The organism is Bartonella sp. TT67HLJMS (assembly GCF_042193375.1).
GTDB classification, from domain to species: domain Bacteria; phylum Pseudomonadota; class Alphaproteobacteria; order Rhizobiales; family Rhizobiaceae; genus Bartonella; species Bartonella grahamii.
In genome coordinates, this window is sequence record NZ_JBHILP010000007.1 from 1 (window position 1) to 57,671 (window position 57,671).

Genomic DNA, 57,671 nt, shown 5'->3' on the forward strand with positions numbered 1-57,671 from the left:
TATTATAAATATTATAATTTATATTATGTTTATAATATATGTATAAAACATAAAAAATATAATATAATTTATATTTTATTTCTTGTGTATAAAATAGTTATTCCATTAATTTATAATGTTTTTTCTTTGTTCACATATAGTCATAGAAAAAAATTCCTTTACTCCTTGACCATAGCGTGTTCCGATAGAAGAGATTACCTTTTTTAGGATAATTTTTATTTAAAAGTAACTAAGGGGAAATTCCCAAAAATGAACAAACAAAATTTAGAAAAAAAACCTAAGAAGAAATTGCAACGTGGACTACATAACCGACACATACAACTTATAGCCCTTGGTGGAGCGATTGGAACAGGTCTCTTCATGGGATCAGGAAAAACAATCAGTGTAGCAGGCCCCTCAATTCTACTCGTTTATGCAATTATTGGTTGTGCTCTATACTTTGTCATGCGTGCTATGGGAGAGTTATTGCTTTCTAATACACAATATCGATCTTTTATTGACTTCTCAACCGATCTTCTAGGTCCGTGTGCCGGATTCTTTATCGGCTGGACATATTGGTTGTGTTGGATTGTCACCGGAACTGCTGAAGTTATTGCTATTGTCACTTATACACACTTTTGGTGGCCTGAACTCAATTCGTGGATTCCTGTTATAATTGGTCTAATGTCCTTTTTAATTCTTAACCTCGTCGCCGTAAAACTATTTGGCGAACTTGAGTTTTGGTTTGGTTTTATCAAAATCGTAGCAATTCTAGTCTTAATTGTTGTAGGATTTTATATGATCTTTACCGGTTTTGTCTCTCCAAACGGCACGGTTGCTTCTCTTAGCCATATATGGAATGGTGGAAATATTTTTCCGCGAGGAATTACAGGCTTTTTTGCTGGATTCCAAATTGTTATTTTTGCTTTTGTTGGCATTGAACTCGCTGGAACAGCTGCTGCTGAAGTACAAGAGCCTCAAAAAGCTTTACCACAGGCTGTTAATTCAATACCAATCCGCATTGTATTCTTTTATATATTCTCTCTTCTTGTGATTATGTCTGTGACGCCGTGGGATCAAATCAGTCCAGAAAAAAGCCCATTTGTAACAATGTATGCACTTATTGGTATTCCAACTGCTGCTGGTTTGATGAACTTTGTTGTCCTCACAGCTGCCGCATCTTCAGCAAATAGTGGAATTTTTTCTACCAGCCGTATGATATATGGGCTAGCAACACAAAAAGGTGCTCCTAAATTTTTAGGAAAACTTTCTCGTAACCACGTTCCAGCCAACGCATTATTCTTTTCATGTTTATGCATCTTATTTGGTTATGCAGTTGTATCGTTATCTCAAACCCTCATAGCTGCTTTTACAATTGTTACGACGATTGCCGCAATTTTGTTTATATTTGTATGGTCTATCATTTTGATCAGCTATATCGTCTATCGTCGTAATCGTCCTCTCCAGCATACTGTCTCTCCTTATAAAATGCCAGGAGGTGTTGTTATGTGTTGGGCGCTTCTTATTTTCTTTGCATTCATTATTTATTTATTATCATTAGAAGCTGATACTGCCATAGCTTTAAAATACACTCCAGCGTGGTTCATATTTTTAGGAATTGTATACTTTCTTTTTGGAAGAAAGAATTATGCAAAAAATTAAAAAATAAAGCTTATGTTGCAAAAAATATATAAAAAAGGGTAACTTTAGTTACCCTTTTTTGATATTTATCTATAAAATTATAAAAGCTATTTACAAAATATCTCTTTAGAAGCTTCAATTACGCTCTTTATCAACCAAAGCGTTAGATTTTATCCAAGGCATCATAGAACGAAGTTTTTTACCAACTTCTTCAATAGGATGATTATCATTTAAACGCCGCATGCCTTTAAAATGAGCTGCACCAGCTTTATACTCTTGAATCCAATTTGACGTAAATTTACCTGTTTGAATATCCTTCAAAATACGCTTCATTTCTGCTTTTGTTTCATCAGTAATCACGCGTGGACCAGACATATATTCGCCCCATTCAGCCGTATTGGAAATCGAATAATTCATATTTGCAATGCCCCCTTCATACATGAGATCAACAATCAGTTTAACTTCATGTAAACACTCGAAATAAGCCATTTCCGGTGCATAACCTGCTTGTGTTAATGTTTCATAACCTGCTCGAATCAGTTCAACAAGACCTCCACAGAGAACCGCTTGTTCACCAAAAAGATCAGTTTCGCACTCTTCTTTAAATGTTGTTTCAATCACCCCAGCACGTCCACCACCAAGACCACATGCATAAGACAATGCTACATTATGAGCATGTCCTGAAGCATCTTGTGCCACCGCTATTAAGCAAGGAACACCACGACCAAGTTGGTATTCATTGCGCACTGTATGACCTGGACCTTTAGGAGCAATCATCACAACATCAACTGTTTTTTTAGGTTCAATTAAGCCGAAATGAATGCTCAAACCATGCGCAAAAGCAATCACTGCCCCATCACGTAAATGATCATGAATATGCTCTTTATAAATATCAGCTTGCAATTCATCTGGTGTTGCCATCATGATGAGATCTGCCCATTTTGCAGCTTCCGCAACACTCACCACTTCAAAACCATCGGCCATAGCCTTCTTAACTGTTTCCGACCCTGAACGCAAAGCTATTTGCACATTTTTAACACCGGAATCTTTCAAATTTAAAGCGTGCGCACGCCCTTGAGAACCATAACCAACAATGGCTACTTTTTTCCCTTTAATAAGATTAACATCCGCATCACGATCATAATAAACACGCATAAAAAACTTCCTTCTTTTTCTATTTAAACTGGATTTCAGATTATTTTTATTAAATAAGAAACATTATCTTCAGTGCATCACACACTTATAAAGACAAAAAACACCGCTTATAAGAACATAGCAATTGAATAATTTTTAAAGTTTACATATTGCATAAAAAAAACTGTAGTCCCCAAACATTCCCAAAACATATACGGATCCCCACATCAACTTCAACTGCTATTCCACAAAAACAATAATTACACAAAACAAGATTTTTAAAGAAAATATATTTGCTAATATTTTACTCTTCTATCGTGCAACAAAACACTATATTCTAAAAATTAAGATACAATATACAACTTTTAACATGAACCAAATCAATACGGATAGCAAGAAAAATTACAAAATAACAAGTATTGTTTTAATACAATTTTTAAAAGCATATACAAAAATATCTTTAGAATAATAGAGATGACGTTTTTACTTTTTACGTTCTTTAATATCAGCGCTTCTCACGCGAAAAAGAACACCCCCATACTGACATTATGTTATTCATTTATGGCGTCTTATAAAAAACTTTTAATGTGCTCGAGCCCTTTTCAAAAGTCCCCTATAATCGCCTAAAAGATTTATTGCACACCACTCTCTTTACTTCATAAAGCTACAAGTCGATATCATCATTCTATTTGACAGCTCTTATTGCATTAAGCCTATTCATAAAAAGCATTTTCTGATTTTAAATCTGTTCATGATAAAATCATCAAAACCCTTATATGCCAAAAACTGCCACAACATTGAATTAGCCAATAAAATGATGATAGCAATAGACTTCATATCATCCATAGAGATTTTACATTATACTATTTACAGATAACCCGTAAAATGAGCTCAAACATAAAGAAAATTTGTGTATTGATCCATAAAAATCCTACGCATTCCTTTACAAGGAAAATACTTTCCAACCCCTATTTTTTCTCCCTAATAGAGATAGTACAAATAAAAAACATCTCATACACTCAAAAACAAAAGATAGAAAGCAACCAATAAACAGAGCAACAATAGAATATTTATAATGCACGCTAATAGTGCTATTTATCTAAACATATATTATTTTTTTAAGATAAATTGGCAGAGCTTTATAAAAATTTCTCTTTCAATTTCATAGAGAGAAAAAGATTACGATAATAACCGGATAAAACGCTGAACAGTATCACGCATTCCATACTCTAATGCATCGGCAATGAGCCCATGGCCAATAGAAACTTCATCAAGCCAAGGAATGTTTTTGACAAGAGCAGGAAGATTAGCAATCGTCAAATCGTGACCTGCATTGATACCTAATTGCAGTTCTTTGGCTTTTTTTGCTGCTAAAACAAGTTTATTGAGCTCTTGATCCTGTTTTATCTTATCCTGAAATGCCCCCCCATAAGGTCCAGTATAAAATTCCACACGATCAGCCCCTATTGCTTTAGCAATATCAAGACCATCGATCGTAGGATTAGCAAAAAGTGATACACGAATCTTTCTTTTTTTCAAATGCTGAATAATAGGTGTTAAAAATTCTGCATCATGAGAAAAATTCCAACCATGATCAGACGTTGACTGCGCTGGATCATCAGGAACAAGGGTAATCTGATCAGCATACTTTTCTGCTATATCCAAAAATTGATCACTGGGATAGCCTTCAATATTAAACTCAGCTGTAGGAAAATTGTTCTTGATTAAACAGTATATATCTGGCAAATCTGAAAAACGAATGTGCCTTTCATCAGGGCGTGGATGAACAGTCAAACCTGCTGCTCCAGCAGCAAGCGCTATATGCCCAATATTCGTGATACTTGGCCACGGAAGATTACGTCGATTACGCAAAACAGCAACAGCATTAAGATTAACCGAAAGTTTTACCGCCATGCCCATTTCCATTTTTCTGTAGTGTGTAACAAGATAGAAAAAAGGCATTTTCCATCTGAAACTTAGATAATATACATATTTTTTTCTATCGAACAATCATTAAACGTTCTGCTGCGCGCGTAATTCCCGTATAAAGCCAGCGCGCATACATATCACGAAATGCAAAACTTTCATCAAACAAAACGACGTTATTCCATTGAGAACCTTGCGCTTTATGAACCGTTAATGCATACCCATAATCAAAATCATCATATCGCTTTTTTAATTGCCATGAAATTTCTTGATCAGGGTTTTCAAACGCGGCTTTTAACAGTTTAATCTTTGCTACCCCACGCTCACTTTCTTCTGGTTTCACAAGAAGATTAATACTTGGTTTAACTGTTTCCTTCTGTGAAGTCATCACCTTCCATAAAGAGCCATTCAACAAACCTTTAGTAGGATCATTTCGCAAGCACACAAGCTTGTCTCCTGCTTGTGGATAATCTGCTGTAAATCCTTTTAACACACGCAAACGCTGATTATAAAGGTAGCGTGTACGATTAACCCCTACCAATACCTGATCAGCATCCAAAACCAATTGTTGATTGACCTCTTTACGTGTAACAACGCGAGCTTCTCCATAGTCACCATAAGCAATATCGCGTCCTTCACGCACATCCATAGCAAGACGTATAATCGGATTATCCCGCGCTTGCCGATGAATTTCTGAAAGAAGAAAATCTGGTTCTCCATTAGAAAAAAATCCTCCACCTGATATAGGAGGCAATTGACCTGGATCACCAAGAACAAGAATTGGCGTCCGGAAGCTCATTAAATCACGCGCCAATTTTTCATCTACCATTGAACATTCATCAACAATAATGAGCTTAGCTTGTGCAGCTGCACTCCTCCGATTTAATGCAAATGTTGGAGCAATAGACTTCTTTCCCGTAACTTCATCGGAAACTTCTTCTTCCCCACGCGGACAATAAATCAACGAATGAATAGTACAAGCATTACTGGCGCCTTTAGAGCGCAAAACCTGTGCCGCTTTGCCTGTAAACGCCGCAAACTGAACAGAACCATCAACTGTTTCTGCAAAATAGCGTGCCAGCGTTGTCTTACCCGTCCCCGCATAGCCAAAGAGGCGAAAAAGTGGAGAACGCCCCTCTTTCAACCACGCAGCAACAGCCTTCAATGCATTATCCTGTTCCGGTGAAAATTGCATAGCTTACCAACATAAGATTTGCATAAAAAGAGCAGTATTTTGAAAAAAACCGACTATCAAGAAAAACTTTTTTATTAAGAATTGCTGACACACGCCCATCTAACAACTTTCATAGCACAATTATCAATTATTTACCCATTGCTTTTTCAAGATATTGTAACAATCTAAATTTTATCTATACATCGATCTTCTTGGTAACACCTTATACTTATCAAATAAAATATCATTTTTTACAACAGTAACACCAACAATGGAATATACATATCTTAAATTTAAAATAATACCTATATACGCTTTTTCTAACCAAAATTTAGAATGAGAAAAAGAGCATTGCAATTGCAAAACCCTCGCTAGAAAAAATGTCCTTAACAGGATAAGAATAATGTAATTTTATGAATACTATTTTACACAATCACTCAGCCTTCTTGCACATAAAAATAAAGTACATCCACTATTACGAAATAATAATTAAATATATCAAACACCTTTTAGCAGAAATAGAAATAGCTCTCAACAAAACGACTTAATCCTATGATGATACACCTATAAAGGTCCTATCTCCCTCTTATCATGATTTTAATAAATTTACTCTTCATGCTACAAATAAGTTATATCTCAACGAACAAAGAGAAACATCACGCTTATATGAAGCACGCTTTATCTCGCACAAATATGTAGCTTTTTCTGTTTCGACAATAAAATCTGGTTCGTAAGTATGGCCTTCTTGGTAGTCTATTATAAGAAAACTGGGACATGGGTTTCAGTCCAGCGTAGCACTTCAGGTCCGTCCTCTAAAATATGAGAAAAGTGCAATTCTCCATCTACTGAGTCAAACTTTTTGTCGCAATGTGTTAAAGTTTATAAAAACTAACTGATTAATGATATTCTTATTGCTAAAAATAACAATGAAATCAAGGGGTATAATTTGTTAATAGGCTTGGCGTTATGTCAAAATATCAGCGACGAGATTGCTTTTTGATTGTTTTAGAAATGAAATAATGAGCTCCAATATTGATGAATGAAACGGGAGATTTAAATTGAAAATATTAATTCCAGATGACTATCAAAAAGCCACCCTAAAATTACAATCTATTACAAAATTAATGAAATCGCATGAAGTGCTGGTTATAAATAATTTAGCTAAAGAATGTGATTTAGAAGATAAGCTCAAAGAGATAGATATTCTTATCTTAATCAGAGAGCGGACTATAGTTGATAGAAATCTTCTCCTGAAACTGCCAAATTTAAAATTAATCTGCCAAACAGGCCCTATAGGTTCACATATTGATATAGAAGCTTGTAGAGACTTAGGAATTGAAATATTAGACGGTGGTGGAGATCCAACTTCTGCTGCTGAATTTGCGTGGCTCTTAATTATGTCTGCGCGTAGAAAACTCTGTAAATCTGTATCTGATATGAAAAAAGGACGATGGCAAACAACATTTGGCAACCAAATGAAAGGGGCTACTCTTGGAATATTCGGGTTTGGGCGTATTGGTAAAATGGTTGCTCAATATGCTCAAGCTTTTGGTATGTCTATTTTGGTTTATGGGAGCGAACGTTCAACGCAAGAAGCAAAAAATTTAGGTTATCATTTTACGCATTCAAAAGATGAATTTTTTACACGTCCTGACATTATATCCATCCATTTACGTTTAAGCGATAAAACCAGAGAAATCATTCAATTAAATGATCTATTGAGCATGAAACCTCATGCTATTTTTGTCAACACAGCGCGTTCAGCTTTGGTTGAAAAAGGGGCGATAGAAAAAATACTAAGTTTGGAAAATTCAACTTACTTTGCACTGGATGTTTATGACAGCGAGCCGGTATATGAAAGCAAATTATTGCAATCAGATAGAGTTCTTTGCACACCGCATCTGGGCTATGTGACTGAAGAAAGCTTTGAGAATTATTTTGAAAAAGCTTGCCAAAATATAGCTTCTTTTATAAAGAGCGCTTGATGCCGGATGAGCCAATGTTTGTAAAATTTATCTTATATCGCTAGCCTATCAAATTTGCACGACACATAATAGCTTATTTCCTTAAATTAAGCATATTCCTTAGCTTTCATATTAAGACCAATCGTATTGACAGATTTTTATGTAATCAGCATAAAATACCTAATTTATTGTTGCAAGCATTATTAAAAAAAAGGCCACTTTATTGGAATACACTTTAATTGGAGGGGGCATAGTGAGCAATAATAAATTTATAGAAAAAAATTATTATAGATGGATTATATTGCTTGTTGCCACTATCGCTCAAGCATCAGCTTGCTTCTTTGTTCAAGGGATTGGTCCTTTAGCTGAATTTTTTAAGAAGGATTTCTTGCTGAGTGACTCTCAGATAGGTTTGCTGTCTTCAGCAGCGCAGTTCCTACCTATTATTGGGTTACTTGTAGCTGGCGAATTACTAGACAAGTTTAACGAGCGCTATATTGTTGGAGTTGGCGCGATCGGCGTTTCTGTCGCTCTTTTGTTGGGAGCAATCGCAGATAACTATATTTCCCTTTTGGTTTGTTTGCTAATTGTAGGGGGATTTTATAGTTCTGCTCAACCCGGTGGTGCTAAATCTGTTTCTTCATGGTTTCCACAATCGCAGCGCGGATTTGCAATGGGAATAAGGCAGGCGGGACTACCATTAGGTGGTGCATTAGCTGGGATAGTTCTTCCTGCTAGTGCGCTTGTCTATGGCATACAAGGTGCGTTTTTGGTCGGTGCCATCGTTTCTTTTTTAGGTGGATGTATATTTATTATTTTTTATCACTCACCAGCAAAAGTTGTAGCTATCGTTACAGAAAGCAAGACAAAAGTTTCGTTCTATGCAAATGTAAGGTCTCGTCTTGCGATGTTGGCTGCACCGCATATGAAGAATATCATTTTTTCAGGCGTTTCACTTGTGATAGTTCAATATGTTTTAACCATTTTTATAACGATTTATTTTTATAGAATCTATCACCTGTCTTTAGATAAAAGTGCTTATTTGTTTTTTGTTTCACAAGCTTCTGGTGCCTTAGGAAGAATTATTTTAGCAGCGTGGAGTGATCATTGTAGAAAAGGACGATTTTTTCCTGTCTTGTTTTGCATGATTGCAATCGTTTTTGGATTTTTAATATTAATTTTTGGCATGAGTGGATCGATAATTTATTTAACTATTTTATCTGCTTGGTTAGGTTTTTTTGGATTAGGATGGTATGGCCCTTGGGTTGCTTATATTGTAGACTCTTCGCCGAAAGAAAGCGTTGGTTTTTCTCTGGGGTTAGCAATGTCTGTAAATCAAATCGCAATTATTACTGCTCCACCATTATTTGGATTAATCCAAGATTTTACAAACACTTATTTACTAACATGGCTGATTTTAATTTTAATGATTGTTTTTTCACTTTTCTTAATAAAAAAAATAGGGAAATATAATTGGAGAGGAAATTATAATGATAAATGAAAATACTTTTGAATTGAGCAATATCGAAAGAGACAAACTTTGAGAAGCTTTAGACCATGTTATTTATGATCCATACGGGTGGTATTGAATATTCGGTTGAACTAAAAAAATAGCATTTTCGCTGCTACCCCATAGAATATTGACAATTCTTATGAATCAAAAGGTGTCTATTACCCCGAGACCATATAATCTTTGAAAACCTTCCAATTGATAGACAAATTAATACGTCACCTAATCCTTATAATTTAGATGCGTCTTGTAAAAATGGCTATATTAGCGAAAATTTAATTATGATGTTTTCTTTATTGATCGGAGAGCCTTATTTAATTAAGTTTGAAGGCAAACATATAGTAAATAACCTGGTTCCTTTAGAAGATAATAAAAAAGATTATACAGGATTAAGATCTGCAGTTGAGTTAGATTTTCATATAGAAAATGCTGCACTAAAATTTATAAGAGGTTTAAATTTATCTCCTAAAGGGATATTTTTCTAAAGGGATATTTTTCTGGTGTTCACAATGATGTTGATGGCCCGTTAACGAGAATATCTGATGCACGTCTAGCTTTAAAACTTTTAAGTGAGAAGGATTTGAGGAGCTTAAGGGATAATTTATATATAATTAATGTTCTCTATAGAGGAGAAAATTGGTAACCTCTACAAGTAAAGTGCCTCCTAGTTCAAGAGGACGGTGAATTCCAAGATATCAGCGCTGTTTTTTATCCGGGCATGTTAGAGCCACAGTCAAAAAAAGCTAAGGAAGCTTTAAATCATTTTTATGAAGCTATGAAGACTGTATCTTTTGGAATTGACGTACAACCAGGAAGATTATTATACATTGATAACAGAATGGCTCTACACTCTGGAGGTAAATTTTTTGGATCATTTGATAGTTATGAAAATTCAATGCGGTGGATTCAAAGAGTGTTTGTGTCTGCAGATTTATGGAATCATAGATATGTAAAACAAATAAAAGAAAGAGTATTTGATTTTCAATGTTAATGTCCTGATAATGATACGATGTTGAGTATTATTCCAGTTTATATATATATATATTGACTACACATCTCATATGTATAGATTTCCCCCGCATAATCAGGTGAGATTACTACCTGATTATAAGCTATGGTGGCTAATTGATTTTCTATGGCTGCATTTGATCTTTGTTATTTTTTCCCTTCCTTTCAAGCCGCTAGGGGGATTCTCCTATCAATCTCTTGAAAGAGCGATTTGGAGCAATTTCATAATGCAAAACCAAAACATAGTGACAAACTTTTCTATTGTTTTCATAGGCATGACGGTTTGCATAGTCGCACCTTTCAAGCACGGTGGCTTTTTTTGCACAATGGAATCTTTCATATATGAGACAACATAATTAATTTATAAGAGACAATTCAATATATTATCTAAAAAATGCACCGAAATAGCTATTAATGTGAACATATGAATTAAAAAAACAAACATCGCGTACAAATAAATTCAAACATAATTGGGCACACGACTTATAACATTTTTTAGATGAACAAATAATAATACACCCCATGTCTTTAAACAAAGAATGAAAATCATAAAATGAGCTCTAAGGATAATAGGAACTCTCCACAAAGAAGAGACAGAGATGAAGACTTTAAAGACTTCATCACCATCCTTTACTATTTTGTTAACATATTCATTTTATACAAGAATCTTTCCCTCGGAAGAAACAGCATTTGCAACAGCTTCCTCGCTTGCCTCATCGGGTAATAACATCTCATTATGAGCACATCCCGATGGGATCATAGGAAAACAGTTTTCTAAATGATAAACACGACAATCAAAAAGAACAGGCTTATCACAGTCAATCATCTGCTGAATTTTATTATCAAGTTCATCGGGTTTTGAACAATGAATTCCCACGGCTCCATAAGCTTGTGCTAATTTCACAAAGTCAGGCATAGATTCCGTATAAGAATGAGAAAGACGATTACCATGTAGCAATTGCTGCCACTGGCGAACCATCCCCATATACTGATTATTTAAAATGAAAATTTTTACAGGTGTGTCATGCTGAATAGCTGTTGCAAGTTCTTGAATATTCATCTGAATGGAGGCATCACCAGAAATACACACAACAAGCGCATCAGGATGGGCTATTTGAACACCGATAGCCGCCGGAAGACCATACCCCATCGTTCCAAGACCACCAGAAGTCATCCAATGTTTTGGTTCATCAAAATGATAATACTGTGCTGCCCACATCTGATGCTGTCCGACATCCGTTGTGATATAAGCATTCGCATCTTTGGTCAGTGCATAAAGCCGTTCAAGAGCATATTGTGGCATGATAACATCTTTTTTTTCCATATATGCCAATGAATTACGTGATCTCCAACGATTAATTTGCGTCCACCACGCCTCACGGACTTCACTGTTAAACGCTGGTTTCTGTATCTTTAAGAGTTGCGTCATATCTCCTAAAACACAAGCCACATCACCAATAAGTGGAACTTTCACTTTTACGATCTTATTAATAGAAGAAGGATCAATATCAATATGGATAATACGCGCATGAGGTGCAAATGCATCCAATCGCCCTGTGATACGATCATCAAATCGTGCTCCAACAGCCAACATGACATCACAATCATGCATAGCCATATTAGCCTCATAGGTTCCATGCATCCCAAGCATTCCAAGCCAATTTTTGCCAGAAGCGGGATAAGCACCAAGCCCCATGAGTGTTGACGTAATCGGAAAATCACCCAGTTGAACTAAATCGCGCAAAAGCTTTACAGCTTCCATCCCTGATGAAATAACACCACCACCAGAATAAATAACAGGACGCTTTGCTTCTACTAAGAGAGAAACAGCCTCTTCAATAGCCTGCGCATTCCCTTTCGGCTTTGAATAAGAACGCATAAATGTCGGCGCTTGAGGTGCTCTATAAATTCCTGAAGCAAATTGAACATCCTTAGGAATATCAATCAAAACCGGTCCAGGACGACCTGATTGAGCAAGAGAAAAAGCTTCATGAATAATAGCCGCAAGATCATTGACGTTTTTAACCAGCCAATTACGCTTCGTACAGGGCTTTGTAATTCCAACCGTATCAGCTTCTTGAAAGCCATTTGTTCCGATGATCGTTGTCGCTACCTGACCAGAAAAACAAACAAGAGGTATAGAATCCATAAGAGCATCTTGCAAAGGTGTAACAGCATTCGTTGCGCCTGGACCAGAAGTCACAAGCATAACACCTACCTTTCCAGTACTGCGTGCATAACCTTCAGCAGCATGACCTGCAGCTTGTTCATGGCGCACCAAAATATGCTGGAGTGTATCTTGGTGATAGAGCACATCAAAAATAGGCAGAACAGCCCCACCAGGATAACCAAAAATATGTTTAACCCCTTGATCTATAAGAGCCTGAATCACTATTTCAGCCCCCGACATTATTTTTCCATCTGCACTCTCTTGCTTTCTTGGATCATTTCTCATTTTTCCCACTCACCTACTTGATAGGACAATAAAAAAGCCCCTAACGGAGCCCATAAAAAAAGACCCCAAAGGAGCCCATTACACAACACATACTGTATGATCACCCCCATTATTCCAACGTATAAAATATATAAAAATTTCCTTGTAGAAAGATTTCTAATTCCATTGATACCATTCGTCAATAAAAAATTATATTTTCTAAAAAATTCTTTTTCACGAATTATCTTTTATCTTTCGATAAGTTTCTTTGCAAAGCTCTAGCTCTTTTATCAAAAAGTAAGCATCCATTCTTCATCAAATTGATTACGAAACCATGTCATTTGTCTTTTTGCATATCTCCTCGTTTGTGTTTTCACCGCTTCAAGAGCATTCTCAAAGCTTCTATATCCATCCAAATAAGCCATAAATTCAGGTATACCAATAGCCTTCATTGCAGGTAATGAAGGTGAAAGCATAAGATTCTTCATGATCATCACCTCTTCTAAAACTCCTCTTTCAATCATAGAATCCAAGCGTTTATGAATACGTTCATAAAGCAGAGGACGTGGTGGCATAAGAAGAATTTTTTCGGTGAAATTCGGCGCAATGAGAGGTGTTGTTTTTTGTTTCTGCCACCAACTGAGCGTCTTACCGGTTGCATCATAAACTTCCAAAGCACGAACAATACGCTGTCTATCGTGCGAAGAAATTTTTTCAGCAACAACAGCATCAATCTGCAACAACTGGCGATAAAGACTTGCAACGCCCTCTTTATCAAGCCGAAGTCGCCACTTCTGCCGAACAACATCTGGAACATGAGGAATTTCCGAAATTCCCTCTAAAAGAGCACGAAAATAAAGTCCTGTTCCACCAACAAAAATAACTGATCTTAAAGAAAAAGTAGCCAAGAGCTTCTCGACATCACACAACCATTGCCCTACTGAATAATTCAAAGTAGGACTCACATGACCATAAAGATAATGTGGAACAATCGCAGTATCAGCCTCCGTAGGCCGTGCCGTTAAAATATTTAAAACATCATAAACCTGCATTGAATCAGTGTTAATAATGAGAGCATTTTTTTCTTGAGCCATTTGCAAGGCAAGTTCTGACTTCCCACTTGCCGTTGGTCCCGCTATTAATGTAACTGTTCTCTGTGTCATGAATAGCAATTTCTCCCAATCAATAACTTATTGCAACACACAGCCCCCCAAAGCCCCTATGAAACTTATAAAAAAAGAAAAAATGGACTTAATAACGACACCAAAGGAATTTCCAAGCATTTTTGCTATCATAATTTAATAATAAACTACAGCCATAATCATTCTGTCCGTTAGTCCATTAAAAATAAACATATTCTTTGTCATCATTTATGAAAATAATACTGAGTTTAATATATACAATCAAACAGCCTTACTTTTTCCTATAAAAACAGCATACTACTCCGATTTATAATAAGAGATTCAGAAATTGTCTTCTTCACGCTCTCTTTTTTATAACTATTTTTTCATCCATCACCAGGAAAGGTATAAATATATATAACTAATTTAGTCTAACATGATTTTTCTCTAGGATAACTTTTTTCAAACTGAAGTGAAAAAACGTTCTCTATAGCACACAAAGTACAATCACAAAGTGCTAAAAGTCTCACTAGATAAAACATTATTTATAATAATAATTGCACCCTTTATTTATAATAGTTGAGCGTTTTGCAATCTGAATAAGAGCTCCCAATATCATGAGATTTTCTCATTTTTATCCTTCTCATAAAGTGCCATATCAATACCATTCACTTGTGCATCAAAAGCAGAGATAAAAATTGACTTAAACACAAGACAGAGATCTCTTATGCAGCATTTCAAAGCCTAGGCTGTTGCAATATTGGGAACTAGCAAATCTATTATGGTACCAACTGATACTTTTATTTAATGCAAAAATAGAGCTGCCCAACGGATTTTATGTTATACAATCCATGCTCTTTGTCGTGAAATGAGCTTGAAAAATATTGGACATCACATGGCTGAGCTACAAAGCAGCCCATATACTGAGGCTGATAAAAAATAAAAAATTAATTTTTAAGCCTCAATCTATTGGGGGATCAATCCATTAGAAGCGTTACGAATCGTAACTCTCCATCTGGACGCGCTACGATGAATAGAGCATTTTTGCGTCCAGCTTCACGTAATTTATGAATACGTTTTTTAGCCTCATCGATTGTTGTGATAGCACTCTGATTAATATCAATAATGACTTCACCAACGCGAATACGCTTTTTATCCGCTGCGCTATTTTGTGCAACAGATGTTACCACTAGTCCTCGAAGTTTATCTGAAATTGAATAACGATGACGCAAATCCTCTGTCAATTCAGATAGCGTCATTCCCATAAATTGCATTGTCACGCTTTTCGACAGATCATTGTCTTTTTTATCATCAACTTCTTCTTCTATATCTTCATTTGCATCTGTTTCAATCAAACGTCCAAGCTTAACTTTTACTGTTTTTTCTTGCCCATTCCGTAAAACAGTAACATCCACCACTTTTCCTTCTGAACTTTCTGCAACTAAACGCGGCAAATCACGTGCATGCTTAATTTTGAAATTACCAAAGGAAAGAATAACATCTCCAGTTTGTAACTGGCTATTATCTACATTATTTTCTTCCGTCTGTTCTATTTTACCAGCCACCAATGCTCCTACAGCATTGTCCAATTTTAAACTTTTTGCAATATCCTCTGTTACCGGCTGAATACGAATAGCCAACCAACCACGCCTTATTTCTCCAAAATCACGCAATTGATTAATAACAGAAAGGGCCATATCCGATGGAATAGCAAACCCAATACCGATAGATCCTCCAGAAGGTGAAACAATTGCTGTATTAATGCCAATGACTTCACCATTTCTATCAAATAACGGACCACCAGAATTGCCCCGATTAATTGCTGCATCTGTTTGAATAAAATTATCATAGGGACCAGCATTAAGATCACGGTTACGTGCAGAAATAATACCAACCGTTACACTTCCACCAAAACCATAAGGATTACCAATAGCCATAACCCAGTCACCAATACGTGCTTTTTCTGAGTCACCAAAACGCACAGCTTTTAATTTTTTACGTCCCGCATCCACTTGAAGTAGTGCCAAATCAGTTTTGCTATCCTTGCCAAGAAGCTTCGCCTTGAGTTTTGTACCATCTGTAAAATTAACTTCAATATCATCAGCATCAACAATAACATGATAATTTGTAACAATAATCCCTTTTTGCGCATCAATCACAAAACCAGACCCCAAAGAACGCACCTTTTGAAATTGACTATTTTTTTGACCATCTTTGGGTGTAAAAAAATCATTAAAATATTCCTCAAGCAATGAATCTTTAGGAATAACGGGTACCGAAGTATTTTCATCCTGTTCGGTTCCTTCAACAGTCTGTGCCGTAGAAATATTCACAACCGTCTCCAAAAGCTCAGAAGCTAAATCAGGAACAGAAAGCAATGTCTTGTTTGTCTCTGCGCCCCAAGACAAATTCACTGATCCTGATAAAAACAAAACCACACACAAAACAACTCTTGTGATAAAAGACTTCAAAAACGTATTTCTACTCACGATACTTCTATCCATGACATGCCTTTAACCAAAGCTGAAAAGAGCCCTACCCAATTTATTATACAAAATCAGTATGGCTTAACACTGTCTTACATTCATCATAAAAAAAGCAGCTATAGAGCATACTTCTCATATGAAATAGTATACTCTATACATTGTTTCATCTATTCTCCACCAGACTTTGAATCAGTTTTGCTCAAACTAGGACTCATTGTTGATGAAAGCTTTTTCTTTACTTTCAGGGGATTTTGAAAATAAAAAAAGAAATCCTCATTTGGTGAAATGACCATCGGAACTCTTTCTAAATTCTTATACTGTTCCATCGCTAACCAAAAATCGTAAAAAGATGGATTAGCTTCCCGCGCATTTAATAAAATGCGAATACTTTCGGCTTGTCCTTCACCGCGAGTAATTTCAGCATCACGCTTTGCAGCTGCTACGATCTCTTCATATTCACGATTAGCTTCCGCCACAATGCGATCCCGCTCCTGCTGACCACGAGCACGAATATTTTCCGCTACCGCCTCACGCTCAGCTGCCATTTGCCGATAAACATCTTCTGAGACAGCATCAGTTAAATCAGTTTTGCGAATACGCACATCAATAATAGTAATGCCTAACGAACCCGCATCCACAGAAAACTGCTTCTGCACTTCAGCCATCATCGCTCCCCGTTCATCTGACAAAGCCGCTTTAAATTCTCGCTTACCATAAACAGCACGTAAAGCATCAATAAAACGCGGTGCAAGATTTTCACGCGCAGCAATTTGTGGACGCCCCGAAGCAATGCGCTGTAGAAACAACTTAGGATCTGTAATACGATAGATAAAGAACGCATCCACTTCATAATAAGCACCACCACGAACCTGTACAGATTGTGTAGGAACATCATAACGCAACAACCGATTATCAACGACAATCATCTTATCCACAAAGGGCGCTTTAAAATAAAGGCCGGGATCAGACTCTACCTTAACAATTTGCCCAAAACGCTTAACTGCCACTTGTTGACGAGGATAGACAATAAAAAGTGACATCCACAAAATGATCAAAAGAAACATTATAGTACTAAAAATAAACAAAAAACGAGACTGCTGCATTATTAGCGTCCTCCAGAAATATGAGCATCCAAGAGCGATGTCGAACGTGCTGATTTCGCTTTTGCTTTTTCTGATAAATTGTTACGCAGCAATTCGTTCAAAGGAAGATAAGGCACCGCTGGAGAATTCATTTGATCAAGAACCAATTTATTTGGTGAAGAGAAAATACGCCCCATCGTCTCCATATAAAGACGATAACGCGCAGCCTCTGGTGATATTGCCGCCTCACGAGCTATGGCCTGAAAACGTTCGGCACGCCCGCGTGCCTCTTCAACCATTTGTGCTTTTTCACCTTTTGCGATTTCCCGTGTACGTGAAGCTTCACCATTTGCTAAACCAATCTTCGTAAAACGCACACGATTCCCCTCTTCAATCATTCTTCCACGTTCCTGCTCCGCTTGTTGAACAGAATTAAACGCAGCAGCAACCTTTGTCGGAGGAGCAGCTTCACTGATAGACACACGACTTATTTCAACACCAAGTTGATATTTATCTACAGTCAACTGGATAATTTTTCTAACGTCATTAGCAACTTCTTCTTTCTTGTCACGTAAAACATCATCAACCGGCCGCGAACCAATGACCTCGCGCATTGCACTTTCAGCAACCTGACGAACTGTTCCTTCTTGATCATTAACGTTGAATAAAAATTGTCCTGGATGTGAAATGCGATAGTAAACAGAAAAATTGACATTAACAATATTTTGATCACTAGACAGCATCAAACCTTCACTTTGTTGTACCTGACCAGGCTTCCCACCAATTGCGATTGTTTTTTCCGTTAAAGGCACTTTCATATAGGTCTCAATTGGCCAAAAGTGAAAATGCAAACCATCACCGATGATGCCTTCTTTAGGGACACCAAAACGCAATTCTACTGCTTGCTCATTTTGTTGGACAATATAAAGTGATTGATAGAACAAAAAACACACAGCAAGAAGAAGGAACAAAACAACAGTTCCCCCTCTACTAAATTGTTTAAACTGATCCTTCCCTTTACGCAAAATATCATCAAGATTGGGACCATTTTCACCACCATTATTGCCACCAGAACCAAAAAGATTCTTAGCCGATGTTTTTTTGTCACCACTGTTCTTGTTTTTATCGCCACTCCACGGGCCACCACCATTTTGATTTGTCCAGGGCATTATCACCTCTTTAACTGACTACCACTCATTCAAATACCAACCATTCACTTAGATCTTATAGGGATTCTCTTATCTCATTACAATACAACTGACAGGTTCTTTTCACTTATGATTATTTTCGCTCATAAACCACAAAACGTGTCGGATGACTATCTTTTTCTCCTTTTGGAATATTTTGTGTTTCTACAACAGTCCATTTTTCTTTATCAAAAACAGGAAAAAAACTATCCCCTTCTATAGAAGCTAAAACTTCTGTAAGGAATATTTTATCAGCCATATGCAACCCTTGTTGAAAAATTTCACCACCCCCAATAATAAAAACTGCATCTGCACCATTTTGAGAAGCCACACTTTTTGCGATAGAACAGGCTTGCGACAAAGAATGAGCAATAACAGCGCCTTCAGCCGTGAATGCACAATTACGGGTAATAACAATATTTGTACGCCCTGGTAAAGGACGCCCAAGAGAATCCCATGTTTTTCGCCCCATAATAATGGGGTTACCAAAAGTCAAAGCTTTAAAGCGTTGCAAATCCGTGGATAAATGCCAAGGCATCGCACCTTCACGACCTATAACACCATTTTCTGCAACAGCTGCAATTAAACAAACTGGAAAAGTCATACTGCTACCGGTGCCTTAATATGTGGCTGCGCTTCATAATTAAGCAATTCAAAATCCTCAAATTTAAAAGAAAAAAGATCTGTTACCGCTGAATTTATAAGCATCAACGGCAAAGCATTTGGTATACGAGACAGCTGGTATCTCGCCTGTTCAAAATGGTTAGAATAAAGATGAGCATCACCCAGAGTATGAATAAAGTCTCCCGCTTTAAGTCCACTTACTTGGGCAATCATCATCGTCAACAACGCATAGGAAGCAATATTAAACGGAACACCTAAGAAAATATCTGCTGAACGCTGATAAAGCTGACAGGATAGCTTCCCATCAGCAACATAAAATTGAAAAAAACAATGACAAGGAGGCAAAGCCATCTCCTCTATCAGTGCGGGGTTCCAAGCAGATACAATTAAGCGACGAGAATCAGGCGTTTCTTTAATCATCGTCAAAAGATGACTGATTTGATCAATATGCCGTCCATCGGGAGCAGGCCAAGAGCGCCACTGATAACCATAAATAGGACCAAGGTTCCCTTTCTCATCAGCCCACTCATCCCAAATTGACACACCATGTTCCTTCAACCATGCAATATTTGTATCACCTCTCAAAAACCACAAAAGCTCATAAATGATCGAGCGCAAATGCAATTTCTTCGTTGTTAACAGAGGAAAGCCAGCCTGCAAATCAAACCGCATTTGATACCCAAAAATTGATCGGGTCCCCACACCGGTTCGATCTGTACGATCAATGCCGTTATTTAAAACATGCGATAAAAGATCAAGATAGATTTTCATATAAATATTATGGTTGATTCTTAACGTTACAGGAAATAGAAACTTCAAAATTTATAAAAATACAATTCAAAAAAATCCTCCTCCCAAACATCTTTTATAGGAAATCATTATTATACGATTGCATTTTGATGAATCAAATCGTAAATAAATTTTAAAAGAAACAAGTTAGGTATGATCATAAAAGGGATAAATTTATGGAGAATGAACCAACTTTAGCACCACATGATACAAGAAAACGTATCTGGGCTATCGTGTCCAGTGCATCAGGTAATCTAGTAGAATGGTATGACTTTTATGTTTATTCCTTTACATCCATTTACTTTGCATCACAATTTTTTCCCTCAGATGGCAATGTCGTTACACAACTTTTAAAAGCGGCTGGTGTCTTTGCTATTGGTTTTCTTATGCGCCCAATCGGCGGATGGCTTTTTGGCTTTATTGCCGATCGTTACGGACGCAAACGCTCAATGCTTATCTCTGTTTTTATGATGTGTGGTGGTTCGTTCTTAATCGCCCTACTTCCTACCTATGAAACCATTGGAGTAGCAGCAGGAATTCTTTTACTTTTACTCAGAATGCTTCAGGGGCTTTCTGTCGGTGGTGAATATGGTACAACAGCAACTTATATGAGCGAAATCGCCCTCAAAAATCGCCGAGGATTTTTTAGCTCTTTCCAATACACCACACTGATTGGTGGTCAGCTTCTAGCCAGTCTTGTTATATTCATTTTAGCGCTTTACCTCACCGAAGATCAGCTAAAAGCATGGGGTTGGCGTATTCCATTTGCCATTGGTGGACTAGGAGCAATTGTTGCGATTTATCTACGCCGCACGCTCCATGAGACAACGACCAAAGAAAGTCGTTCTAGTGCACAAGCTGGTAGTATTAGGGGACTTCTAACCAACCACCGAAAAGCTTTTTTTCTAGTTATCGGCTTTACCGCTGGAGGATCGCTCACATTCTACACCTATACGACTTACATGCAGAAATATCTGATTACAACCACCGGCTTTGATAAACATACAGCCACAACTGTGATGACTGCTGCACTCTTTGTTTTCATGTTACTTCAACCTGCATTTGGTTTTATGGCTGATAAAATTGGAACAAGAACTTCACTCCTTATTTGGAGTGTCTTATCTATTATCTTTACCATTCCTGGACTTAATGTGATTGGTAATACTGATAGTACATGGATTGCTTTATCAGTTATTATTGGAATGCTCTGCATTATGAGCTTTTACACGTCCATCTCTGGCATTGTAAAATCAGAAATGTTTCCCGCTTCAGTACGAGCAATAGGAGTTGGGCTCTCTTATGCTATTGCCAACGCACTGTTTGGCGGTTCTGCTGAATATGTCGCGCTTGGATTAAAAGATCTTGGATATGAATCTGTCTTCTATTTTTATATAACCGGCATGATGATTATTGCATTCATTTCTGTTCTCTTAATGCCCGATGCCCGGAAAGAGGGCTATCTTCAAGGTGATAGTATCCATTAAATTTTCTAAACTAAATCAAGAATCCCGATTTTTCGGGCTTCTTGATTATGATAGTACTGTAAAATCAATATTTACAACCTATTACAGACATGCCTTTCATATCATAAACATCTCCCGTATCATAAAGGAGCGATATCCTCTTCTTTGATATGAACCATGGTAAATAAATTATCCCATGTCATGACCGTATATTTTTCATGATACCAATAAATCCAGTATACTTAGCTTTAAAAACATCAGATCTGTTTTAATTAAAATCCTCTTTTCTTTATCAAAAATAAGCAAAATATCGTTTCCTTATTTGTCTAATAATAGAAATTAAACCGCATCTATTATCACCAATCAATCCTCTCTCAACACCCCTTTCTGATCTGGATGATCAATGACACCGTTAAAGATACAATAAAAATCAAAACATACCTTCCTATAAATATGAGTACCGTTTTTGTTCTATAACAAAAATAAAAACTGAAAACATCATGGAAATAAGCCGCTTCCCCCCCCTTTTTTAAGAAACATCGCAATATGATTGAATTTTTATGGCTTAAACTGTAAACAACTTTAAAGAGAAGAAAAGTTATAAATCTAAAAGGGGAATACTTCATGAATAATCAAACAACTTTAGATCCACATGATACAAGGAAACGTATTTTTGCTATCATATCCAGCGCATCAGGAAATCTGGTAGAATGGTACGACTTTTATGCTTACTCCTTTGCATCGGTTTATTTTGCATCACAATTTTTTCCTGAAGATGAAGATATCGTTACACAACTTTTAAAAACTGCAGGAATCTTTTTTATTGGCTTTCTTATGCGTCCAATTGGAGCATGGCTCTTTGGATTCATTGCGGATCGTTATGGACGTAAACGCTCAATGCTTATTTCTGTTTTTATGATGTGTGGAGGCTCTTTTCTCATTGCCATACTTCCCACTTATAAAACCTTGGGAATAACAGCAGCATTTCTCCTCCTTTTAGTCCGCATGTTTCAAGGACTTTCCGTTGGCGGTGAATATGGTACAGCAGCAACTTATATGAGCGAAGTTGCACCCAAAAATCGTCGTGGGCTCTTTGCTTCTTTTCAATATGCAACAACGATCACAGGTCAACTTCTCGCAAGTTTTATAATATTTATTTTATCCCTTTACCTTACTGAAGATCAGTTAAAAGCATGGGGCTGGCGTATTCCTTTTGTCATTGGTGGCTTTGGAGCAATTGTTGCAATTTATCTGCGTAGTTTGCTCCATGAAACAACAACCCACAAAAGCCGCTCTGAACAACATGCTGGTAGTCTTAGAGAACTTTTTCGCAATCATAAAAAAGCTTTCTTTTTGGTTGTTGGCTTTACAGCTGGTGGATCACTCACATTTTATACATACACCACTTATATGCAAAAATATCTGATCACAACCACAGGTTTTGATAAACAAACCGCAACAACGATAATGACTGCCGCCCTCTTTATTTTTGTGCTACTCCAACCCCTTTTAGGTTTCATAGCCGATAAAATTGGAGCAAGAGCTTCACTCATTAGTTGGAGTACCTTATCCATTATCTGCACCATTCCTGTACTTAAAATGATTGGGAATGCCCATAATGCATGGGCAGCACTCTTAATCATCATTGGAATACTCTGTGTTATGAGTTTTTATACGTCCATTGCTGGTATCATAAAAGCAGAATTGTTCCCAGCCTCAATCCGCGCAATTGGTGTTGGATTTGCTTTTGCCATTGGAAATGCACTATTTGGCGGTTCTGCTGAATATGTAGCGCTTGGATTAAAAAATATGGGATACGAATCTGTTTTCTTTTTTTACATAGTTGGTATGATGATCATTGCACTCATCTCTATTCTCCTTATGCCCGATATAGATAAAGGAGGATATCTCGATAAAGACGATAAAATTCATTAAACTTATTTTTCGGAAAAAAAGCCCAAGAAAGTGGGCTTTTTTTTTATAATTATTTACACAAAAACTTAATTTTTATTTATGAAATCCATTTCATTATCTTACTCTCAATAATGGACAGTCATCGAATATTTTCTATGACCGACAATATTACTTCCATAACCTATTGATTTGTAATGGTTGTTTATCATTTTGTATCTCAATTGAAAAACCCAAATACCATAAGATTTTTTCATTTCTACCCTTTTTATATCACGTCCTCATAACTATACCTCTTGCAACTCAGAAACAGAGTTAATGCTATGAATAAAATTATTTAATAAAAGAATAAAACAGCCTTTTACAAACTATTTAAATTGCAAAAAATGTATAAATCTATTGATATAATTTAACTTTAACAAATTTTCATAAAAATAAAGGTATTTAAATATAATAAAAACTTACTTAATTCTTATAAAGAATAGTTTTATATTTAAATTATAAGTTTATTAAAACGATTTTTATTATTTATATTAATTAATAAAACTATTTATACTATAGAATAAATAATTTAAAATTGCAAAAGTATTTTATTTTAAATATTTTTCATAAAAATAATCATTATACAATTGAATTTTTCTGGAAATCATAAACAATTATGGTTAGAAAATATCAACTATAAATTTAAAAGGGGAGCACTTCATGAAAAATGAAACAACTTTAGTACAACATGATACAAGAAAACGTATCTTCGCTATCATATCTAGCGCATCAGGGAATCTAGTAGAGTGGTATGATTTTTACGTTTACTCATTTGCGTCTATTTACTTTGCACCACAATTTTTCCCTTCAGATGGCGATGTTGTTACCCAATTTTTTAAAACTGCAGGGATCTTCTTTATTGGTTTTCTTATGCGCCCAATTGGAAGTTGGCTTTTTGGCTTTATTGCTGATCGTTATGGACGAAAAAACTCGATGCTCATATCTATTCTTATGATGTGTGGGGGCTCTTTTCTCATTGCCATACTTCCCACTTATGAAACTTTAGGGAGAACTGCAGCAATTCTTCTTCTCCTAATCCGTATGATGCAGGGACTTTCAGCAGGTGGTGAATATGGTACAGCTGCAACTTATATAAGCGAAGTTTCCCTTAAAAAACACCGCGGTCTCTTCGCTTCTTTCCAATCTGGTACGCTTATTACTGGTCAACTTTTAGCCAGTTTTATTATATTTATTCTGGCACTTTATCTAACGGAAGACCAATTAAGAACATGGGGCTGGCGTATTCCATTTGCTATTGGTGGATTGGGAGCATTCGTCGTACTTTATCTACGTCGTTCACTTCATGAAACAACCACCAAAGAAAGCCGCTCTCAAAAACACACTGGGAGTCTTAAAGAGCTTCTAAGCAAACATACAAAAGCATTTTTTGTAATTGTTCTTTTTGCCTCTGGAGGATCTCTCACATTTTACACCTGTACGACTTATATGCAGAAATATCTGATCACAACTACCGGTTTTGATAAACATACCGCTACAACTGTAATGACCGCGGCACTCTTTATTTTCATATTACTCCAACCCATATTTGGTATCCTAGCTGATAAAATTGGGACAAGAAATTTACTTATCCTTTGGAGTGCACTCTCTACTCTCTTTACGATTCCTGGACTTCTCATAATCGGTCACACGCACAATCCATGGATTGCGCTATCAGTCATTATTGGAATACTCTGTATTATGAGCATGTATACATCCATCTCTGGTGTCGTAAAATCAGCAATGTTTCCCTCTTCAATACGAGCACTGGGAGTTGGTCTCTCTCATGCTATTGGCAATGCATTATTTGGTGGTTCTGCCGAATACGTAGCACTTGGATTAAAAAATATAGGACATGAATCACTGTTTTATTTTTACGTAATCGGCGTAATGATCATTGCATTCATTGCCACCCTCTTTATACCGGATATGAGCAAAGGAGGATATCTTCAAGAAAACGATTAAACCTTCGATGCTAAACAAAAAAGCCCAAAGAATTTTGGGCTTTTTTTATTGAGCAAAATTGAAGTTTAAAATTGTTTAAATTTTATCAAGTGCGTTTAATTGTTTAGCTACCAAATAATAGAAAGTCATACGACTTTTTCTGCGATCTCCAGACATCATTTCTGCAACTTTTGACACAGCCATTTTAGCCCTCTGCTCATCCGCGCCTAATACATCTTGAACCCATTTTTCAACGCGTTCTAACTCTTTTGGATCCGATGTAGCAACAAGCGCTGCATCCTGCTTTTTCATCACCAAAGCTAAACGACGGCTAAGCCGTTCTACTGCTGCTTCATCGGGGTTTGAATCATATAGTTTAATATCTTCTAGATTATTGGTCATTTTGCATCATCTCCTCTCCAAAAATGAGCGGCCTATACTTTACAGCCGCATCATATAGCTCCATAAATAATTAGAGGATTAAAAATATTAACAACCCCCCCTTTTCCTAAGACTGTTCTTCATCTATATTTAAGGGGCTGGTTTACCAGCTATGGTAATAAATGGACAATGAAATAAACTCATTGGACCCGGGGGCGGTACCCGGCGCCTCCACCAAAATATAAGAGACCAAAGTTATATTTTGGTGGGGGCGAAATAGGATCGACAAGGGCGTAAAGATTGCTCTTTTACTCGGCATAGTACCACCGTTATCGGACTAAATGAGTAGTTGCAAATGACAACTATGCGGAAGCACGTCTCGCTGCTTAATGCAGTGCGAATGTTTCAATTTAAGTCTTAAACCGTCGCAGGTTTAAGCGGGGTTCGGAGGCACCTGGCAACAGAAGCCTTCACTTTTTTTAAATGTTATTGATTGATCTTTCAGACATTATCAGACATTATTTACCATAGAGTTTCGTTTTTATTCGATTTATTGAGGTGCATCGTAGACAAAATACTGCTAATTTTAAAATATATTCTATCACACAATATCAATACGCCCCATTATCAATACGCTCCATTCTGCTACGTGAAATAAAAGGAATAAACTTCGATGGTTAAAGATCAAATCCGTTACGATATTCTCGTTCAGGATGCGCTTCGTGGAGTTATCCGTAAAGTTTTATCGGAAGTTAGCAAAGCAGGTCTTCCGGGAAATCATCATTTTTTTATAACTTTTTTGACGAATGCCCCAGGTGTTAAAATTTCTCCTCGGCTAAAAAATCGCTATCCTGAGCAAATGACTATCGTCTTACAACATCAGTTTAGAGATCTCAGTGTTTCAGAAACAGCTTTCGAAGTAACCCTCTCCTTCAGGGAAATAACTGAAAAGCTCGTGATTCCTTTTACTTCCATTCAGGTCTTTTATGATCCTGTAGCAGCATTTGAAGCAGCATTTGATCTGCCCTCAAATCTTACCTCTGGAGAAAGTGAAAATTCAGAAAATACCTCAACTACGCCCATTACCTTATCAAACACACAAAAAAAAGAAAATACGCTTACAAAAGAACAAAATTTCAGTACAAATAAAGAATCTTCAAATAGCGATACAAAACAAAGTGCTGATGTTGTCTCTTTAGATTCTTTTCGGAAAAAATAATTTTTCTCATGACTGAATTGATTAATCTTCGCCAATTTCGAAAACAAAAAAAACGTACAGAAAAATCTCTTCGTGCTGAGCAAAATCGTTATCGTTTTGGACGAACAAAAACTGAAAAATTTTTTGATCAACAAAAATCTTTAAAAACGCAAAAATTTCTTGATCAAAATCGTTTACGAAACGACGAATAAAGGTGGAAAATGCACGAAAATAATTCTATCGATTGGTCAAAAGTCATTCCACGAAAAATATCTGTTCGCGTTGATGGGCACGCAACAAGCGTCTCTTTAGAGCCGCCATTTTTAGATATTCTAAAAGATATAGCCCGCAAAAAAGGACAATCTTTAGCCTTTATTATCACTGATATTGATAGCAAAAGACCACAACAAGTCAATCTTTCGGCTTCGTTACGCGTTTATGCCCTTCAAAGCGTTCTCACCCAACGCCTTTAATGTTTATGCTTATTTTTTACGTTCTCTTTTTGTTTATTCAACTGAAGCTGTTGTGACTTTTTTAAGAGAAGTTTTTTTAATCTAGAACTTCAATGAAAAAAAGTCTACAAAAGAGATATAATGAGTAATTTTTCTGATCACAACATACCTTTCTTTGAAGAAGATTCCCCTCCAGACCATGATAAGAAGAGCTCTGGTTTTTCCTCCCATACTCTAAAAGAACAGAAATCATATAACACAGACTATTTAGAACAACTCAATCCAGAACAGCAACAAGCTGTTATGAATACTGAGGGACCTCTTTTAGTTCTTGCAGGTGCTGGTACAGGAAAAACGCGCGTTTTAACAACCCGTATTTCTCATATTTTACGCTCTGGGCTTGCCTCTCCTCAGCAAATACTTGCTGTTACTTTCACCAACAAAGCAGCACGTGAAATGAAAATACGTATTGGTGAACTTATTGGAGGAGTTGTTGAAGGTATGCCTTGGCTTGGAACTTTTCACTCCACTGGTGCTAAAATTTTACGCCGTCACGCAGAGCTTGTTGGTTTAAAAAGAAACTTTACAATTCTCGATAGCGATGATGTTCTTCGACTTTTAAAACAGCTTATTCAAGCTGAGGGACTAGACGATAAGCGTTGGCCCGCACGAAACCTTGCCACGATGATTGATTCTTGGAAAAATCAAGGACTTTCACCAGAACATATCTCAAAAAGTGATGCTCATTCCTTTGGCAACGGCATGGGACGCGAACTTTATCACAGTTATCAAAATCGATTAAAAGATCTTAATGCTTGTGATTTTGGCGATCTTCTTCTTCATTCTATCTCTATCTTCCAACATAATCCAGATATTCTTCGCGAATACCATTCTCAATTTCGCTATATTCTTGTCGATGAATACCAAGATACAAATACAGCACAATATCTTTGGCTTCGCCTTTTGGCACAACATCCCCAAGGTCAACATGTTAATCTTTGTTGTGTTGGCGATGATGATCAATCCATTTATGGATGGCGTGGTGCAAAAGTCGAGAATATATTACGTTTTGAAAAAGATTTTCCTTCTGCCAAAATTATTCGTCTAGAACGTAATTATCGCTCAACATCCCATATTCTTAAAACCGCCTCCCATCTCATTGCTCATAATGAAGAAAGACTGGGCAAAGTCCTTTTTTCTGCACAAATAAAGAGTGAGGAAGAAAAAGTAAAAATTCATTCAGCATGGGATTCGCAAGAAGAGGCCCGTGCCATCGGAGAAGAAATTGAACAAGCACACCAAACAGGTCATGCATTAAATCATATGGCTATATTGGTGCGTGCATCATTCCAAATGCGTGAATTTGAAGATCGCTTTGTAACGCTTGGTCTTAACTACCGCGTCATTGGTGGTCCTCGTTTTTATGAACGAATGGAAATACGTGATGCTATGGCTTATTTACGCGTTGTTGTCCAACCTGCTGATGATTTAGCTTTTGAGCGTGTTATTAATACACCGAAACGCGGCATAGGCGATGCAACCCTGCGCATTCTTTATGAGAGTGCGCGAGCACGTGCTGTTCCTCTCTTTTCTGCGGCCGCTGACATCATTGAAACAGATGAGTTAAAGCCTAAGGCACGCAGTGCGTTACGAAGCCTTATTGAAAACTTCCGCCGCTGGCAAAATATGCTTCAAGACACTCCTCATAAAGAACTTGCCGAGATTATCCTTGATGATTCTGGTTATACAACCATGTGGTTAGAAGATCGCTCACCAGAGGCTCCTACACGACTAGAAAATCTTAAAGAAATGATCCGTTCCATGGAACAATTTGAAAATCTTCAAAGTTTTTTGGAACATGTTGCACTAGTTATGGATGCTGAAAACAATGAAAATACCGATGCAGTCAATATCATGACACTTCATTCAGCCAAAGGACTTGAATTTGAAACAGTTTTTCTTCCTGGCTGGGAAGAAGGACTTTTTCCCCATCAGCGCTCATTAGATGAAGGTGGACGTTCAGGATTAGAAGAAGAACGGCGTCTTGCTTATGTTGGACTCACAAGAGCAAAAAAACACCTGCATATATGGTTTGTATCGAATCGTAGAATTCATGGACTTTGGCAATCTACTCTTCCCTCCCGCTTTCTAGATGAATTACCAGCAGAACATATAGAAGCCATAGCAATGGAAACATCTTATGGTGGTTATGGAAAATCTTCCTTTCAAAATCACGATTCCTGTTATACTGGCTATGCAACAGCAAGACAAAAGCATGCACAAAAAAACAAGACGATTGAAGGGAAAGTTATCTCTCAATCAATCTCTCATGCACCATCAGATTTTTCTGTCAATGATCGGATTTTTCACATAAAATTTGGTTATGGTCATATTACAGCAATAGACGATCATAAATTGACAATAATGTTTGAAAAAGCCGGAGAAAAGCGTGTACTGGATAATTTTGTCAACAAAGCTTAACTAAAAGCAAACCACGATCAGTTTTTGCAAGAGACCATTTTGTTTTATTCTGATTATCATTTCCATTTGCGAACAAAAACTTCAATGGGTAAATTTTGCATATCAGGCAATGCATCGTAAATTTTATCAAGCGACCAATCCCACCAAGCCATCTCCAAAAGGCATTCTATGACATGATTGGGAAAACGCATCCGCAAGCGTTTAGCAGGAACACCAGCGACAACCGCATAAGGCATAACATCTTTCGTTATAACAGCGTTAGCACCAATAATTGCTCCATGTCCAACTGTCACCCCAGGCATAATAACCGCGCCATATCCAATCCACACATCATGCCCAATAATAACACGTTTTGCACAACGCCTTTCACGAAAACCACTATCTAATGCCATATAACGAAAATATTCGTTTGGACGATAGGTTATTTTATGCGTTGAAACGCGCTCCATAGGATGCTCCAACGCATTCATCCGTACATGAGATGCAATAGAACAAAAACGCCCAATATCGCTATAAATTGCCTCACTATTACGTTCTAAATAAGAAAAATCTCCAACGGTTACATCCCGTAAAATCACCCGCTCATTAACTTCCACATAGCGCCCTAATTTACAACCATGCAGCCGCGCTGTCGTATGGATACGAGGCTCACTTTCATGAAATCGAAGATCGTTCTCAATATTCATGCATCCCTCACCAATGTTTCATCAATAGATATGGAAAGACATACCAATCAAGCCAATAAAATCAACCATGAAACAGAGATTGCAAAACAGACCTGCCGATGTTACAATTTCGTGATCTATCTAAGAGAGTCAAACTATGAAAAATGTAATACGCATCTTGGGGCTGACAATCATATTTCTTGCAGGTATTTTTATTTATGATGCACTGACAAATAAGCCTTTAGGTGATAATTTTACACTCACTGATTCTAATGGAAAAAATATCACTGAGGCTGATATTCGAAGCAAGCCTTCAATAGTTTTTTTCGGCTTCACTATGTGTCCTGAAATCTGCCCTACGACATTGATGAATCTTGATCGATGGCTTACAGCCCTTGGACCCAATGCCGATAAATTAGGCATATGGTTTGTTACTGTTGACCCTGAACGTGATACACCAGAAGTGCTCCATGAATATCTCAGTAATTTTAACAATAAAATCATTGGGATCAGTGGAGATCCTGATAAAGTTCATAAAATGGTCAATTCCTTTAACATCGTTGCTGAAAAAGTCCCTGGAACAGATGGAAACTATACATATAACCATACAGCAGCAATTTTTTTACTCAAAAAAGGTGGAAAATTAGCTGGCGTTATCCGTTATGACACGAAAGAAAGCGATAGCGAATTAAAAGATGAAATCGCCATTGAACGGTTAAAAAAACTCATCTTAAACTAAAAAAGCCGATCAAAAGAAAGAACAGCATGTCGCAACAAATTCGCCTCTATTATACTGCTTCTAAAAATGAAGCAGAACGGTTCTATACCCTTATAGACACAGCATTTGACGAAGAAGGTTATCCTCTTGCTCTTACAGAGATAGATGAACAAAATGCTGTATATGAACTTTCACTCTATGTAGACCAAGAAAACTACGAACATATTTCGAAACGTTTTGCCCAAATCTTTTCTATAGATCTTGATAAAATTAATATGGAAGTTGTACCCAACATTGATTGGGTACAAAAAAGCCTAGAAGGACTAAAACCTGTGCAAGCCGGTCCTTTTTTTCTTCATGGAAGTCACAACCGAAACGCCATTCCAGCCAATGTTCTTCCTATTGAAATTGAAGCAAATCAAGCTTTTGGCACCGGACATCATGGAACGACAGCTGGTTGTTTAGAAATGATTGCCAAAGTGATGAAACACGAAAATCCTCAAAATGCACTTGATCTTGGTACCGGCAGTGGAGTACTCGCCATCGGCATCGCAATGCTCAAACCTATTGCTATACTTGCATCTGATATTGATCCAGTCGCTATTCAAGTTACACAACACAATATCCAACTCAATGGCGTAAAAAAATATATCACAGCTGTCACAGCAACAGGTTTTTCCCATGATGAAATTGCTTCACGGGCGCCCTTTGATCTCATTGTTGCCAATATCCTTGCCAATCCTCTTATCGAGCTTGCACAAGAAATGGTAAAGGCACTCCAAAAAGGCGGATCACTAATACTCTCTGGAATCCTTGAAGAACAACATGCAGATGTTTTAAAGGCTTATGTAAAACAAGGGCTGAAACACATTGAAACATACCACCGTCAAGGATGGGTTACGATACATCTGAAATAACGTAAAAGAAAAGGACGTCGTTATGTATCAATCTTTTGAGGCGACAACAAATCCAGCCCATGCTCTAGAACGCATTGCCTCTCTTCGTAAAGAACTAGACCGCCTTGGTCTCGATGGTTTTCTTGTTCCGCGGTGCGATGAACATCAGGGAGAGTATGTCCCTCCCCATGCTCAACGCCTTGGCTGGCTCACCGGCTTTACTGGATCAGCTGGAATTGCACTGATTTTAAAAAACAAAGCCATCATATTTACAGACGGGCGATATAAACTCCAAGTTCGCCAACAAACTGATCCGAATATTTTTGATTATGAAGATCTCATAACTTGCCCTCCCTCACGATGGCTTGAAAAAAATGGGCAAAAACTTTCTATTGGCTTTGATCCATGGCTTCACACCATCGCTGCCACCGATGCTTTGAGAAACGCATTAGAAATAAAAGCAGGTGGAAAACTTGTAGCAATTCACTCCAATCCCATTGATCTGCTTTGGCATGATCAGCCATCATTACCACAAGCTGCCCTATCAATTCACCCTCTCAAATATGCTGGGTGCGATACGGATGAAAAGTTGGCATTGATTTGCAGATATATACAAAAAGCCAATGCAGAGGTTTTTATTTTTACAGACCCCTCCTCCATTGCATGGACATTCAATATACGTGGCAATGATGTTTCCAACACACCTTTTTCCCTTTGTTTTGCTCTCATTCCCATCCAAGAAACACCAGTCTTATTCATTAACAGCAAAAAACTTGGTGTAGAACAAAAACAATATCTGGAACGTTATGCAAAATTATATGAACCAGAACTGCTTATTCCAAAGGTCAAAGAGTATGTTCAAAAAGGGACAGTGTTTGCCTTAGATCCACAGCTAACATGCGAAAAATTACGAACTGTTATTGAAGAAAAAAATAGCTCTTTCATCACACTTACCGATCCTGCCGCTCTACCACGTGCCATTAAAAATGACACAGAACTCAATGGCGCACGCAAAGCGCATCTACGCGATGGTGTTGCCCTGACCCGTTTTTTTTCTTGGTTAGATAAACAAACACCAGGATCAATAAGTGAAATTTCTGCTGCGCAAAAATTAGAAGAATTTCGCATAAATACAGCAAAAGAAATGGGAGAAGAACTTAAAGATCTTTCTTTTGATACAATTTCAGCAGCAGGAGAAAATGGCGCCATTATTCATTATCGTGTAACGACACAAACAAATAAACAACTCAATGCGGGTGAACTTTATCTTGTTGATTCAGGTGGACAATATCGTGATGGAACGACAGATATCACACGTACAGTAGCAATTGGGAATATTGGAGAAGAAGAAAAACGCTGTTTCACGCTTGTCCTCAAAGGTATGATTGCTCTTTCAACGGCTTACTTTCCAAAAGGAACCCGCGGACAAGACATTGATATTCTAGCGCGCATTGCATTGTGGAAGGCTGGTTTTGATTATGCTCATGGCACCGGTCATGGTGTTGGGTCTTATCTTTCTGTTCATGAAGGACCACAAAATATTTCCCGCAAAGGATGCCAAGAACTCATCTCCGGTATGATTCTTTCAAACGAACCAGGATATTATCGCGAAGGTGCTTTTGGTATCCGTCTTGAAAATTTGATAATTGTAAATCCAGCACAAAAAATTGATGGCGGGGATATAGAAATGCTTTCGTTTGAGACGCTTACACTTTGCCCTATTGATCGAAAACTCATCCTCCCAGAGCTTTTGACACAAGAAGAACGGCAATGGCTCAATGATTACCATGCGCGCGTTTATCAGATGAATGCACCTTACTTAAATGAAGAAGATAAAAAATGGGCAAAAGAGGCAACACTACCCCTTTAAATGAGGCAACACAAATATCTTCTAACGCTTCTTATAAAAACACCACACCCTTCTCTTTTAAAGAGAGAAGTGCGTATTTACCATCAGCAATCACAAAAAATGCTTCTATAAAATACTTCAAGTTTTTTTGCCGATAGGATAAAAGCTCTTCCCAAACTGAAACAGAACGGAATACACTTGTAACAGATAATGCTTATCAACTATCCTCCACCATCTTCACATGAGTTATAGCCTTATTCTGCTATATAGAAATTTTCATTATATTTTGTAATCCTCCGCGTCTCATTTCTAAAATGCCTATTATAACCAGCTTATTACGCCGTTTAAATTCAAAAGTTCTGCATATTTAGTTACAATTTTTACCTTGCTTCACAGTGATAACGTATATCTTTTACTAATAATAACCTTGTATATTCTTAATCATAAGAGTTTAAGTTTAATATTTAAATTCAACGTTTTTTAATCACTTAATAAATATCAAAATATATGGCGCTCTATTTTTGCAAAAAAACAATCCCTATTATCCACTTTTTGATTCCAGCCCCCCAAAATGTAAGAGAGATAACCATACAAACAGCATACGCATCTTCTAGAAAACGCCCTCTAAACATCATGTTCCTCAATCAACTGTAGCCAAGTCTCTTCATCGATAACCTCAACACCTAATTCTTCAGCTTTAGCCAATTTGGAGCCCGCTCCAGGTCCTGCAACAAGAAGATCTGTTTTTTTAGAAAGTGAACCAGATGTTTTGGCCCCTAATCGCTCTGCCAATGCTTTTGCTTCATCGCGTGACATATGCGCCAAAGTTCCTGTAAAAACAATTGTCTTCTCCGCTATTGGGGAAGAAGCTGTCGTGATAGGCTCTTCATCAAGAGGAGTTACTTCTTCAAGTAAAACAGACAAAACCTCACGATTATGCGCTTCTTGATAAAAATCAACAATTGCGCTCCCTACCTGTGGTCCAATTCCTTCGATATTGGTAAGCTCCATCCAAGCTTCATTGCCTTTTTCATTTGCCTTATCACATGGCATAAGTGCTCCCATAGCCGCAGTTTCAAAAGCTGTATAATTTTTATAAGTACGCGCAAGGCGGCGTGCATTCACCTCTCCAACATGACGAATCCCCAATGCAAACAAAAAACGGCTTAAAGGAATTTCGCGACGTGCATTAATGGCATCATACAATTTGCGAACTGAAACAGTACCAAAACCTTCTATATTTTCTAAACGTATCAAAGATTTTTCTTGGCGACGTTCTAAAGTAAAAATATCGGCGGGTGTATGAATACAAAGCGCTTCATCTTGAGCATAGAAAAAAAACTCTACCTGTTTTTTACCCAAGCCCTCAATATCAAAAGCATTGCGCGCAACAAAATGACGAATACGCTCAATCGCCTGTGCAGGACAAATAAGCCCCCCTGTACAGCGACGCACGGCTTCTCCCACTTCACGAACAGCATGACTCCCACAAGCTGGACACAAATGAGGAAAAATAAAGACAGCAGCATCTTTCGGGCGTTTTTCAATAATAACATCAATAACTTGAGGGATCACATCACCAGCACGTTGTACAATCACGCTATCGCCTACACGGATGTCACGTCCTTCACGAATAGGCTCTCCTTTATGACCAATTCCCTTAATATAATCCTCATTATGCAAACTAGCATTGGTCACCACCACTCCACCAACAGTAATAGGCGTAAGACGTGCAACAGGTGTCAAAGCTCCCGTGCGACCAACTTGAATGTCAATATCTTTCAAAAGCGCTATCGCTTTTTCTGCTGGAAATTTATGCGCGATTGCCCAACGCGGCGAACGAGAAACAAACCCCAAGCGCTTTTGGAGCATCAAATCATTAACCTTATAAACAATCCCATCAATATCATAGCTTAAAGAATGACGGCATTCTTCGATATCGTGATAATAAGAAATAATTTCTTCTAACGTCTTAAAGGCTTTTGTTAATGGATTGATAACAAAGCCATATTCTTTTAGCTTTTTCATCATCTCCATTTGACTTTCTGCCAATATTTCACTCACCTCACCACAAGCATAAGCAAAAAATTGAAGCTTTCTGCTAGCGGTTATCCGTGAATCAAGCTGACGGAGTGAACCAGCTGCCGCATTTCGAGGATTGGCAAAGATTAACTTGCCCTTCTCTTGTTGGCTGATATTAAGTGCTTGGAAATCCTCCCGCCCCATATAAACTTCACCACGCACCTCAATTATATCAGGAAAATCACCTTGCAAAACTTGTGGAATATCAGCAATGGTTCGGGCATTTGCCGTCACATTTTCACCGACAGTTCCATCCCCACGCGTTGCCGCCCCCACAAGCCGCCCCTTTTCATAGCGTAAAGACAAAGATAAACCATCAATTTTTGGCTCCGCTGTTATTTCCAACACCTGTGTTGCTGGAAGCCGTAAAAAACGACGAATGCGCTCAACAAATTCAGTAACATCTTCAGAGCTAAACGCATTATCCAGTGAAAGCATTGGCTGTGCATGAACAGATTTTTCAAACTTTTCAGAAATTGGTGCCCCAATTTTATGTGAAGGAGAATCAACACGAATAAGCTCTGGAAAAAGAGCTTCAATTTCTGCATTACGGCGGCGCAAAGCATCATATTCTGCATCAGAAATTTCAGGCTGATCATCACGATTATAAAGCACATCATGACGTGCAATCTCTTTTGCCAACCACTCTAATTCACTTTCTGCTTCAACAGCTGTGAGATTTTTATCTGCATCTTTGTTCATAAAATCTATTCCAAATTACGAGCACTGCCACAAGGATGATCTCCGCGCCTCCTCATAAAGTGAATCTCAATAAATACAAGCTTTCCAGTATTTTTATCGCTGACTAATTACCTTCATGCTAGAAGCTTTTGAGCCGCTGCACGCGCTTCTTCAGTAATCTGTTCTCCTGCCAACATACGAGCAATTTCTTCTGCACGTTCATGCTCTTCCATTTTATGAATAGCAGTAACAAAGCGTCCTTTATCATGACTCTCAATTTTTGAAATAAGAAAATGACCATGCGCTTTCGATGCAACCTGTGGAGCATGCGTAATAGCGAAAACCTGAACATGTTCTGATAAGCGTTGCAACCGTTGCCCAATAGCAGCTGCAACAGCACCCCCAACGCCTGTATCAATTTCATCAAAGATCAGCGTCGGAGCTGATCCTCGATCAGATAAAACAACTTTTAATGCCAACAAAAAACGAGACAATTCACCGCCAGAAGCCACACTAAGCATTGGTCCAGCACGTGTTCCAGGATTTGTTCGCACCCAATATTCAATACGATCACATCCCTCTGCACTCCGCTTTTCGATATCACTTTGCATTTCAACAATAAATTCAGCCCTCTCTAATTTCAATGCCGGTAACTCAGTCATCACGCTTTCAGACAAGTGCTTTGCAACCTCTTGACGTTTTATTGACAACGCTTGTGCTAACATATCATAATTTTTTTGTGCTTGTTTTGCTTCATCTTCAAAACGTGTCAATATAGTCTGAGCCTCTTCAAAATCAGCTAATTCAGCATCCATCTTATCGCGTAACTGAACCAATTCATCCGCAGAAACTTGATATTTACGAGCAAAACCCCGAAGAGAAAAAAGACGCTCTTCTATTCGTTCCAATTCATCAGGTTCAAAATCTAATGCTCGTATTGCCGTCTCAATACCTTCTTGCGCTGTTGCAAGTGCATGCAATGCCTCATCAATAGATTTCACTACTGGTGCAATAAGCTCTTGTGCCTCAGGAATTTTCCGCTCCAAACGCCTCACCAAATTAGAAAGCACTGGGATTGGTGATTTTTGACCCGTTAAAAGATCATCCGCTTCTTTAATATCCGTCGCTATTTTTTCTAATTTAAGCATATCGGCACGACGAAGAGAAAGAGTATCCTCTTCACCAACTTTAAAATCAAGCTTTTCAAGCTCTTCTACACACGCACGAAGATAATCAACCTCACGTACAGCACTCTCTACTTTAAGACGCTGCCGTTGCAAACGCTCCTCAAATTCACGCCATGTGTAATAACACTGACGCAAATTTTCCACTTCATCCTCAAGACCACCAAAGGCATCTAATAATTGGCGATGTGTAGCAACATCAACAAGCGCACGATCATCATGTTGTCCATGGATTTCAACCAGCAAACGGCCAACACTCCGCATCAATGCAACACTAGACACCTGATCATTAATAAAAACACGGCTGCGTCCATCACTTGATTGCACACGTCGTAAAATAATATCACCCTCATCATCAAGACCATTCTCACGAATAAGTTGACGTGCAGGATGTGAAACAGGCACATCAAAAACAGCTGTGACCTGCCCGCGCTCAGCACCATGACGCACAAGCGAAGCATCACCCCGCCCCCCTAGAGCAAGTGATAAAGCATCAAGGAGAATGGACTTCCCCGCACCTGTTTCTCCAGTTAAAACCGTCAACCCCGCCGTAAAATGAATATCGAGCGTTTCGATCAAAACAATATTATGAATCGAAAGCTGTACCAGCATAGAGAATCAACGTACCCTCTTCTTATCACCACCTAAAGCATTTGATATCCAAGAAGATTTATGCTCGCGTGGCGACATTTTATTCTTCTGCAAGAGATTATAAGAAAACTTATACCACTCACTTTTGGGATAGTTACGTCCTAAAATAGCTGCTGCCGTCTGTGCTTCCGCAGTTAAGCCGAGAGCAAGATTAACCTCAGTCAAGCGGAAAAGCGCTTCTTCAATTTGATTTGTATCGGAATACTCTTCAACCACGGTACGAAACCGTCTACTTGCCGCAAGGTAGCGCCGCCCCTCTTCATAATAACGACCAATCTGCATTTCTTTGCCAGCCAGCTGTTCGCGCCCAAAACGTATTTTATCCTTAGCATCCTTGACATATTCAGAATTAGGATAACGCTCTATAAGGAGCTGCATAGCAGCAATAGCGCGTTTCGTATCACGTTGATCACGCGTAACATCAGGAATCCGACGGAAAGAAGAAAGACCAATAATATAGTACGCATAAGCCGAGTCAGTCGACCCTGGATAAAGAGTAATATAGCGTTGAGCCATACTAATTGAATCATCATACTTTCCGAGTCGATAATTAGTAAAAGCCCCCATGACTAAAGATTTACGCCCCCAGTCTGTATAAGCATACTGCTTTTCAATCTTCAAAAACTTCTTTGATGCATCCCCAAGCTTCCCACTCTCAAGGCTAGCAAGCGCCTGATTATATAAAACATCTGGTGGCTCTATTTTCAAAACATAAGCAGATGGATCAAGGGTATTTTTCTCTTTAAAGAGGCATCCCGCCAACATACAGGTGCTTCCCAAAAGCACCACCCCCAATATCTTGCGTACAATGTTAGATTTTCTATATGTCATATTTCCAATGCACACATGAGATTTTTTCATAGTTTTTCCGGCCTCCACAGAATATCACCTTGTAGCAAAAACAAGTTATAAAAGGTCTTATACCATATCACTTCAAAATCCACATAACCAATTTAGCAGTTTAGGTCAATCATCCCCTTAAAAATCAAATAAACGATAAAAAAATCTTGTCAATTTTTTTACTCTTTCTCTAAAAAGCTTTTTTCGTAATGTGATTCGTCTGCCAAAACAGCCTTCACCAATTGCGCATTAATTCTATGTCCACTACAATAAGAACGAAATAATCCAATAAAAGGCGCCCCAAGCAAAGCAGTATCACCAATCGCATCAAGCATCTTGTGCCGAACACATTCATTTTCCCAATAAGGACCACCGGGATTTAAAATTTTATCATTAAGGTCGATAACAAGAGAATTTTCCAAAGAAGCGCCTCTCGCCTTTCCAGAAAGCCTTAATTTTTCCACGTCTTTGATAAAACCAAAAGTGCGCGCACGTGACAAATCATCTCTAAATCCTCGTGTGGTAAGATCAAAACTGAAATGTTGTTTACCAATAGCAGAAGAAGGAAAAGAGATCGTTATATCAAAACGACGTCCATCGAATGGCAAAAGCTCTGCAACACCATGAGCTCCTTCAACCCGCAACGGTTTTTTTATAATGAAATAAGAACGCAACGCATTTTGCTGTACAATGCCAACGTCTTCAAAAGCTTGGCAATATAGCCACGCTGAACCATCCAAAATAGGAATCTCATTATGTGACACTTCAATAATAAGATTATCCAAATTATAAGCAGTAATTGCTGCCATCAAATGTTCAATTGTTTCAACCCTTACATCTCCATCTCCAAGTACCGTTGATAATTCAGTTTCTCCTGTTTGGGATGCATGGGCTTGAAATATTTTCTCTGTTCCGTCTAATCCACAACGCTTAAAAATAATACCACACCCAACATCCGCTGGACAAACCTTTACCACTGACAAACAGCCACTGTGAACGCCAATCCCCTTAAATGTTACTGCTTTTTTAAGAGTAGACTGATATTTTGGCACCAAATTCATCATATTATTTTACTAAATTGCTTTTACATCTTTTAACAAAACTTATAAAACTATAAAAAATATTCATAGTAAATAGTAAAAAAAACCGCTTATAATTAAGCGGTTTTTTTAAAAACAAAGTATTTTATCCAAAAAACAGCAATATATTTTACTGTATAATTTTTGACTGATCATCAAAGAGGTAATAAATTTTCTTACTTTGCCTCATTTTTCATCAATTAATTTGCTTGACGACGTAAAAATGCTGGTATTTCCAACTGATCTTCTTCACTTATAAAAGTACGCTGATCTTGTGGTACCTGAGGGTGCAGCTCACCAGAACGACGTGGAACATAAACAGAAGCATCTTGAGAAAGCGCCTGAGAATTTTTATTGTAAACATGAGACTCTTGCTGCTGAGACGATCTAACAGCAGGCTCCAGCCTTGCTTCTGGCTCTGCTTCTTCACGATGCGTCAAGCTCTGTTTCAAACGCTGCCAAAGATTACGAGGACCTTGATCAGTCACAGATGTTCTTTGACTTTGTCCATGAGCAACAGGAGGAAAATCCTTTAACTCAGGCATACGCATTGGAGCGCGCGCTTGCATTTGTTGCATTTGTTTTGGTTGCACTAGCTTTTCTTTTTGCTTCACAACCCCTGTCATCTCATCAAGAACATGCGCTGTTGCCTCCATACTCACGGGAGCTGTCATAGCAGGTTGAGAACCACGACTTACTTGCATACGAGGCACATTTGATCTCTGTTCCTGAACAGCATTTGAACCATACGCAACAGCATTCGTCGCACTTCGTGTCGTCATTGCTTCTGTAGGCTGTGCAAAAATTTGACTTTTGGGACGGAACTGTTCTCCGGTTGATTTACCCTTCTCTATTTCAAGTGATTCGATCACTTCTACCATTGACTCAGAACGCAGTGGCGATGACTGAACATGAAAAGAACTGTGTGACGTTCCAGGATCGCTCTTGCGCATTGAAGAAGCAGGCCTTTGAATCTGAGGATGAGAGGACTGAACCACATCACTAACTTCACGATCAATACCGGTGGCAACCACAGAAACACGAATAACACCTTCCAATGACTCATCATCAATAGCGCCAAAGATCACATTCGCATCAGCATCCACTTCTTCACGAATACGATTAGCAGCTTCATCAACCTCAAAAAGAGTCATATCACGACCACCCGTAATAGAAATCAGTAAACCACGCGCCCCACGCATAGAGGTATCATCCAACAATGGGTTTGCAATAGCAGCTTCAGCCGCAGCCAAAGCACGTCCATCACCAGATGCCTCACCCGTTCCCATCATGGCTCGACCCATTTCATGCATAACAGAGCGAACATCAGCAAAATCAAGGTTAATCAAACCCTCTTTAATCATCAAATCCGTAATGGAAGCAACACCAGAATAAAGCACTTGGTCAGCCATAGCAAAAGCATCAGCAAACGTTGTCTTATCATTTGCAATACGGAAAAGATTTTGATTGGGAATAACAATCAATGTATCGACAGACTTTTGTAATTCTTCAATACCAGCCTCTGCCGTTTTCATACGACGTGCGCCTTCAAACTGAAACGGCTTTGTCACAACACCAACAGTCAAAATACCTTTTTCACGCGCTGCGCGAGCAACAACGGGAGCAGCCCCTGTTCCAGTTCCTCCCCCCATACCAGCAGTAATGAAAACCATATGAGAGTCTGCAAGATGATCAATAATTTCATCAATACATTCCTCTGCCGCCGCTTGTCCAACTTCCGGTAAAGCACCAGCACCCAAACCTTCTGTCACAGCTGCCCCAAGTTGGATAACACGTTCAGCTTTTGACATAGCCAAAGCCTGTGCATCCGTATTTGCAACAACAAAGTCAACTCCCTGAAGACCAGCATTTATCATATTATTCACGGCATTCCCGCCACCACCTCCAACACCAAAAACGGTAATGCGTGGCTTCAATTCCGCGATATCTGGCCGATGCAGATTAATCGTCATTTTCTTTTCCTTCTCATAAGACACCGCAAGCCAAAGCGATGAAATTTATCCAACTAGACTTAACTAAAAACTCTCACGCAACCACTGACCGACACGCTGAAAATACCCACGCGTGCCCATCGATAAATGATTTCCTGCCGCCTGCATTGTTTTTTCTTCAAAACCCACCAATTGCGGATAAATTAACAACCCAACAGCAGATGTAAACGCCGCCCCTTTTGCAAGAGAAGGAAGCCTCGAAATACCTAAAGGCCGCCCGATACGAACATTTCTTCCCAATATAGTACGTGCCATTTCTGGCAATCCTGTTAACTGGCTTGCTCCCCCAGTCAAAATAACACGTTTACCAATGATGTGACCAAAACCAGAACGATTTAAACAATCACGGACCATTTCTAAAATTTCTTCAACACGCGCACGAATGATACGCCCAAGAACCGCGCGAGGATATTGAGTTTCACGCTGTTCACTCCCAATTTCTGCTACATTAATCATTTGCCGCTCATCGGCACTTGTTAAAAGTGCTGAACCATAAACAACTTTTAACCGTTCCGCCTCTGTTAGAGACATAGAAAATCCGCGCGCAACATCAAGAGTGACATGATGCCCCCCAACAGCAAGAGCATCCGCATGAATAAATTTTCCTTCAAAAAACACTGAAAATGTTGTTGTTCCACCACCAAAATCAATACATGCAGCCCCTAAATGCGCCTCATCATTCATCAAGACAGCAAGACCACTTGCAAAGGGAGTAGCAACCATTGCTTCAACACTCAAATGTGCACGATTAATACAAGTTTCTAAATTACGCAAAGACGCTGTTTCAGCTGTTACCACATGCACGTCAACCCCAAATGTTTCCCCTGCCATGCCAATAGGATCAGAAATTCCTTTATCTCCATCCAATACATAAGAAACTGGAACTGAGTGCATAACATGACGTTCAGCATCAAAAGCTTTACGTGAAACATCTGAAAAGGCCATACGCATATCACGCTTGGTGACTTCACGACCATTCAAATGGACTTTTCCATTAATCAAAGCACTTTGTAATCGACTTGAGGAAAAATTCACAATCACTGAATCCACCACCAAACCAGCCATTTTTTCTGCCGCATCAACAGCCAATCTTATTGATTGTTCTGCTGCAAACATATCCATGACAACACCGGATTTAATACCGCGTGAACGCTGCACTCCAAAGCCTAGAATTTCCGTAGAATGTGTACGACCATGTAAATAGTGCGCATGCTTCAAAGGACGCAAACAAGCAATAAAACAAACAATCTTACTTGAACCGACATCAAGAACCGTTAAAAAACGTGTCTTACGCCCTCCCAGATGATGTGATCTAAGCAACATCATGGGTTCCCTGCCTTTCGTGCCTTTAAAATACGTTCTTCTTCTTCTACAGTAGCGTGATAACGCTCCAATGTTTCATCTGATAAAGAAACAGTAATTCGATCAGCAAGACGTAAATCAACACTAAGAATATCGCGAGATAAAAGATCTTGCATTGTACCGGACGAAACAAGAGAAGAAAGCCTTTCAAGGGCACCATTTTCAGGCAACATAACGCGCATTCCATTATCCAAAACAAGATCCCAACGTCGATCACCTACCCGCACAAAAGCACGAATACGATCATATACTTCCGGATAGACTGACAGCGCTTGAATAAACACTTTAGCAGCATTTTGTGCACCCTGCCCAACCACAAGAGGTAAATTCCGAACAATTTCTCCTTTAAAGGGCACAATGACACGACCTGTATTATCAACAATATCCACTATGCTATCATGTTGCCAAATAGCATAGGGTTCACGCTCCACAATGGAAATGCGCATTCTATTGGGATAAATTTTCTGAACATTAGCCGATTGCACCCAAGCCTGTTTTTCCAAAAGAGAACGTGCTCTTTCAACATCAAAAGTGAATATAGAAGGCGCAACGTCAAGTTTTAAAATTTTAAAAATATCCTGCTTTGTCAAGCGCTTATTACCGCTTATATCGACATGAGTGACCACAAAACTACTATCCAATATGATCGTGTTTACGATCACAGCCATCTGACCACTTGATGAAAGTCCATAAAAAGCCGTAACAAAGAAAAACCATACAACAGCAAAAGAGCCGAAATGGCGTGGAATATGAATATTGACAAAAACAAACTCAAACATAAACCGGAGAAAACGACGATAAAGACGTGGCAAAGCCGGCACTGAAAGCACCTCCATCGGAACATTTGTTTTATTAACATTCAACGCATACATGATGCGTCCTCCACCATCCATTGAACAATATCGCCGTAAGTACGGCCGCTCGCTTTTGCAATATCAGGAAGAAGAGACGTCGATGTCATACCGGGTTGCGTATTAATTTCAAGCCAAACCAATTCTCCCGTTTTCTCATCAAAACGAAAATCAGAACGGCTAACACCTCGACACCCTATCGCCTGATGGGCTGCTAAAGACATTCTTTGCACACTTTGGTAAATATTTAGTGAAAGCTGTGCAGGACAAATGTGAAGAGAACCACCCGTTTTATATTTCGAGTCATAATCGTAGAATGGAAAGTGTTTATCGGGAAGAATTTCACACACATCCAGCACTTCATTCCCCAAAACAGCACAAGTCAATTCACGACCAGGAATATATTTTTCAATCATCACCTCATCAGCATACCCCCACTCAGCTCCCCCAATACTATGCGGCGGTGCTGCTGCATTTTCCTGGACAATAACAACACCAAAACTTGATCCTTCACACACAGGTTTAATTACATAAGGAGGCTCCATGGGATGCGTTTGCCCCAAAGCAAAGCGGCTCATGATACGAGAAGGAGCAACACAAACCCCAACATTTTCAACGATAATTTTTGCACGTCCCTTATCCATTGCCAAAGCGGATGCCATCACACCAGAATGGGTATAAGGAATTTTTAAATATTCAAGAATCCCCTGGATCCGGCCATCTTCACCAAATGGACCATGCAATGCATTGAAGGCAATATCGGGCTGTAACTGTTCAAGAACAGAAGCAATATGAGCGTCAACATCCACGCGGCTCACGCGATACCCCTGCAGCTCTAGAACATCAGCACAAGCCGCCCCTGAAGATAAACTTACAGACCGTTCAGAAGAAAAACCTCCCATTAACACAGCTATATGTTTATCTCTCATAATAAATCACCCTCTTTCGCATACTATATGTAGTCTATATAAAATACATCAGCACCACATACAGAAAAAACAAGGTTTATCCTTGCGAATCAATAACCTAGCATTTTGCATAATGAATCAGACTCAAAAGCCTGATGCAAGAGATTCTTTGTTAATTTATTGATTCTTAATAGAAATTTTTTATTATCTCTTTGAAATGACTCAATTTTTTATTTGCACTTTTTTAGTGAACAATAAATCAATGAAATGGATCAAAAGGAGAAACACTTCGACCACGCTCAAATTGACCGATACGCTCTATTTCCCACTGTAAAAGGTGGGCTGAATTTGCAAAAACACGCGCACGCACTGTTTCTCCCAATGCTTCAAGATCATATCCTGTTGCTTGCCCTGTATTAATCATAAAGTTACAGTGCATTTCACTCATTTGAGCGCCACCAATCCGTAAACCACGACACCCTGCTTCATCAATCACGCGCCACGCAGATCCATTCTCAGGATTTTTGAAAGTTGATCCTCCTGTCTTTTCACGAATGGGTTGTACTGTTTCTCTGTGGAGGGAAACTTCATCCATAGCAGCACGAATATCATCTTTATTACCAAGTTTTCCTTCCAATAAAGCAGCTGTAAAAATAAAATCTTTAGGAATATCACAATGGCGATAGGAATAATGCATATCTTTCAAACTCAAGATATGACGTTGCCCTTTACGATCCAGCGCATAGACCTCAACAACACGCGCTGCGGTTTCAATACCATTCGCACCCGCGTTCATTTTGAGAGCTCCTCCAAGAGCACCAGGAATACCATGATAAAAATGAAAACCTGCAATTTCTGCCTTTAAAGCGGCAGCAGCTAAATGTTTATCTGCCGTACCAGCACCAACTAAAAAGCCTTTTGGAGAAACTTGCTGCACTTGCCCAAAATTTTTTGGCGAAAGACGAATCACAACACCAGGAACGCCACCGTCACGCACCAGAAGATTAGAACCGATACCGACAATTGTTACAGGAACAAATTCAGGCAAATTTTGAAGAAAGAGAGCCAAATCTTGTTCATCAACAGGCTGATAAAAAAGCTCTGCCAACCCGCCCGTGCGAAACCACGTTACCTTACGCATTTCAACATTAGGTGTAAGTTTGCCTCTCACGCCACCCAACAGCGGTTGCAATTGCGCCAATAGCGCCTCACCATCAATGTGCTGAAAATTTACCATGACCATCCAATACCGCTAATTGATGAGGCAACGCACAAGCCCATTGTGTGATATTGCCAGCACCAAGAAAAACAACATAATCCTCTGCCTGAGCAAATTTTGAGACAAGAGACACGACATCTTCCAGACTATGTATCAAGCGCACATCACGATGACCCGCCATTTTAATATGCTCTACCAATTCTTGAGCACCAAATCCAACTATAGGCTCTTCACCAGCCGCATAAACGGGCGTAATCAACACTGTATCTGCATCATTAAAACAAGCAGAAAAATCATCAAATAAATGATACAAACGTGAATACCGATGGGGTTGTGCAATCGCAATAACACGCCCTTTTGCACTCTCACGTGCTGCACGCAAAACAGCCTTTATTTCAACAGGATGATGTCCATAATCATCAAATATTTCAATACCCCGCCAACTTCCTGTTCGCGTAAAACGCCGTTTTACTCCGCCAAATTCTGCTAAGCCCCTTTTTATAGCTTCATTTGAAATGCCTAGTTCATGCGCAATAGCAATCGCCGCCGTTGCATTAGCAACATTATGCTGTCCTGCCATGGGCAAAAGCAAATTTTTCAACTCAATTTTTCTTCCTGTTTTGCGTGAGCGAACAAGAACATCAAAATGCGTTTTTTGACCATCCATCGAAAGATTAAGAAAACGAACATCCGCTTGTGGATTTGCACCATAAGTAATCACCCAACGATCATCAATACGGCCTGCCAATGACTGAACCTCTGGATGATCAAGGCACAAAACAGCAAAACCATAAAAAGGAACATTTTCTACGAATTGCCGAAAAGCCTCACGCACAGCATCAAAACTTCCATAATGATCTAAATGCTCAGCGTCAATATTAGTAATAACAGCAATATCAGCAGGCAGCTTTAAAAATGTACCATCACTTTCATCAGCTTCAACAATCATCCAATCGCCATCTCCTGTACGAGAATTCGTACCATAAGCATTAATAATACCGCCATTAATCACCACTGGATCAAAATGACCAGCATCAAGAAGAGCTGCGACCATTGATGTGGTCGTTGTTTTACCATGTGTACCACCCACCGCAATTGCACGCCGAAACCGCATCAGCTCCGCTAGCATTTCTGCACGTCTGACAAGCGGTAAATGTCTTTCCTTTGCAGCAATATACTCAGGATTTGTTTTTTTAACGGCAGTAGAAAAAACAACAACCTCTGCATTCCCTAAATTTTCAGCACAATGACCTATATGAACGTTAATTCCTTTTCTCCGCAAACGTTCAACATTTGCACTCTCAACTTGATCTGACCCTTGAACTTTATAGCCAAGATTATAAAAAACCTCCGCAATTCCACTCATACCGATCCCCCCAATTCCGATAAAATGGATAACACCTATATCAAGTGGCATTTTCATTAAAAAGCTCCTCTTTTATATCTGACAACAATCGCCCTGCAATTAAGGATTCAGCCATATCAGCAAGGCAACTGGTTGCATGAGGTTGCCCAACTTTTTTTGCAGCAAGCGCTTGTTTTTCTAATAAATGGGGCGCACAACAAGCGTGCATTAAAAGAGAAGAAAGCTTTTGTGCATTTAAATCTTTTTCTGATACAATTTGCGCACCACCTACACGAGCAAGCAGAGCTGCATTGGCAGCCTGATCATGATCTAAAGCATGGGGATAGGGAACAAGCAAAGCAGGTCTACCAATCACCGCTATCTCACAAACAGATGAAGCCCCAGCGCGCGACAAAATAAAATGGGCATGTGCCATACGTTCAGCCATATCATCAAAAAAAGGAGCTACCTCTGCTTGTACGCCCATATCACGATAGATTTTGATCAACCCTTCTGCTTCACCTCGAACTTGCTGCACAATTCGTAAACGTTTACGGTTTTTATCATCGAATAAAGCAATAGCTTCTGGAACAATATGTGAAAAAGCAGAAGCCCCTTGGCTACCTCCAAAAATCAAAAAATGAAATGGCTCTTCACCAGTTGAGGGATGATAAGGAATTTTGCCCGCCTTCAACACAGCCTCACGGACAGGATTCCCCGTCAAAAGTATTTTATGAGCATAAGCGCCATTTGGCGACAACAAACCACCAGCGATTGCACGCACAAAAATTGCCAACATCCGATTGGCACGCCCCATAACAGCATTTTGTTCATGAATAAATGTTACACGCCTCGTTAAGGCCGCAATAAAAAGAGGAGGAAAGCTCGGATACCCCCCAAATCCTCCAACAAGAACAGGACGTAATTTATAAAACAACGCCAACGATTGCCCCATACCCCTTAGCAAAGACCAAAACGTCTTTATCAGAGCAAAAGGATGGCGTCGTGTAAATGTTGCCGATGAAACGATATGAATATGCTCTTCATCAAAGCACCGAACAAAAGGTCGTGCTCTTTCATCTGTTATTAAATGAACATCATATCCACGCTGCCTTAATTCAACAGAAAGGGCTTCAGCAGGAAAAAGATGTCCACCTGTACCACCAGCCACCAAAACAATAACTTTTTTATCATTCATAAGGGGTATCCAAGACAGAAGAGGAAGAAAAAGCTGAAAGGCGTGCTTCTGGCCAACGACGTGTTAAACTGAGCAAAATGCCCATTGAAAACGCAATCGCCACCATCGAAGAACCACCATAAGAAATAAAAGGCAATGTCATGCCTTTTGGAGGAATTAAGTGAAGATTAACGGCCATATTAATCGCTGATTGAAAGCCAATCATCATTGCTATGCCAGTAATACCAAGACGTATAAAGGAATCACGTGTATTCATGGCTATATACAATGAACGCATAACGATAAAGCCAAAAAGCATCATAATTAATAAACAAAGAATAATACCATATTCTTCAGCAGCAACGGAAAATACAAAATCTGTATGGCTATCAGGAATGATACGTTTTACTGTTCCCTCCCCAGGGCCTTGCCCAAACCAACCACCATTCAAAATAGCCTCACGTCCTACATCCACTTGAAACGTATCCCCTTCACCTGTCAAAAAACCATTGATACGCTCGCGCACATGATGCAGAAAAAGATAAGCTAAAATAATTCCTACAACGCCTAAAATGAGAAAGAGAAAAATAATGGTAAGAGGTACACCAGCAATAAAAAATAGCCCCCCCCATGTTGCACTTATTAAAACTGTTTGTCCAATATCAGGCTGCAAAACCAGAAGCACACAACAAATGGCATAAAGTAGAATCGCTAACGTATAACCCAGAATTCCCCTCCTGCGTATCTGTTCTGAAAAAAGCCAAGCGGACATAACCACAAAAGCTGGCTTCATAAACTCTGAAGCCTGTACAGAAAAACCAAATAGTAGAATCCACCTCCGTGCTCCCTTTAATTCTGGACCCCAAAATAAGGTTGCAACCATAAGAGCAAGCGTTACAATGAGCAAAAGAGCACATAAACGACGAATATTAGAAAGCGAAAAAAAGGAAATGGTAACCATCGTAAAAAATGCTGAAATGCTAAAAATGATATGCCACCGAACAAAATAAAAACTATCAGCAATTCCGATTTTTTTTGCAATAATAGGGCTGGCAGCAAAAGACAGCATAATACCAATTCCCATTAAAATTAAACAAGCTGCAAAGATAGAGCGATCAATCGTCCACCACCAATTAGCAATTGGATCTCTATCTGCACGCGTAACCATGGTATCCACCTTATCCATTTTATAAATTATCTCAAAGTGATATGGTTCCCCAGCCTATTTAACAAACACTTTAAAAACTAAATTACACAAAAAAAGATTCTGGAGTCTTAACGCAAAAATATTTTTTTATAACTGATGATTTTTTTATTGTAACTGCATCACAAAAGAGACAAATTCTTCGCCTCGCATTTCATAATTTTTAAATTGGTCATAACTTGCACAAGCAGGTGACAAAAGAACCGTCACCTCTTTTTCCTTACAACCCATTGCGTCAACAGCTGCTTCACGCACCGCATTTTTCAAAGTTAAGCTCATAGAAAAGGGAAAAGCAGATCCAATAGTGCGAGCAAATTCTTCCGCCGCGCTCCCAATCAAATAGGCTTTACGAATTTTAGGAAAAAATTCTCTAAGAGACTCTATTCCTCCCTTTTTTGCCTGTCCCCCAACAATCCAAAAAATATCATTAAAGGTGGAAAGCGCAGGAGCTGTTGCATCTGCATTAGTCGCCTTGCTGTCATTGATAAACAAAACCGCCCCCATTTTACGCACCTGCTGCATACGATGATCCAGCCCTTTATAACTTGCTAAATGCTTGTTCATAGAAGGATCGGTTATTTTTAAAGCCTGCAACGTTGCTAATGCCATAAGGGCATTTTGCGCATTATGACGTCCGCGCAAAGCAGTCATAGACGTCAGATCTGCAAGCATATGACGCTGTCCTTGATAAACAGCAAAGAGCTTAGTCCCATCTGCATAAAAACCATTTTCAACAAAATGATCCTTGGAAATTGCCCCAATTTTCTTCCCTTCATGAAGCAACTGTTGATATAAAACCCTACAAGCTGCATCATCAACTGAAATAAAAGCCTGTGAAGCCTGAGCAATCAGATGCCTTTTGGTTTGCACATAACAGGCAAAACTCCCATGTCGATCAATATGATCAGGTGTTAAATTCAATAAAAGTCCAATGGTCGGCTGAAGAGAGGGTGTAAGATCAATTTGAAATGATGAACATTCAATCACATAGATACGTTTTTTAACAAATGGCTTAAGCGTCAATATTGCCTTTCCGATATTCCCCCCCACCTGCACATCATAACCCATTTTTTCCAACAAATGCGCAAGTAAAGCCGTTGTGGTTGACTTTCCATTCGTCCCCGTAATCGCAATGAAAGGAACATCTTGGTCACAAAAACCATAATGCTGTAAAAAATGCTGGCGCGCACGAACAAATAATTCAATATCACCGATAATTTCTATATTTTTTTTTCGTGCTTTTTCAACAACCCAATGGGGTTGAGGATAATTTAAAGGAACTCCAGGAGCTACAATCAATGCAACAAATTCTGACCAATCTTCATAACGGAGATCTCGCGTTGGAATATTGTGCCGAAAAGCCATCTGCACGCTTGAAGGACTATCATCCCACGCCACCACTTCTGCACCGCCACGCATCAATGCTTGTGCCGTTGCTAGTCCAGACTTTCCTAATCCAAATAAAGCAACTTTTTGTCCTTTATAACACGCAACAGAAATCAAAATCTCACCGCAATTTAAGTGTTGAAAGACCAATAAGAGCAAGAACAATTGAAATAATCCAAAAGCGTATCACGACTTGGCTTTCAGTCCAGCCTTTTTTCTCAAAATGATGATGTATCGGTGCCATAAGAAACACTCGTTTTCTTGTTAATTTGAAATAACCAACCTGAATAACGACCGAAAAAGCTTCCACAACAAAAAGCCCACCAATAAGAGCCAAAACAATTTCGTGCTTCGTAGCGACTGCAACAGTCCCTAATAACCCTCCAAGAGCCAACGAACCAGTATCTCCCATAAAAATAGCTGCAGGTGGTGCATTAAACCATAAAAAACCAAGCCCTGCCCCAACAACAGCTCCCAGTAAAACAGCCAATTCACCTGCTCCCGATACATAATGGATTTGGAGATAATCAGCAAAATTCATATTACCAGAAAGATAAGCAATCAAAGCAAAAGATAAGGCTGCAACCATCACAGGAACAATAGCAAGGCCATCAAGTCCATCCGTCAAATTAACCGCATTACCCGTCGCGACAATAACAAAAGCAGAAAAAGGAATAAAAAACCAGCCCAAATTGATAAGATAATCTTTCAAAAAAGGCAAAGCGAATCCAGATGAGCCAATTTGTAGGATGACAAAAGCAGCAATTGCGGCAACACAAAACTCCAAACTTAACCGTGCTTTCCCAGAAAATCCTTTGTCTGTTTGTTTTGTGACCTTAAGATAATCGTCATAAAATCCAATTGCCCCAAAAGAAAGCATAACCAATAGCGATACCCAAAAATAAATATTCGATAAATTACACCACAAAAATGCCGATACCACAATACCGGTTAAAATCATCAATCCACCCATTGTAGGTGTTCCAGCCTTTTTAAAATGTGTTTGAGGACCATCCGCACGAATCGGTTGCCCCTTACCCTGCCGCAATTTAAGAGAAGCAATGATGCTAGGTCCAAACAAAAAGACGATGAGCCCCGAAGTAAGCATAGCCGCTATCGTGCGAAAAGTAATATAACGAAATACATTCACACCTGGAAGCCAATCACTAAACGAAGAAAAAAACAGCATCATGGTACAAAAAACCTCTTAAAACTATGAAGAAACCGCTTTATAGCGGTCAAGCAATGCAGTCACAATATTTGATGAACAAAGGCTATTGGATGATTTAACCATAAGCAGATCCCCAGAAGAAATTTCTGCTAAAAGGAGAGATAAAATTTTCTCAATATTTTCAGCATAATGAACCTTAACACCAGCAGACAAATCACTGACTAAAGATTTCATCGCCTCACCAAATAGAAAAACCGGATTAGCACCGGAAAGACGTATTGGCTTTATTAAATCACGATGAAGCTTTTCACTATACTCCCCTAACTCTAGCATATCTCCTAAAATAGCAATTCGCCGCCCCTCTTCCCCGACTGGTCCTGTAGCAAGAAGCTCAAGCGCAGCACGCATAGAAGCAGGATTTGCATTATAGCTTTCATCAATGAGATAAAATTCACCCCCATTTGATAAAGACAGTCGATAACGAACACCTCGCCCCTTTTGAGAAGAAAAATGGCGAAAAGAAAGAAGAACAGGCTCTAACTCAACTCCCATAGCATCACAAGCAGCAATAACCCCTAAACTATTTTGCACAATATGGCGTCCGGGAGCACCAATTTGAACCTCCCTATCCCGCTCCCTAATACGTACAATCATAGAAGAACGATCAGTTAGAAGACGTATATCTCGCGCTTGATAATCAGCATTTTTGCTCTCACCAAAGCTTAAGATATTCTTTACACCGCATTTCTTTGCTTCTTGAACGAGATAAGAAAAAAAATCACTATCCGCATTTAAAATGGCAATGCCTTTCTCATCTAATCCTTCAAAAATTTCAGCTTTTGCCTTTGCTATTTCTTCAAGATTTTTGAAAAAACCCATATGCCCTGCACAAATATGCGTAATGAGAGCAACATGCGGACAAACCAGTTTGACCAGAGGGCGAATTTCATCTCTATGATTCATGCCAATTTCAAAGATACCATAATCACTCTCTATAGGCATCCGCGCTAAAGTGAGTGGAACCCCCCAGCAATTGTTTAAAGAAGCAAGATTCGCATGAACGTTCCCAGTCGTTGCAAGTGCTTGTTTCAAAGCTTCTTTTGTCGTTGTTTTTCCCACCGATCCTGTTATCGCGATAATCTTAGCTCTTGAACGTTTGCGTGCAGCTTGTGCGAGTTTTTCTAGGGCTTGCAAAACATCAGGAACAACAATAAGTGGAGCAGATATTTTTTTCATATCCCTCAAACGATGTTCCGCAACGATAAGAACGCCTGCACCTCGTTCATAAGCTTGCGCAGCAAAATCATGACCATCAAGATGATGCCCCTTAATGCAGAAAAAAATATCACCTTCCGCAAGAGTACGGCTATCAATGGAAACCCCAGAAAAAGTTTCTGGCATGCTTCCCATTACAACACCATTAATTGCAGCAACAAGTGCTTTCTTATCCCATAAAGCTGTCATTTCTTTCGGTCCTCTAGAGCTTCTATCGCTTTCAGACGATCTGAAAAAGGATAAGTTGTCTGCCCTATAATTTGGCCATCCTCATGACCTTTTCCAGCAATGATTAATGTATCACCAGCTTTCAAAAGCTCCACCGCGTAAGAAATAGCCTCACCACGATCTGCTATCTCTATTGCTGTTGGCACTGCCTGTAAAATATCCTTGCGTATTTTTTCTGGCATTTCTGTGCGAGGATTATCATCCGTTACAATAACAATATCCGCTTTATCCGCCGCAATTTTTCCCATCAAAGGTCTTTTTCCTTGATCACGATCTCCTCCACAACCAAAAACAACGATCAAACGCCCTTGTGTAAAGGGACGAACAGAAAGCAAAACCTGCTCCAAAGCTTCTGGTTTATGGGCATAATCAATATAAACAGGCGCATTATTTTCTGTCTTTCCGACAAATTCTAACCGCCCAGGTGCCCCCTGCAAAGTTTCAAGCGCAGAAAAAACCTTACGAGGTGAAACACCCGTTGCAATTGCTAACCCCGCTGCCATAAGCGCATTGGCTACCTGAAAATCTCCAGCCAAAGGCAAATCAAATGTATAAATATTATTTTCCACACGACACTCAACACACTGTTTTGAGCGTTGATGTTCAACGCGATTAATCGTGATAAATTGCCCCTTACGACCAATTGTCAAGACACGGCGGCGCGCTTGTGTAACAACATCAATAACCTTTTGTGAATAGACATCATCAGCAAAAATCAAAGCAGGAGCAGATACAGGCAAAAGTGTATCAAATAACTTCATTTTAGCCCGCAAATAATCCTCTACCCCCGTGTGATAATCCATGTGATCTCGCCCTAAATTGGTAAAGGCACCAGCCGTTAAACGAACTCCATCAAGTCGTCCTTGATCAAGCCCATGCGAAGATGCTTCAAGGGCTGCATGCGTCACACCTTCATGAGAAATTTCACAAAGAAGACGGTGCAAGGCAACCGGATCAGGTGTTGTGAGAGAACCATAAACATTCCGTTTAGGAGAAACAACACCAACCGTTCCTATACTCGCAGCACAAAATCCAACATGAGTCCAAATTTGCCGAATAAAAGAGACAACAGATGTTTTACCACTTGTACCAGTCACAGCAACGACCGTTTCAGGCTGAGAACCGTAAAAACGTGCAGCTGCCAACGCTAAACTATGACGAACATTAGAAACACGTAAAATGGGAACAGGTAAATCCTCAAGAACAGCATGACAATCTGTAACAATTGCTCGTGCACCCCGCTTTATCGCATCATCTATATAGTGTCTTCCATCACTTTTTTTTCCTTGAACAGCGACAAAAACATAGCCTGGCAAGACTTGTCGAGAATCTGCACTGATTCCTGTTATTTCCATTGAAGAAAGATTCTGATCTTCAAGACATTCTGTAAAAACTGTTCCAAACAACATAACGATACACCTTTTATTCATTTTACCGTTGTTTAACGAAACTTGAATTGCTCTTTTTACTTAAAAGAGGCTCATATTCTTTTTTAAAATCGGGTTTTACACCAAGAAAACTAGCTGTGCGACGAACAATATTAGCAAGCATTGGTCCAGCATTCATCCCCGCTGTTGCTGAACGCTGTCCTTCTGCAGGCTTTGGTTCATCAATAATTGTTAAAACAACGTAAACAGGATCATCAATAGGAAAAGCAGCAAGAAAACTATTGAAATTTTTTGTTTTAGAATATTTTCCATTTTCAACTTTTTCAGCTGTTCCTGTCTTACCACCTACACGATAACCTTCGACTTTTGCATTACGTCCAGAACCAATATCACTATTTAATTTATAAAGGTAACGCATATTTTGACTTGTTTTAGCCTGCAAAACCCGTTTTGCATGGTGCAACGTTTGTCCTTTTGTACGTTTTAAAAATGTCGGAGCAATTAACCAACCACCATTCATTAAAGCAGCAGCCCCAACAGCTGTTTGCAAAGGTGTTGTTGCCATACCATGCCCAAAAGAAATCGTCATAGAATGGATATCCTTCCAATGATGAGGCACAATAGGATGGGCAACTTCAGGCAACTCTGTTGTAAGACGATCCAGTAACCCAAGTTTTTGCAAAAAACCACGATGTTTATCAATCCCTATCGCCAATGCCTCTTTAGCAGAACCAATATTGGAGGAATAAATAAAAACCTCCCATAACGTTAAGGGACGATTTTTCCCATGAAAATCATGAATAGTATACCCACTACTTGCTTTTATTGGCTTTGAAGCATCAATAATACTGTTTAAATGAAAAATATCGGAATCAAGAGCCATGGCAGTTGTAAAACTTTTAATGATTGATCCCATTTCAAAAGCTCCTGCCGTCATCCGATTGAGACGATCACTTTTTAAAGCTTCAATAGGATTTCCAGGATCAAAATCTGGTAGTGATGCCAAAGCCAAAACTTCCCCCGTATGTATATTTAAAATAATAGCTCCTGCAGCAATTGCCCTATAACGCTTCATAGCCTGAATAAGTTCATCATGAACAATTGCCTGAACACGCACATCAATCGAAAGCTGAACTTGTTTTAATGATTCTTCCATAGCAAGACCAGCGGCACGCAAAGCACTCAACCCCGCATCATCAATATATTTTTCCATACCTGCAATGCCCTGATTATCAACATTCACCATACCGAGAATATGGGAAGTTACAGGTCCATCAGGATAAAAACGACGAATTTCAGTCCGAAAACCAATTCCTGGTATACCAAGAGCCATAATTTTCGTCTTTTGCATTGGTGTTAACCCACGCTGTATCCAAGAAAAACCAGATTTTCTTTTTAAGCGCTTATAGGTTTCCTGCCAATTAAGATCAGGCAAAACTGTTGAGAGCAATTCAATTGTTTCATCCACATCAATAATACGTCGTGGCTCAGCAAAAAGTGAATAAGTTTTAATATCTGTTGCCAATAAACGACCATTACGATCAACAATATCAGGCCGTGCCATCAATTGAA

The 57,671-nt window shown here is 38.8% G+C and carries 44 protein-coding genes and 1 other RNA gene (1 of these 45 running past the window's edge); 16 read left to right on the top strand and 29 right to left on the bottom strand.

Annotated features, from left to right (window positions below):
• The first annotated feature begins 249 nt into the window (after positions 1 to 249).
• Positions 250 to 1,641, top strand: coding sequence for an amino acid permease (locus ACFIJQ_RS05365; protein WP_375628950.1), 1,392 nt, complete (start codon positions 250 to 252; stop codon positions 1,639 to 1,641).
• Positions 1,642 to 1,755: 114 nt separating this feature from the next.
• Here the strand turns inward: ACFIJQ_RS05365 and ilvC are convergent, their stop codons facing one another.
• The 3 genes from ilvC to ACFIJQ_RS05380 all read right to left on the bottom strand — a co-directional run bounded on the left by ilvC (position 1,756) and on the right by ACFIJQ_RS05380 (position 5,875).
• Positions 1,756 to 2,775, bottom strand: a complete 1,020-nt coding sequence (ilvC, locus tag ACFIJQ_RS05370; protein WP_015856608.1) for a ketol-acid reductoisomerase — start codon at positions 2,773 to 2,775, stop codon at positions 1,756 to 1,758.
• Positions 2,776 to 3,933: 1,158 nt separating this feature from the next.
• On the bottom strand, positions 3,934 to 4,668 hold the full coding sequence (locus ACFIJQ_RS05375) for a pyridoxine 5'-phosphate synthase (protein WP_375628952.1): 735 nt from the start codon (positions 4,666 to 4,668) through the stop codon (positions 3,934 to 3,936).
• An 85-nt stretch (positions 4,669 to 4,753) separates the two neighbouring features.
• A complete protein-coding gene (locus ACFIJQ_RS05380) occupies positions 4,754 to 5,875 on the bottom strand; it encodes an ATP-dependent RecD-like DNA helicase (RefSeq protein ID WP_375627119.1) in 1,122 nt (373 codons plus the stop codon).
• A gap of 1,037 nt (positions 5,876 to 6,912) precedes the next feature.
• Between ACFIJQ_RS05380 and ACFIJQ_RS05385 the strand changes: the two genes are divergently transcribed.
• The 4 genes from ACFIJQ_RS05385 (at position 6,913) to ACFIJQ_RS05400 (ending at position 10,319) form a co-directional block, all read left to right on the top strand.
• A complete protein-coding gene (locus ACFIJQ_RS05385) occupies positions 6,913 to 7,839 on the top strand; it encodes a D-2-hydroxyacid dehydrogenase family protein (protein WP_375628954.1) in 927 nt (308 codons plus the stop codon).
• 232 nt (positions 7,840 to 8,071) lie between these two features.
• Positions 8,072 to 9,319, top strand: a complete 1,248-nt coding sequence (locus tag ACFIJQ_RS05390) for an MFS transporter (RefSeq protein WP_273788079.1) — start codon at positions 8,072 to 8,074, stop codon at positions 9,317 to 9,319.
• 290 nt (positions 9,320 to 9,609) lie between these two features.
• Complete coding sequence (locus ACFIJQ_RS05395; RefSeq protein WP_273788078.1) at positions 9,610 to 9,813, top strand: hypothetical protein; 204 nt, start codon at positions 9,610 to 9,612, stop codon at positions 9,811 to 9,813.
• Between the two features lie 233 nt (positions 9,814 to 10,046).
• Positions 10,047 to 10,319, top strand: coding sequence for a TauD/TfdA family dioxygenase (locus ACFIJQ_RS05400; protein ID WP_273788077.1), 273 nt, complete (start codon positions 10,047 to 10,049; stop codon positions 10,317 to 10,319).
• 672 nt (positions 10,320 to 10,991) lie between these two features.
• Here the strand turns inward: ACFIJQ_RS05400 and ACFIJQ_RS05405 are convergent.
• The 7 genes from ACFIJQ_RS05405 to ACFIJQ_RS05435 form a co-directional block, all read right to left on the bottom strand.
• The gene (locus tag ACFIJQ_RS05405; RefSeq protein ID WP_375628957.1) at positions 10,992 to 12,791 is read right to left on the bottom strand and encodes an acetolactate synthase 3 large subunit; all 1,800 of its coding nucleotides are present in this window, start codon (positions 12,789 to 12,791) and stop codon (positions 10,992 to 10,994) included.
• A gap of 269 nt (positions 12,792 to 13,060) precedes the next feature.
• The gene (gene miaA, locus ACFIJQ_RS05410; protein WP_273788075.1) at positions 13,061 to 13,933 is read right to left on the bottom strand and encodes a tRNA (adenosine(37)-N6)-dimethylallyltransferase MiaA; all 873 of its coding nucleotides are present in this window, start codon (positions 13,931 to 13,933) and stop codon (positions 13,061 to 13,063) included.
• A gap of 935 nt (positions 13,934 to 14,868) precedes the next feature.
• Positions 14,869 to 16,395, bottom strand: a complete 1,527-nt coding sequence (locus ACFIJQ_RS05415) for a Do family serine endopeptidase (RefSeq protein ID WP_273788074.1) — start codon at positions 16,393 to 16,395, stop codon at positions 14,869 to 14,871.
• A gap of 149 nt (positions 16,396 to 16,544) precedes the next feature.
• Positions 16,545 to 17,480, bottom strand: a complete 936-nt coding sequence (gene hflC / locus ACFIJQ_RS05420; protein WP_273788073.1) for a protease modulator HflC — start codon at positions 17,478 to 17,480, stop codon at positions 16,545 to 16,547.
• 2 nt (positions 17,481 to 17,482) lie between these two features.
• Entirely contained in the window at positions 17,483 to 18,628 is a 1,146-nt protein-coding gene (hflK, locus tag ACFIJQ_RS05425) for an FtsH protease activity modulator HflK (RefSeq protein WP_375628960.1), read from the bottom strand.
• A gap of 112 nt (positions 18,629 to 18,740) precedes the next feature.
• Entirely contained in the window at positions 18,741 to 19,250 is a 510-nt protein-coding gene (locus tag ACFIJQ_RS05430; protein ID WP_375628962.1) for a dihydrofolate reductase, read from the bottom strand.
• On the bottom strand, positions 19,247 to 20,041 hold the full coding sequence (locus tag ACFIJQ_RS05435; RefSeq protein WP_015856618.1) for a thymidylate synthase: 795 nt from the start codon (positions 20,039 to 20,041) through the stop codon (positions 19,247 to 19,249). The genes ACFIJQ_RS05430 and ACFIJQ_RS05435 overlap by 4 nt, the downstream gene beginning before the upstream one ends.
• 194 nt (positions 20,042 to 20,235) lie before the next feature.
• Between ACFIJQ_RS05435 and ACFIJQ_RS05440 the strand changes: the two genes are divergently transcribed.
• The 3 genes from ACFIJQ_RS05440 (at position 20,236) to ACFIJQ_RS05450 (ending at position 25,437) form a co-directional block, all read left to right on the top strand.
• Complete coding sequence (locus tag ACFIJQ_RS05440; RefSeq protein WP_375628964.1) at positions 20,236 to 21,543, top strand: MFS family transporter; 1,308 nt, start codon at positions 20,236 to 20,238, stop codon at positions 21,541 to 21,543.
• 603 nt (positions 21,544 to 22,146) lie between these two features.
• Positions 22,147 to 23,457 carry an MFS family transporter gene (locus tag ACFIJQ_RS05445; RefSeq protein WP_375628966.1) on the top strand — a complete coding sequence of 437 codons (1,311 nt, stop codon included), beginning with the start codon at positions 22,147 to 22,149 and terminating at the stop codon, positions 23,455 to 23,457.
• Between the two features lie 678 nt (positions 23,458 to 24,135).
• A complete protein-coding gene (locus ACFIJQ_RS05450) occupies positions 24,136 to 25,437 on the top strand; it encodes an MFS family transporter (RefSeq protein WP_375628968.1) in 1,302 nt (433 codons plus the stop codon).
• A 75-nt stretch (positions 25,438 to 25,512) separates the two neighbouring features.
• Here ACFIJQ_RS05450 and ACFIJQ_RS05455 read toward each other — a convergent pair whose 3' ends face one another.
• Positions 25,513 to 25,818 carry a DUF2853 family protein gene (locus tag ACFIJQ_RS05455; RefSeq protein WP_375628969.1) on the bottom strand — a complete coding sequence of 102 codons (306 nt, stop codon included), beginning with the start codon at positions 25,816 to 25,818 and terminating at the stop codon, positions 25,513 to 25,515.
• Between the two features lie 97 nt (positions 25,819 to 25,915).
• On the opposite strand from ACFIJQ_RS05455, the gene ssrA reads away from it, so the two are divergent.
• The 5 genes from ssrA to ACFIJQ_RS05480 all read left to right on the top strand — a co-directional run bounded on the left by ssrA (position 25,916) and on the right by ACFIJQ_RS05480 (position 29,928).
• Positions 25,916 to 26,272: a transfer-messenger RNA gene (ssrA, locus tag ACFIJQ_RS05460) on the top strand.
• A gap of 198 nt (positions 26,273 to 26,470) precedes the next feature.
• A complete protein-coding gene (locus tag ACFIJQ_RS05465; RefSeq protein WP_015856623.1) occupies positions 26,471 to 27,016 on the top strand; it encodes an SspB family protein in 546 nt (181 codons plus the stop codon).
• A gap of 8 nt (positions 27,017 to 27,024) precedes the next feature.
• The gene (locus tag ACFIJQ_RS05470; RefSeq protein ID WP_375628971.1) at positions 27,025 to 27,207 is read left to right on the top strand and encodes a DUF4169 family protein; all 183 of its coding nucleotides are present in this window, start codon (positions 27,025 to 27,027) and stop codon (positions 27,205 to 27,207) included.
• Positions 27,208 to 27,216: 9 nt separating this feature from the next.
• Positions 27,217 to 27,468, top strand: a complete 252-nt coding sequence (locus tag ACFIJQ_RS05475; protein ID WP_273788067.1) for a ribbon-helix-helix domain-containing protein — start codon at positions 27,217 to 27,219, stop codon at positions 27,466 to 27,468.
• Between the two features lie 120 nt (positions 27,469 to 27,588).
• A complete protein-coding gene (locus tag ACFIJQ_RS05480) occupies positions 27,589 to 29,928 on the top strand; it encodes an ATP-dependent helicase (RefSeq protein WP_375628973.1) in 2,340 nt (779 codons plus the stop codon).
• Between the two features lie 56 nt (positions 29,929 to 29,984).
• Here the strand turns inward: ACFIJQ_RS05480 and ACFIJQ_RS05485 are convergent, their stop codons facing one another.
• The gene (locus ACFIJQ_RS05485) at positions 29,985 to 30,614 is read right to left on the bottom strand and encodes a DapH/DapD/GlmU-related protein (protein WP_375628975.1); all 630 of its coding nucleotides are present in this window, start codon (positions 30,612 to 30,614) and stop codon (positions 29,985 to 29,987) included.
• Between the two features lie 136 nt (positions 30,615 to 30,750).
• Between ACFIJQ_RS05485 and ACFIJQ_RS05490 the strand changes: the two genes are divergently transcribed.
• Genes ACFIJQ_RS05490 through ACFIJQ_RS05500 form a run of 3 tightly spaced genes read left to right on the top strand, consistent with a single transcriptional unit; the run spans position 30,751 to position 34,077 of the window.
• Positions 30,751 to 31,332, top strand: a complete 582-nt coding sequence (locus ACFIJQ_RS05490) for an SCO family protein (RefSeq protein WP_375628977.1) — start codon at positions 30,751 to 30,753, stop codon at positions 31,330 to 31,332.
• A gap of 26 nt (positions 31,333 to 31,358) precedes the next feature.
• Positions 31,359 to 32,228 (top strand): 50S ribosomal protein L11 methyltransferase, encoded by an 870-nt coding sequence (locus ACFIJQ_RS05495; protein WP_375628979.1) that lies wholly within the window; start codon positions 31,359 to 31,361, stop codon positions 32,226 to 32,228.
• 22 nt (positions 32,229 to 32,250) lie between these two features.
• Positions 32,251 to 34,077: an aminopeptidase P family protein gene (locus ACFIJQ_RS05500; RefSeq protein ID WP_273788062.1), complete on the top strand. Its 1,827-nt coding sequence runs from the start codon at positions 32,251 to 32,253 to the stop codon at positions 34,075 to 34,077.
• Positions 34,078 to 34,680: 603 nt separating this feature from the next.
• On the opposite strand, the gene ligA is transcribed toward ACFIJQ_RS05500, so the two are convergent.
• The 17 genes from ligA to ACFIJQ_RS05585 form a co-directional block, all read right to left on the bottom strand.
• A complete protein-coding gene (ligA, locus tag ACFIJQ_RS05505; RefSeq protein ID WP_375628981.1) occupies positions 34,681 to 36,840 on the bottom strand; it encodes an NAD-dependent DNA ligase LigA in 2,160 nt (719 codons plus the stop codon).
• A 113-nt stretch (positions 36,841 to 36,953) separates the two neighbouring features.
• A complete protein-coding gene (gene recN, locus ACFIJQ_RS05510; protein WP_375628983.1) occupies positions 36,954 to 38,615 on the bottom strand; it encodes a DNA repair protein RecN in 1,662 nt (553 codons plus the stop codon).
• A gap of 6 nt (positions 38,616 to 38,621) precedes the next feature.
• A complete protein-coding gene (locus ACFIJQ_RS05515) occupies positions 38,622 to 39,515 on the bottom strand; it encodes an outer membrane protein assembly factor BamD (protein WP_273788059.1) in 894 nt (297 codons plus the stop codon).
• A gap of 158 nt (positions 39,516 to 39,673) precedes the next feature.
• Positions 39,674 to 40,558, bottom strand: a complete 885-nt coding sequence (gene lpxC / locus ACFIJQ_RS05520; RefSeq protein WP_273788058.1) for a UDP-3-O-acyl-N-acetylglucosamine deacetylase — start codon at positions 40,556 to 40,558, stop codon at positions 39,674 to 39,676.
• Positions 40,559 to 40,773: 215 nt separating this feature from the next.
• The gene (gene ftsZ, locus ACFIJQ_RS05525; RefSeq protein ID WP_273788057.1) at positions 40,774 to 42,546 is read right to left on the bottom strand and encodes a cell division protein FtsZ; all 1,773 of its coding nucleotides are present in this window, start codon (positions 42,544 to 42,546) and stop codon (positions 40,774 to 40,776) included.
• A 63-nt stretch (positions 42,547 to 42,609) separates the two neighbouring features.
• Positions 42,610 to 43,911, bottom strand: a complete 1,302-nt coding sequence (ftsA, locus tag ACFIJQ_RS05530) for a cell division protein FtsA (protein ID WP_375628985.1) — start codon at positions 43,909 to 43,911, stop codon at positions 42,610 to 42,612.
• Entirely contained in the window at positions 43,908 to 44,819 is a 912-nt protein-coding gene (locus tag ACFIJQ_RS05535; RefSeq protein ID WP_273788055.1) for a cell division protein FtsQ/DivIB, read from the bottom strand. The genes ftsA and ACFIJQ_RS05535 overlap by 4 nt, the downstream gene beginning before the upstream one ends.
• Entirely contained in the window at positions 44,807 to 45,727 is a 921-nt protein-coding gene (locus ACFIJQ_RS05540; protein ID WP_273788054.1) for a D-alanine--D-alanine ligase, read from the bottom strand. Before ACFIJQ_RS05540 ends, ACFIJQ_RS05535 begins: the two co-directional genes overlap by 13 nt.
• Before the next feature lie 238 nt (positions 45,728 to 45,965).
• Complete coding sequence (murB, locus tag ACFIJQ_RS05545; protein WP_273788053.1) at positions 45,966 to 46,943, bottom strand: UDP-N-acetylmuramate dehydrogenase; 978 nt, start codon at positions 46,941 to 46,943, stop codon at positions 45,966 to 45,968.
• Positions 46,921 to 48,348: a UDP-N-acetylmuramate--L-alanine ligase gene (gene murC / locus ACFIJQ_RS05550; RefSeq protein ID WP_273788052.1), complete on the bottom strand. Its 1,428-nt coding sequence runs from the start codon at positions 48,346 to 48,348 to the stop codon at positions 46,921 to 46,923. The genes murB and murC overlap by 23 nt, the downstream gene beginning before the upstream one ends.
• The gene (locus tag ACFIJQ_RS05555) at positions 48,332 to 49,468 is read right to left on the bottom strand and encodes a UDP-N-acetylglucosamine--N-acetylmuramyl-(pentapeptide) pyrophosphoryl-undecaprenol N-acetylglucosamine transferase (protein WP_375628988.1); all 1,137 of its coding nucleotides are present in this window, start codon (positions 49,466 to 49,468) and stop codon (positions 48,332 to 48,334) included. Before ACFIJQ_RS05555 ends, murC begins: the two co-directional genes overlap by 17 nt.
• Complete coding sequence (locus ACFIJQ_RS05560; protein ID WP_015856642.1) at positions 49,461 to 50,615, bottom strand: FtsW/RodA/SpoVE family cell cycle protein; 1,155 nt, start codon at positions 50,613 to 50,615, stop codon at positions 49,461 to 49,463. Before ACFIJQ_RS05560 ends, ACFIJQ_RS05555 begins: the two co-directional genes overlap by 8 nt.
• A 144-nt stretch (positions 50,616 to 50,759) precedes the next feature.
• Positions 50,760 to 52,154 (bottom strand): UDP-N-acetylmuramoyl-L-alanine--D-glutamate ligase, encoded by a 1,395-nt coding sequence (murD, locus tag ACFIJQ_RS05565; protein WP_375628990.1) that lies wholly within the window; start codon positions 52,152 to 52,154, stop codon positions 50,760 to 50,762.
• A 4-nt stretch (positions 52,155 to 52,158) separates the two neighbouring features.
• Positions 52,159 to 53,229, bottom strand: coding sequence for a phospho-N-acetylmuramoyl-pentapeptide-transferase (gene mraY / locus ACFIJQ_RS05570; protein ID WP_015856644.1), 1,071 nt, complete (start codon positions 53,227 to 53,229; stop codon positions 52,159 to 52,161).
• Between the two features lie 21 nt (positions 53,230 to 53,250).
• Positions 53,251 to 54,672 (bottom strand): UDP-N-acetylmuramoyl-tripeptide--D-alanyl-D-alanine ligase, encoded by a 1,422-nt coding sequence (murF, locus tag ACFIJQ_RS05575; RefSeq protein ID WP_375628992.1) that lies wholly within the window; start codon positions 54,670 to 54,672, stop codon positions 53,251 to 53,253.
• Entirely contained in the window at positions 54,669 to 56,120 is a 1,452-nt protein-coding gene (locus tag ACFIJQ_RS05580; protein ID WP_375628993.1) for a UDP-N-acetylmuramoyl-L-alanyl-D-glutamate--2,6-diaminopimelate ligase, read from the bottom strand. The genes murF and ACFIJQ_RS05580 overlap by 4 nt, the downstream gene beginning before the upstream one ends.
• A 22-nt stretch (positions 56,121 to 56,142) precedes the next feature.
• Positions 56,143 to 57,671, bottom strand: partial view of a penicillin-binding protein 2 gene (locus ACFIJQ_RS05585; RefSeq protein ID WP_273788047.1) — the 3' portion only. The gene runs 214 nt beyond the window's last position; 1,529 of the gene's 1,743 nt are visible here — the last part of the coding sequence; its start codon lies off the right edge, out of view; its stop codon occupies positions 56,143 to 56,145.

Coding starts and splice junctions, on each gene's coding strand:
- ACFIJQ_RS05430 (WP_375628962.1), bottom strand. CDS start 19,250: ATGACTTTTCCAGTTTGTTTAATTGCAGCTGTTGCAGAAAATGGTGTT.
- murF (WP_375628992.1), bottom strand. CDS start 54,672: ATGACAGCTTTATGGGATAAGAAAGCACTTGTTGCTGCAATTAATGGT.
- ligA (WP_375628981.1), bottom strand. CDS start 36,840: ATGAACAAAGATGCAGATAAAAATCTCACAGCTGTTGAAGCAGAAAGT.
- hflK (WP_375628960.1), bottom strand. CDS start 18,628: ATGCCCTGGACAAATCAAAATGGTGGTGGCCCGTGGAGTGGCGATAAA.
- ACFIJQ_RS05580 (WP_375628993.1), bottom strand. CDS start 56,120: ATGTTGTTTGGAACAGTTTTTACAGAATGTCTTGAAGATCAGAATCTT.
- ACFIJQ_RS05455 (WP_375628969.1), bottom strand. CDS start 25,818: ATGACCAATAATCTAGAAGATATTAAACTATATGATTCAAACCCCGAT.
- ACFIJQ_RS05375 (WP_375628952.1), bottom strand. CDS start 4,668: ATGGCGGTAAAACTTTCGGTTAATCTTAATGCTGTTGCTGTTTTGCGT.
- miaA (WP_273788075.1), bottom strand. CDS start 13,933: ATGACACAGAGAACAGTTACATTAATAGCGGGACCAACGGCAAGTGGG.
- ACFIJQ_RS05380 (WP_375627119.1), bottom strand. CDS start 5,875: ATGCAATTTTCACCGGAACAGGATAATGCATTGAAGGCTGTTGCTGCG.
- mraY (WP_015856644.1), bottom strand. CDS start 53,229: ATGATGCTGTTTTTTTCTTCGTTTAGTGATTGGCTTCCAGGTGTGAAT.
- ACFIJQ_RS05450 (WP_375628968.1), top strand. CDS start 24,136: ATGAAAAATGAAACAACTTTAGTACAACATGATACAAGAAAACGTATC.
- ACFIJQ_RS05365 (WP_375628950.1), top strand. CDS start 250: ATGAACAAACAAAATTTAGAAAAAAAACCTAAGAAGAAATTGCAACGT.
- ACFIJQ_RS05435 (WP_015856618.1), bottom strand. CDS start 20,041: ATGAAAATCTATCTTGATCTTTTATCGCATGTTTTAAATAACGGCATT.
- murC (WP_273788052.1), bottom strand. CDS start 48,348: ATGAAAATGCCACTTGATATAGGTGTTATCCATTTTATCGGAATTGGG.
- ACFIJQ_RS05395 (WP_273788078.1), top strand. CDS start 9,610: ATGATGTTTTCTTTATTGATCGGAGAGCCTTATTTAATTAAGTTTGAA.
- ACFIJQ_RS05465 (WP_015856623.1), top strand. CDS start 26,471: ATGGTTAAAGATCAAATCCGTTACGATATTCTCGTTCAGGATGCGCTT.
- ilvC (WP_015856608.1), bottom strand. CDS start 2,775: ATGCGTGTTTATTATGATCGTGATGCGGATGTTAATCTTATTAAAGGG.
- ACFIJQ_RS05555 (WP_375628988.1), bottom strand. CDS start 49,468: ATGAATGATAAAAAAGTTATTGTTTTGGTGGCTGGTGGTACAGGTGGA.
- ACFIJQ_RS05445 (WP_375628966.1), top strand. CDS start 22,147: ATGAATAATCAAACAACTTTAGATCCACATGATACAAGGAAACGTATT.
- ACFIJQ_RS05560 (WP_015856642.1), bottom strand. CDS start 50,615: ATGGTTACGCGTGCAGATAGAGATCCAATTGCTAATTGGTGGTGGACG.
- ACFIJQ_RS05515 (WP_273788059.1), bottom strand. CDS start 39,515: ATGAAAAAATCTCATGTGTGCATTGGAAATATGACATATAGAAAATCT.
- recN (WP_375628983.1), bottom strand. CDS start 38,615: ATGCTGGTACAGCTTTCGATTCATAATATTGTTTTGATCGAAACGCTC.
- ACFIJQ_RS05535 (WP_273788055.1), bottom strand. CDS start 44,819: ATGTATGCGTTGAATGTTAATAAAACAAATGTTCCGATGGAGGTGCTT.
- ACFIJQ_RS05540 (WP_273788054.1), bottom strand. CDS start 45,727: ATGAGAGATAAACATATAGCTGTGTTAATGGGAGGTTTTTCTTCTGAA.
- ACFIJQ_RS05405 (WP_375628957.1), bottom strand. CDS start 12,791: ATGAGAAATGATCCAAGAAAGCAAGAGAGTGCAGATGGAAAAATAATG.
- ftsA (WP_375628985.1), bottom strand. CDS start 43,911: ATGATGTTGCTTAGATCACATCATCTGGGAGGGCGTAAGACACGTTTT.
- ACFIJQ_RS05400 (WP_273788077.1), top strand. CDS start 10,047: ATGTTAGAGCCACAGTCAAAAAAAGCTAAGGAAGCTTTAAATCATTTT.
- ftsZ (WP_273788057.1), bottom strand. CDS start 42,546: ATGACGATTAATCTGCATCGGCCAGATATCGCGGAATTGAAGCCACGC.
- ACFIJQ_RS05490 (WP_375628977.1), top strand. CDS start 30,751: ATGAAAAATGTAATACGCATCTTGGGGCTGACAATCATATTTCTTGCA.
- ACFIJQ_RS05480 (WP_375628973.1), top strand. CDS start 27,589: ATGAGTAATTTTTCTGATCACAACATACCTTTCTTTGAAGAAGATTCC.
- lpxC (WP_273788058.1), bottom strand. CDS start 40,558: ATGATGAATTTGGTGCCAAAATATCAGTCTACTCTTAAAAAAGCAGTA.
- ACFIJQ_RS05475 (WP_273788067.1), top strand. CDS start 27,217: ATGCACGAAAATAATTCTATCGATTGGTCAAAAGTCATTCCACGAAAA.
- ACFIJQ_RS05495 (WP_375628979.1), top strand. CDS start 31,359: ATGTCGCAACAAATTCGCCTCTATTATACTGCTTCTAAAAATGAAGCA.
- ACFIJQ_RS05470 (WP_375628971.1), top strand. CDS start 27,025: ATGACTGAATTGATTAATCTTCGCCAATTTCGAAAACAAAAAAAACGT.
- ACFIJQ_RS05415 (WP_273788074.1), bottom strand. CDS start 16,395: ATGGATAGAAGTATCGTGAGTAGAAATACGTTTTTGAAGTCTTTTATC.
- ACFIJQ_RS05485 (WP_375628975.1), bottom strand. CDS start 30,614: ATGAATATTGAGAACGATCTTCGATTTCATGAAAGTGAGCCTCGTATC.
- ACFIJQ_RS05500 (WP_273788062.1), top strand. CDS start 32,251: ATGTATCAATCTTTTGAGGCGACAACAAATCCAGCCCATGCTCTAGAA.
- hflC (WP_273788073.1), bottom strand. CDS start 17,480: ATGCAGCAGTCTCGTTTTTTGTTTATTTTTAGTACTATAATGTTTCTT.
- murB (WP_273788053.1), bottom strand. CDS start 46,943: ATGGTAAATTTTCAGCACATTGATGGTGAGGCGCTATTGGCGCAATTG.
- ACFIJQ_RS05440 (WP_375628964.1), top strand. CDS start 20,236: ATGGAGAATGAACCAACTTTAGCACCACATGATACAAGAAAACGTATC.